This is a genomic window from Pseudoroseomonas sp. WGS1072 (genome assembly GCF_049340465.1).
Lineage (GTDB): Bacteria > Pseudomonadota > Alphaproteobacteria > Acetobacterales > Acetobacteraceae > Pseudoroseomonas.
The window spans coordinates 3,212,501-3,269,102 of sequence record NZ_JBMPSU010000001.1 but is presented as its reverse complement, the minus strand read 5'-3'; the positions used below and the strand labels follow the sequence as shown (position 1 = coordinate 3,269,102).

Below are 56,602 nucleotides of genomic sequence, written 5' to 3'. Positions count from 1 at the left end.
TGACCCATTTCGACCAGGAGGGCCGGGCCGTCATGGTCGATGTCTCGGCAAGCCCGACACCGTGCGGATCGCTCTCGCGCGCGGCTGCGTCCGGATGGCCGCCGAGACCCTGGCCGCCATCGGCGCGGGCAGGATGAGCAAGGGCGACGTGCTGGGCGTGGCCCGTCTGGCCGGGATCATGGCCGCAAAGCGGACGGCCGACCTGATCCCCCTCTGCCACCCGCTGGCCCTGTCCTCGGTGCGGATCGACTTGCGGCCCGAGGGCGAGACGAGCCTGCTGATCGAGGCGGAGGTCAAGACCACCGGCCCGACGGGCGTGGAGATGGAGGCGCTGACGGCGGTGAGCGTCGCGGCCCTTACGGTCTATGACATGTGCAAGGCGATCGACCGGGGCATGACCATCGAGGGCATCGGCCTGCTGCGAAAGGAAGGCGGCCGGTCGGGGCGCTGGGAGGCCGCGCCGTGATCTCGGTCGAGGAGGCGCGGGGCCGCATCCTGGCCGGCCTGCGGCCGACGGGTGCGGAAACGGTGGCGCTGGCCGAGGGCTGGGGCCGCGTGCTGGCGGCGGCGGTCATCGCCCGGCTGACCCAGCCGCCGGCCGATGTCTCCGCCATGGACGGCTACGCCCTGCGGGCCGCGGATGCGCGGGACGGCGGCGTGCTGCGGGTGATCGGCGCGGCGCCGGCCGGGCATCCCTATCAGGGCAGGATCGGACCCGGCGAGGCGATCCGCATCTTCACCGGCGGTCTGCTGCCCCCCGGCGCCGATACCATCCTGTTGCAGGAGGATGCGGAGGTCCTGGACGGCCAGGTGCGGATGCGCGAAGCGCCCCGGAAGGGCCGGTGGATTCGCGAGGCGGGGCTGGATTTCCGCACCGGCGATGTCCTCCTGACGCCCGGCCGTCGCCTTTCCGCGCGGGATATCGGACTCGCGGCGGCATCGAATCACGCCTGGCTCACGGTGCATCGGGCACCGCGCATCGCCATCCTGGCGACGGGAGACGAGATCGTGCTGCCGGGCGAGCCGGTGCCGGCGGGTGGGATTGTCTCATCCAATGCCCATGCCCTCGCCGCGCTGGTCCGCGCCGGCGGTGGAGCACCGCTGATCCTGCCCATCGCCGGGGATGATCGCGAGGCCATCGGCCGGGCGGCTGTCGATGCCGCCAGGGTTTGCGACATCCTGGTCACCACCGGGGGAGCCAGCGTCGGCGAGCATGACCTGATCCAGCCCGCCCTGGAGCCCCACGGCTTCCGCCTCGACTTCTGGAAGATCGCCATGCGGCCAGGCAAGCCGCTCATCTGGGGCCATCTGGCGGGCACGCCGCTGCTGGGGCTTCCGGGAAATCCGGTCTCGGCCATTGTCTGCGCGCTGCTGTTCCTGTGGCCGGCGACGATGGTCCTGTCCGGCCTGCCGGCGGCCGCCCCTCCCTTCCGGATGGCCATGCTGGCGGGCGACCTTCCCGCGAATGACCGGCGCGAGGACTATATGCGCGCGGATCTGTCCCGCGACGGGGAAGGCCGGTTGATCGCGCGGGCGGCATCGCGGCAGGACAGTTCCATGCTGCGAACCCTCTCCGCCTCCGGCGGCCTGCTGCGGCGCCCGCCGCATGCGCCGGCCCTGCAAGCCGGCGCGATGGTCGAGGTGCTGGTGCTGGACGAGTTCGGGATCTGAGCCGGGCAACTGCGCGGCTCCTTCAGAAATTCAGCCAAGCCTCGGATTTCAGGGCATTTGCCCGTTGACCGCGAATGCGGAACTTTCGTAGAACATCGTGGACGGTCGCGCTTTGTTCGCTGCCGCCCCACTGGTTCCGGGAGCCGCCCTATGCTGACGCGCAAGCAGCACGAGTTGCTGATGTTCATCGACCGGCATCTCCGGGACACCGGCTTCTCTCCCTCTTTCGAGGAGATGAAGGAGGCCCTCAAGCTGCGCTCCAAATCGGGGATCCACCGCCTGATCACGGCCCTGGAGGAACGTGGCTTCCTGCGGCGGCGCGCCCACCGCGCGCGTGCCCTTGAGGTCATTCGCCTTCCCGAGAGCGCGATGGCTGGACCGCGCATGGCGGCCGAACCCGCTGCGGCGCGGGCGGAGGCGCCGCGCCCGGCCTTCTCGCCCCCGGCCTTCTCACCCAATGTCATCCGCGGCAATTTCGCCTCTAATCTGCCCGGCGTCCCGCGCGCCCCTGACGCGGCCGCGGTGCACCTGCCACTCTATGGCCGCATCGCCGCCGGCCAGCCGATCGAGGCCCTGCGCGACCAGGGGACCAGTGTCGAGGTGCCCACCGCCCTGCTCGGGAACGGCGAGCACTATGCTCTGGAGGTCGCTGGTGATTCGATGGAGGGGGCCGGCATCCTGGATGGCGACACGGTCATCATCCGCCGTGACGAGACGGCCGATAGCGGATCCATCGTGGTGGCCCTGGTCGACGACGCCGAGGTGACGTTGAAGCGGCTCCGGCGCAAGGGCAACTCGATCGCGCTCGAAGCCGCCAATCCGCGCTACGAGACCCGTATCTTCGGACCCGACCGGGTCAAGGTCCAGGGGCGCCTGATCGGTCTGCTTCGGCGCTACTGACGCCCAGGGGCTTGTTCTCCTGGCGCCGTTCCCAGGCCGGGCGAGGCGGCCTGGGAACCCAGGGGCGGTCGCCGCGCCATTCACGGTCCGAGAGGATGCGCGCTCCACCAGGCTCCAGCCAGATGGCGTGCGATCCGTTGCGCCAGACGCTGAAGCGGTCGACGACCGGAATGCCCTCGCAGCGGCCCCGGATGGGCTCGGGGGAGATCAGTACGGCCGCCTCCTGGCCGCAAGCCGGAGCGGCTGTCACCGGCGGCGCCGTCTCGCCACGGCGGGTCCGGGCCGGCTTCAGCAGCAACGCCGCCCTGCTTCCTTCCCGCGGCTGAAACCGGCAGATCAGGCCGGCGCATGGCAGGAGCGCGTCATCACCGGCGGTTTTGTCGGAATAGGGCTCGGCTTCGTCCTCTCCCCAGCCCCGAAGCCAGCTGTCACGGATGAAATTCGACGCCCCGCTGGCACGGTGCAGGACGACGGCTCCATCGGTACGAAAGGCGATGAGGCGGGCATCGGCGGAAACCAGCACGTCCGGCGGCGCGGTCCAGAAGGAAGCGCACAGGCCGGTGGCGATCAGCGGAAGGCCAAGGCAGCGCCAGCCGCTCCGCCACAGGCACAACCAGATCATGCCGAAACTCGTCAGGGCCAGGGCCCAGGCCGGCATGGGGCGGGCCAGGAGAGCCGCGCCTGGCCAGCTGGCGACCGTGCGCGCGACCCACAGCACGACCTCCACGCCCCATCCCATCACCGCCAGCGGCCAGCTTTCGAGATGCAGCGGCATCAGCGCGGCCGCGGCCAGGGCGGCGGGCATGATGAGAAAGGAGGTCACCGGCACGGCGAGCATGTTGGCGACGACGCCATAGAGCTGGATGCGGCCGAAATGGAACAGGCCGAAGGGCAGCGTGGCCAGCGTCGCCAGAACCGAGGTCAGCACCGAGCCCATGAGAATCAGAAGGGGTCGTCGCCACCATTCGGCGCTGCGTCGCCAGCGGGTCATCCAGCCGGCCGTCGCTTCCGCACCCGCGACCAGGGCCATGACCGCGGCGAAGCTCATCTGGAAGGAGGGGCCCAGCACGGCCGCCGGCTGGATCAGCATCACCGCCACGGCCCCGAGCGCCAGGGCCCGCATGGAGAAGACGCGGCGGCCCAGCAGGACGGCCAGCGTCATCAGGGCCGCCGAGGCGAAGCTGCGCTGCATCGGAACCTGGAACCCCGTCAGGGCCAGATAGCCCAGGCCCAGCAGGAGGGCGGCCGGCGCCGCCAGCAGCCTGCCGTCATGGCGCAGCGCGAGCCAGGGCCAGAACGCGATGGCACAGCGGGCCACGCCGAATCCCAGCCCCATCACAATGGCGATGTGCAGGCCCGACACCGACAGCAGATGGGCCAGACCGGAGTCCCGCATCGCCGCCATGGCATCCGGTGCGATGGCGCTCTGTCCTCCCGTGATCAGGGCCGCCGCGATGGCGCCCACGGACCCCGGCAAGGCGGTGGCCACCCGCTGCTCCATGCTGGCCCGCAGGGTGGCGAAGACCGGTGCCCGATCCGCCTCCTGCAGCCGCTCCGCCGAACCGATGGCGAAGCCCGAGCCGCCCAGGCCCGAGAAGTAGGCGTCGCGCTGGAAGTCCCAGGCCCCCGGATAGGCGGGGGCGGAAGGGGCGCGCAGCAGGGCCCGCACCCGCAGCCGGTCCCCTGGGGAGGGGTGGAGGGGATCGTCCTTCCGCAGCCGCAGGCGGATGTCGCGCGGCAGGGTCCCTGGCCCTTCATCCAGCATCACGCCGGAGAGGGTGATACGAAGTCCTTGCGGCAGGGTCTGCACGGTCTCGACACTGCCCGTGACGATGACCGCCCTGCCGGGGAGCGTGAGGGGCGCCGGAAGCGCGCTGGCGTGCCAGGCCGGGACGGCATAGCCCGTGGTGATCATGAGACCCAGGGCGGCGGGCCATGCCCAGGCCGGATGCCGCCGGAGGGCAAGCAGGAGAAGCGCCACAAGGGGCGGCAGCAGGAGAACGGCCCGCGCGGGCTCCGTGGACCGCGCGAAATAGCCGACGATACCGGCCCCCATGCCCACCGGCAGCCAGAGGGGGAAGGCGCGCCACTCCTGCTGAAGGATGACGGCGAGCATGTTCATCCCGCGCGCGAGCAGGCCTGGCCGGAGCCGATCGGAGTCCGGGCCGGGCAGGATTTCGGGATTAAGATCTAGCGCCATTCTTCAACCATGGCGCGCACTCTACAGCGGAAGGCGGCGGTGCTAGAAGGACGGCCTGAAGGAATTGACCGAGCCATGACCGTACGCACCCGTTTCGCCCCTTCCCCGACCGGGTATCTGCACATCGGGGGAGCCCGCACCGCTCTCTTCAACTTCCTCTTTGCCCGCCATCACGGCGGCCAGTACCTCTTGCGCATCGAGGACACGGATCGTCAGCGCTCCACCCCGGAGGCCGTCCGGCAGATCCTGGAGAGCCTGGACTGGCTGGGCCTGCAGCCCGACGAGCCTCCCGTGATGCAGACCGCGCGGGAAGCCCGGCATGCCGAGGTGGCGCGCATGCTGCTGGCGGCCGGCAAGGCCTATCAGTGCTTCTGCACGCCGGAGGAGCTGGCGCAGATGCGGGAGAAGGCCGCCGCCGAGGGCCGCCCGCCTCGCTATGATGGCCGCTGGCGCGACCGCGACCCGGCCGAGGCGCCGGCCGGCGTCCGGCCCGTCATTCGCGTCAAGGCGCCGCGCGAGGGCGAGACGGTGATCCAGGACCTGGTCCAGGGCGAGGTCCGGGTGCAGAACAGCGAGCTGGATGACATGATCATCCTGCGCTCCGACGGAACGCCGACCTATCTGCACGCCGTCGTCGTCGACGACCATGACATGGACATCACCCATGTCATCCGGGGTGACGACCACCTGACCAATACCTTCCGCCAGGTCATGGTCTATGACGCCATGGGCTGGCGCCGGCCGCACTTCGCCCATATTCCGCTGATCCATGGCGCCGATGGCGCCAAGCTGTCCAAGCGGCATGGCGCCGTGGGGGCGCTGGAGTTCCGGGATCAGGGCTTCCTGCCGGAGGCGGTCTGCAACTACCTGCTGCGCCTGGGATGGGGCCATGGCGACGAGGAGTTCGTGCCCCGGGAACGGGCCATCGCGCTCTTCGACCTGAAGGATGTCGGCCGCGCGCCGAGCCGGATGGACTATGCCAAGCTGACGCATCTGAACGCCCAGTATCTGCGGCAGATGGACGCCGGGGCCGTGGCCGGCAAGGTGCTGGAGATCCTCGCGCACCGGCCCTCGATCAGCTTCGGCACCGAAGGCGCCGAGCGCGTCCGCCTGCTGATGCCCGATATCCTCCCGCGCGCCCGCACCCTGGTCGAGGCGGCCGACATGGCGGCCTTCGCCGTCGCCAGCCAGCCGCTGACGATGGAAGCCAAGGCCGCGGCATTGCTGACCGACGAGGCGAAGGCGCGGCTGAAGGATCTCGCGATCTTCCTCACCGATGCGCCCTGGGAGCGCGCCGACCTGGACAAGTGGCTGCGGGACTATGCCGAGGTGAAGGGCCTCAAGCTCGGCGCCGTGGCGCAGCCGCTGCGCGCGGCGCTGACCGGCAGCACGCAGTCTCCGCCCATCGACGCGGTGCTCCTCGCGCTGGGCCGCGCGGAATCCGTCTCCCGCATGCTGGCGGCGGCGGGCGACGAGGGCTGAGACGGCACAGGGATACCGGATCTTAAGCCGGGGCGATCCATCCTGCGGGCATGTCCGTGAACGAGATGCCCCGCAGGCTCATCGCCTACCAGACAGGCCCCGCCCTCCCGGGCCTGCGCCCCGCCTCCGCCCGGCGGGGCTGGATGGACGAGACCCCGAATGGCTTCGCCTACCGCTGCCTGCCCATGACCGTGGCCAATGCCCATGGCTGGGAGGTCATCGGCGACACGGCCTTCGAGGCGTGGTGGAATGGCGGAAGCCGCAAGACCGACATCGTCATTCGCCCGCTGGGCGGTGGCGCCATCCGGCCGATGAGCCATTTCGGTTCGGGCATCCTCACCTTTCCCATCGATGCCCTGCTGCGCACGGAGCCTGGGATCGGCCTCTGGGTGTCGGGGCCTCCAAACAGCCCGAAGGATGGCATCATGCCATTGTCGGGGCTGGTCGAGACCGACTGGGCACCGATGACCTTCACCATGAACTGGCGTTTCACCCGGCCTGACCATGTCATCCGCTTCGAGGCCGGTGAGGCGATCTGCTTCTTCTTCCCGCTCGATCGTGGGCTGATCGGCCGGCACCAGCCGCAAAGCCGCCCCATCACCGAGGACGCCGCGCTGGAGGCGGCTCATCGAGGATGGCGGCAGGGCCGCCGCGCCTTCAACGAGGCGCTTCACGAGGAAGGCAGCCCCGAGCGGGCGAAGGGTTGGCAGAAGGATTATCATCGTGCGCCGGGCATTGCCGACCACATGACCAAGCCTCGGGTACTGCCCTTCCCGCCCCTTCCCTAGAGTGTCAGGCCGGCAATGTCACCAGGGCGGTGATGCCGCCCGTGGCGCGGTTGCTGAGCACCACGTCGCCGCCGTGGGCGCGGAGGATATTGCGCGCGATGGGCAGGCCGAGGCCTGTGCCACCGGTCTCCCGGTTCCGGCTCACCTCCAACCGGCGGAACGGCTGGAACACCGCCTCCAGCGATTCGGGCGGAATGCCGGGCCCCTCGTCCTCGACGCGGAGATGGAGGGTTCCGGTCTCACTTGGCGCCTCAAGCCGGATGCAAGCCGTCGCTCCGTAGTTCAGCGCATTTCCGACAAGATTGGCGAGAGCGCGCTTGAGGGCGATCGGCCGGCCGCGGATCCGCAGGCGCTCGGGCCCTTCGTAGCGGATGGCCTCGGGCGGCAGTTCCGGCCTGGCGTCGGCGGCCTCGTCGAGCACGGTGCGGCAGAGCGCCGCGAGATCGAGCGGCACCGAGGGCTCGGCCGTGGCCTCGTCCCTCGCGAAGGCCAGGGTTTCGTTGACCATGGATTCCATCTCGTCCAGGTCGGCCAGCATCTTCCGGCGCTGCTCGTCATCCTCCAGGAACTCCGCCCGCAGCCGGAGCCGGGTGATCGGGGTCCGCAGATCATGCCCCATGGCGGCCAGCATCTGGGTCCGGTCGCTGACGAAGCGGCGGATCCGCTCGGCCATGGTGTTGAAGGCGCGCGCCGCGGTGGCCACCTCCAGCGGCCCCTCCTCCGGGAGGGGCGGCGCGTTCACGTCGCGGCCGAGGGCCTCGGCGGCCCGCGCCAGCGCCGAGACAGGGCGGGTCAGGCGGCGCGTGGCGATCAGGATCAGGGCCAGCGCGGCGCCGGTCATCAGGAAGAAGGCGACCAGGAAGGTTTGCGAATGCCAGGGCCGGGGCGGCGGAACGGCCATGCGAAGATTGAGCCAGGGCCCGTCCGGCAGTTGCAGGGAGAGCAGAAGGCTGCCGGGCCGGCTGCCCCCCGCCACCTTCACATCCACGGGGCGGGTGACACGGGCGGCGCCGATGATGAACTGCGGCTGGAACAGTTCCAGGGAGGCGGCCGAAGGGCGGGGCATCCCCAGCCGAACGGCCGGCATGGCCGAAAGCTCGACCTGAAGGCCCACGGGCAGGTCCAGATCGCTGAGCACGGCCTCGCGCAGCATCGGCGGCGACAGCATCGCCGCCCTCCAGGCACCCCCGGCCCGCGCGGTGATCTCCCGCGACAGCGCGAAACGCTGAAGATCGACGCGATCGAGGGCATGGATCGTCAGGCCGGCCGCCTGCACCGCCATCAGGGCCAGCGTCAGGAAGAAGGCGGTCCGGCCCGCCAGGCTGCGGGGCAGCAGACGGCGGATCACCCCGGACTCTCGGAGCCGGGACTCGCAGGTCCGGGGCGGGGCCGGATCAACGGGCCATGTCCAGATCGCCCGTCGGCGCCGGGCTGTTCTCCATCCCGCGGTCGCCCAGCTTCTCGACGGTCGCCGCCAGGACATATCCGCCACCGCGCACGGTCTTGATCAGGCTCGGATTGCGTCCGTCATCCTCCAGCTTCCGGCGGAGCCGCGAGACGGCGACATCGATGGCGCGGTCGAACGGCCCTGCCTGACGACCGCGCAGCAGGTCCATCAGCATATCGCGGGTGAGCACCCGGTTCGGCCGCTCCACCAGGACCATCAGCAGCTCGTACTCGCCACCGGTCAACGAGACTTCCACGCCGTCCTGGTTCAGCAGGCGGCGGCGCGCCGGTTCCAGGGTCCAGCCGGCGAAGCGGATGGCCTTGGCCGGCGGCTCCTGCTGCCCCAGGCCCTCGCCGCTGGCGCGGCGCAACACGGCCCGGATGCGCGCCAGCAGTTCGCGCGGATTGAACGGCTTGGCCACATAATCGTCGGCGCCGAGCTCGAGGCCGACAATGCGGTCCGTCTCCTCGCTCATCGCCGTCAGCATGACGATCGGAACATCGCTCTGGCTTCGCAGCCAGCGCGCGAAGTCGAGACCTGATTCGCCCGGCAGCATCAGGTCCAGCACCACCAGATGGTACCGCCCGAGCGGCCAGAGCCGGCGGGCTTCCCGGGCATCGCGGGCGGCGGTCACACGGCAGGACTGCCGCTCGAGGAACTTCGAGAGGAGGTCGCGGATCTCCCGATCGTCATCGACGACCAGGATATGCGGAGGCGGTTCCATGACTTCGACCATAACCGTGATATGGCAACGCTGCCTGGCTGTCATGTTACAGGCTTTTTCCGGCCGGCGCTCTGTTGCGCTTCGTTTCACTTCGTCGGCGGGATGCGTATTCCCAGGCGCCGGCTGTCATCCATCGGAGGGATGCCATGAGTGTGACCCCGATTCCGCCCTGGGCGCGGAGCGGCATCGCCGAGCTGTGCCGCCGGGATCCCGCCTTCCTGCGAGTCGAGGCCGAAGCAGGGCCACTGGTCTGGCGAACGCGCCCGCGGGGCTTCGCCGGCCTCGTGCGCACCCTTTTCGGGCAGCAGATCAGCCACAGGGCCGCCGGCGCCATCTGGTGCCGCTACGCGGCACTCCCGAAGTCCCTGGACCCGGAAGGCTCTCTCCAACTGAATGACGAGCAGCTGCGCGCCGCCGGATTGTCGCGCAACAAGGTGGCGCACCTGCGCAGCCTGGCGGCTGCCTGCCTGTCCGGCAGCCTGCGTCTGGATGCCCTTCCGGCCATGGCGGATGACGTGGCGCTGGCTCATCTCGCGGCGCAACGCGGTCTGGGACCATGGACGGCGCAGGTCTACCTGCTGTTCGCCGAGCAGCGGGCGGACATCTTCCCCTACGGAGATGTCGCCCTGGCGGCCAGCCTTCAGCACCTCAGGGGCCTCCCGGACCGTCCCGCCTCCAGGCAGTTGCTGGTTCTCTCCGGGGAATGGACGCCCTGGCGTTCCCTGGCGGCGCGGCTGCTCTGGCAGCACTGGCGGCATGCGCTGGGGCGCCCTCTCGCCGACGCGGATTGATCGCCGGGAAGCGCTCGGGGCGGGTTTGCGGAAGGCCGGGGCCGTGACACTCTAGACGGACCATGCCAAGCCCAAGCCTGTCGCCGCGCGTCGGCGCCACCGCAGCGCCGCCTATTCCCGCAGCCCGCTCCTGGGCCGCGCGCTATTCCGGCGGCGCCGGCCCCGCCATCGACCTGACTCAGGCGGTGCCGGGCTATCCGCCTCCCGATGCCCTGTTGGAGCGGCTGGCCCACGCCGCTGGCGACGCCACCTTCGCAGGCTACGGCCCGATCGACGGGGAGCCGGCCTTGCGGGAGGCTCTGGCGGAGGATCTGTCCCGCTTCTACGGCGCCCCCCTCGGGGCCGGCTCCGTCGCCATCACCGCGGGCTGCAACCTCGCCTTCACCATGGTCATGACCGTCCTGGCCGGCACCGGCGAGGCGGTGATGCTCCCGACACCCTGGTACTTCAATCACCGGATGGCCCTGGAACTCCTCGGCATCGCCGCGCAGCCTTTCGAGACACGGGCCGAGGATGGCTTCGTGCCCGATTCCGAACGGCTGGAGGCCGCGCTGACGCCGCGGACGCGTGCCGTGGTGCTGGTCTCGCCGAACAATCCCACGGGCGCCGTGTATCCGCCGGAGATCATCGCGCGCATCGCGGGAATGTGCCGGAGGCGGGGCATCTGGCTGGTGATCGACGAGACCTATCGGGACTTTCTGCCCTCCGGCGCCGCACCGCATGCGCTGTTCCATGACCCCGACTGGCAGGATGGGATGGTGCATCTCTATTCCTTCGCCAAATCCTATTGCATTCCGGGACATCGGGTGGGGGCGATTGTCGGCGGGGGCGCCTTCCGGGAGCAGCTCCTGAAGCTGCTCGACACCTTCCAGATCTGCGCGCCGCGTGCCGCGCAGTCCGCGCTCAGCTGGGCCGTGCCGGCGCTGACCGATTGGCGCGCGGGCAACCGGCGCCTGATGGCCCACCGCGCGGAAGCCTTCCGCCAGGCCATGGCGGGCCTCCCGGACTGGCGCATCGATGCGCAGGGCGCCTACTTCGCCTATCTCCGCCTGCCAGAACACGGCCCGGACGCCATGGCCGTGGCCGAGACGCTGGCTGCCGAACGAGGCCTGCTGACGCTCCCCGGCCCTTTCTTCGGACCTGGCCAGTCACGACACCTGCGGGTCGCCTTCGCCAATGCGGGCGAGCCCAGCCTCGCCGCGGTTCCGGGACGTCTCGGGATGAAAGATCCTCCGGTAGCCTAAGAGAGAGAGATCGCGATGCCCGCGTGCGGGCATCCATCGCGGACATCGAGAGCAGAAGCGCCAGATACCGGCGACTGTCCAGAGGAATGGAGATCATGCACCGTTTCACCGCCCGCACGCCCCGGTCAGGGGTCGCCGTCCCCCGCCGGCCGCTCCTGGCGGCCATGGCGCTGGGAGGCCTGGCCTCTCCCGGCATCCTTCGCGCGCAGACCGCCGCCATCCGTATCGGCGAGATCAATTCCTATACCGCCCAGCCGGCCTTCCTCGGCCCCTATCGCAATGGCTGGCTGCTGGCGCAGGAACAGGTCAATGCCAATGGCGGCATCCATGGCCGCCCGCTGGAGACCGTGTTCCGCGACGATGCCGGCAAGCCGGAGGACGCCGTGCGCATGGCTGGCGAGTTGGTGAGTTCCGAGCGGGTGGCGCTGCTGGCGGGCGGCTATCTTTCCAATGTCGGGCTGGCCCTCGCGGATTTCGCCCTGCAGAACAAGACGCTCTATGCCGCGAGCGAGCCCCTGACCGATGCCCTCGTCTGGTCGAAGGGCAACCGCTACACATTCCGGCTGCGGCCCAGCACCTATATGCAGGCCGCCATGCTGGTGGAGGAAGCGGCCAAGCTTCCGATCAGGCGCTGGGCGACCATCGCGCCCAACTACGAGTACGGGCAATCCGCGGTCCGCTGGTTCCGCGAGTTGCTGTCCCGGAAGCGGCCGGATGTGGAGTTCGTCGGCGAGCAGTTCCCGGCGCTCGGCCGCATCGAGGCCGGCTCGACCGTGCAGGCCCTGGAGCGGATGCGGCCGGAGGGCATCTTCAACGTCACCTTCTCCACCGACCTGCTGAACTTCGTTCGCCAGGGCAACACCCGCGGCCTTTTCGAAGGGCGGAGCGTGGCCTCCATGCTCAGCGGCGAGCCCGAGTATCTCGAGCCGCTGGGCGAGGAATGCCCGGACGGATGGATCGTCACCGGCTATCCGCGGGACGACCTCGACAATCCGGTCCATGTCGCCCTGCGCGAGGCCTATCGCGCCCGGTTCGGCGATCTTCCCCGCTGCGGGTCGATCGTCGGCTACGATACGGTCCAGGCCATCGCCGCCATGCTGCGGAAGGCCGGCGGCACCGAGACGGAGGCCATGGTCGAGGCGTTCCGGGGCATCCGCTACCAGACCGGCTATGGCACGGGCGAGGTGGAGTTCCGCGCGCTGGACCATCAGGCCACGCTGGGTGCCTTCGTCGGCCGCACCAAGCTGGAGGGGCGGCGCGGCAAGATGGTGGACTGGCACTATGCCGACGGCGCCCGCTACCTGCCGGATGACGAGCAGGTGAAGGCCTGGCGCCCACAGGGGTAGCGGCGCGGTGGAAGCCCTGGCCCTCCAGGCGCTGAACGGCCTGGCCAGCGCCTCATCGCTCTTCCTGGTCTCGGCCGGGCTCACGATCATCTTCGGCGTCAGCCGGATCGTGAACTTCGCCCATGGCAGCTTCTACATGCTCGGCGCCTACCTGGCCTGGACGCTGACCAGCCAGGGTCCGCTGGCCGAATGGGGCGGCTTCTGGGGCTTCTGGGGCGCGGTGCTGCTGGCCGCCCTGGCGGTCGGGGTGATCGGCGCCGCGGCGGAGGTGCTGGTCCTGCGCCGCGTCTATCAGGCGCCGGAGCTGTTCCAGTTGCTGGCGACCTTCGCCCTTGTCCTAGTGGTGCAGGACCTCGCGCTGCTGCTCTGGGGCGCGGAGGACAAGTTCGGCCCGCGCGCGCCGCTGCTGCGGGGCGCGGTGGAGATCCTCGGCCTGCGCTTTCCTCGCTATGAGCTTTTCATGATCGTCGTCGGACCGGTGGTGCTCGGCCTGCTCTGGCTGCTCCTGCACCGGACGCGCTTCGGCATCCTGCTGCGCGCGGCGACGCAGGACCGCGAGATGGTGGCGGCGCTGGGTGTCGATCAGCGCCGGCTCTTCACAGGTGTGTTCTTCCTGGGCGCGGCCCTGGCCGGGCTGGCCGGCGCGCTGCAACTGCCGCGCGAGGCCGTGACCCTGCACATGGACATGGCCATCATCGTCGAGGCTTTCGTGGTCGTCGTCGTCGGTGGGCTGGGCAGCCTGCCCGGCGCCTTCCTGGCCGCGCTGCTGATCGGCGAACTGCACGCCTTCGGCATCCTGGCCTTTCCGCGCATCACCCTTGTGCTGGTCTTCCTGGTGATGGCGGCCGTGCTGGTCCTGCGCCCCTATGGCCTGCTGGGCAGGCGGCCCTCCGGCCTCCAGCCCGCCGCGCCAATGGCCGCGCCGCTTCCCCCGCCCTCTGGCAGGCGGCAGCGGGTCCTGGTGACACTCCCCGCCGCCGTGGTCCTGCTGCTGCTGCCTCCCTTTCTCGGCGACTACGCCCGCATCCTGCTCACCGACTTCGCCGTCTTCATCCTCTTCGCCGCCAGCCTGCACTTCATCATGGGCCCGGGGGGCATGGCGAGCTTCGGACATGCGGCCTATTTCGGCGCTGGCGCCTACGCGGCGGCCCTGCTGGCGCGGCACATGGGCGCGCCGATGGAGGTCGGCCTCGCCCTGGCGCCCTTCGCCGCCGGGCTGGTCGGGCTGCTCTTCGGCTGGCTCTGCGTGCGGCTCAGCGGGGTCTATGCCGCCATGCTCACCCTGGCCCTGGCGCAGATCGCCTGGAGCATCGCCTTCCAATGGGTCGAGGTGACGGGGGGCGACAACGGCATCCTGGGCGTCTGGCCCAGTGACTGGGCCAAGGACCGGCTGAGCTTCTGGTATCTCGCCCTGCTCCTCTGCGGCCTCGGGACCTGGCTCCTGCGCCGCGCGATCCGCGCGCCCTTCGGCCTGGCCCTGCGCGCGCAACGGGACTCGCCCCTGCGCGCGGAGGCCGTCGGCCTCGACGGCTTCCGCCTCCGCTGGCTGGGTTTCGCCCTCGCGGCGGCCATGGCCGGGCTGGCCGGAGCGGTCTTCGCCTATGGCAAGGGGAGCGTCTTCCCCTCGTTCCTGGGCATCCCGCGCAGTGTCGACGCCCTCGTCATGGTGCTGCTCGGCGGTGTGCAGACCCTCAGTGGGCCGATCCTGGGGGCCGTCGCCTATATCGGCCTGCAGGACCAGCTGGCCCGCGTCACCGATCTGTGGCGCCTGCTGCTGGGGCTCGTCATCCTGGCCCTGGTGCTGTTCTTTCCGCGCGGCCTGGCGGGCGCGATCGCGCGGCCGGAGCCAAGGGCATGAGGCCGGTGCTGGAGGCGGCCGGGCTGACCAAGCGCTGGGGCGGTATCCAGGCCGTGGACGGTGTGTCCTTCGCCCTCGCGCCGGGCGAGATCCTGGCGCTGATCGGGCCCAATGGCGCGGGCAAGTCCACCTGCTTCAACATGCTGAACGGCCAGATCCGCCCGGATGGCGGGCGGGTGCTGCTGCGGGGCCAGGATGTCACGGGGCTGCCGCCGCGGCGGATCTGGCGCCTCGGCGTCGGCCGCACCTTCCAGGTCACCGCGACCTTCGCCTCCATGAGCGTGCTGGACAATGTGCGGCTGGTGCTGCTCTCGCACCACCGGCGGCTGTTCCGGTTCTGGCGGCCGGCCTCCGATCTGTTCGGGCAGGAGGCTCTGGCGCTGCTGGAGCGTGTCGGCATGGCCGGGCAGGCCGGGCGGATCAGCGGCATCCTCGCCTATGGCGACCTCAAGCGGCTCGAGCTGGCCATGGCGCTGGCGCATGCGCCGAGCCTTCTGCTGATGGACGAACCCACCGCCGGCATGGCACCCGCCGACCGGCTGGAGATGATGGCGCAGATGGTCGGGGTCGCGCGCCGATCCGGGATCGCCGTCCTGTTCACAGAGCACGACATGGATGTGGTCTTCGCCCATGCCGATCGCCTGCTGGTCCTGGATCGTGGCCGGCTGATCGCCGAGGGGCCGCCCGAGGCCGTGCGCCGGGACCCGCTGGTGCGGGACGTCTATCTGGGGCAAGGCCTCGGCTGATGCTGGAGGTCGCGCAACTCCACGCCCATTACGGGCGGGCCCATATCCTGCACGGGCTGTCCTTCCACGTCGGCGAGGGCGAGGTGGTCTGCCTGCTCGGCCGTAACGGCGCCGGCAAGAGCACCAGCCTGAAGGCCGTCATGGGCCTGCTCCGCCCCAGCACCGGCCGGGTCCGCTTCCGGGGGCAGGAGCTGGCCGGGAAGCCCCCCCATGCCATCGCCCGGTCCGGCCTAGGCTACGTGCCCGAGGAGCGCCGCATCTTCGCGGAACTGACGGTGCTGGAGAATCTGGAGGTCGGGCGCAGGCCCGCCGCGCCGGGCCTGCGGCCCTGGACCGTGGAGCGGCTTTTCGAGCTTTTCCCGAGCCTGGCGGCCCTGCGCCACCGCCCTGGCGGCCGGATGAGCGGCGGGGAACAACAGATGCTCACCATCGCCCGCACCCTGATGGGCAATCCGAGCCTGCTCCTGCTGGACGAGCCCTCGGAAGGACTGGCCCCCGTGGTGGTGGAGCGCATCGCCGCCACGCTGCAGGCCCTGAAGGCTGAGGGGCTTTCGATCCTGCTCTCGGAGCAGAACCTGGCCTTTGCCGGGGCCGTCGCCGACAGGGCCTATATCCTGGAGACGGGACATATCCGCCACGAAGGCCCGATGCGCGAGATCATGGCCGATACCGGCCTGCGCGCCCGCTACCTTTCCGTCTGAGCCACGGCGCCCTACAGCAGCCAGATGGCCAGGCCGGCGGCGAACCAGCCCGCCGTCATTCCGAGAACGGTGCCCAGCATGATCTCCCGCGCCAGCGCCAAGCCGCGCCAGCGTGGCGCCGGGAAGGACGCGGACAGGGTTCGCCACCCTGTCCGCGCCATGCCGGGCGGCCCGGCTCTTCGCCGCCGGACATGCCAGGACGGGGAGACGCCGGTGGGGGACCACCGGCGGTTCCTGGTGAGCGGAGCGGCGGGAGAGAGGAACGGCATCGGCATGGGCTGATGCGAACATAGAGGGAACATGAAGGCAAGCACGAACTGCCCGGCCTTCGATCACATGTGAACAAACCATAAACTGGGCAAGGATCGCTCGTCGCCCCTTTCCCGGCCTCAGCCCGCTGTCACCTCCCCCAGCGCCGCATCGACCGCCTCCAGGAAGCGCTCCGCATGGTCCTGCCGGAAGACCAAGGGGGGGCGGATCTTGAGCACGTTCGCGGCCGGGCCGGCGGCGCTGATCAGCACGCGCCGCTCTCGCAGGGCGTTCACCAGCCGCGCCGTCTCGGCCGTGGCGGGGGTCTTGCGATCGCGGTCGCTGACCAATTCGACGCCGACGAAGAGGCCCGCCCCGCGGACATCGCCGATCAGCGCGTGGCGCCGGGCCAGTTGCCGCAGGCCATCCTGGAGGAAGGCGCCGGTGCGGCCGGCATTCTCGACCAGCCCCTCCGCCTCGATGACCTCCAGCACGGCCTGGCCGACCGCGCAGGAGACGGGATTACCGCCGAAGGTGTTGAAATAGCGTGTCTGCTCACCGAAGCGGCGCAGCACCTCGGGCCTTGCCACCATGGCGGCGATCGGGTGGCCATTGCCCATGGGCTTGCCCATGGTGACGAGATCGGGAACCAGGCCGTGGCGCTGGAAGCCCCACATGCCGGTGCCGGTGCGGCCGAAGCCGGGCTGGACCTCGTCGGCGATGAACAGCCCCCCGGCCTCACGGATCGCGGCGACGGCCGGCGCCAGAAAACCGGCGGGCTCGGCGAAAACGCCGTCGCTGGAGAAGATCGTATCCACCAGCAGCGCCGCCGGGGTGATGCCATGGGCGCGCATGTCCGCGATGGCGGCCCGGACATGGGCGGCGAGCGCCTCGCCCACATCCTGCCCGGAAGAACGGTAGAGATCCGGCGCCGGAACGGTCCGGACATTGGCGCCGAGGGTGATGCTCTTGCCGAGCGAGGGCGACATCTCGGAGATCGCCACCGTCACACCATGATAGGCCAGCTCGGTGACGATGAAGCCGGTGCCGCCGGTAAAGCTGCGCGCCACGCGATAGGCGAGGTCGTTCGCCTCGCTGCCGGTGCAGGTGAACATGACCTGCGACAGTTCCGGCGGGAAGTGGCCGAGCAGCCTGTCGGCGTATTCCAGGATGCCGTCGTTCAGGTACCGGGTGTGCGTGTTCAGCGTCGCCGCCTGCCGGGTCAGCGCCGCCACGACATGCGGGTGGCAATGCCCGACGCTGGCCACGTTGTTGTAGACGTCGAGATAGGCATTGCCGTCGGGATCATAGAGCCAGACCCCCTCGCCGCGGACCAGATGCACCGGATTGGCGTAGAACAGCCTGTAGGCCGGGCCGAGCAGGCGCTCCCGCCGCGCGATCATCTCCTTCTCCCGCGCGGGGATGCTGTTCGAGGCGCGCGCGTCATAGGCATTGATCATGCTCATGGGGTGTCCAGCCTTTCGCGGAGATAGAGCCGTGCCTCGTCCGGCGGCAGGGCGCCCAGGCGACGCAGGCCGGAGAGGCTTCGCGCGTAGTTGCGCAGGATGTAGTCGGCATTGGCGGGCTGCCGCGTGGCGCGCCAGCCGCTGATCGCCACCGAAACCACCAGCCGCGTGGCGATCAGGTCGGGCAGCACGTCGATCTCCTCCGGCACCAGCGGCAGGAGGGCATGATAGGCGGCGGCGAGCTGGGCCGGCGCCTCCAGGGGATGGCCTTCCGACGTGATCTGATAGGCGGCCGCCGTGGCCAGGTCCTGCACCAGCGGCGCCCGGACCATGTCGCCGAAGTCGATGATCCCCGCGATGCGGTCGTCCGCCCGCTCCTCGGTCAGGATGTTGTGCGGGTTGAAGTCGTTGTGGATGACCTGTGCCCGCAGCCGTGGCAGCCGCGGCAGCGCGCGCTGCTCGAAGCGGTCGAGCATGGCCGCGGCCAGGCCGCGATCGCCGATCTGCGGCAGGTGCCGGATCAGCGGACGCAGGCGCGCGGCCCGCTGGATGTCCCACATCAGCGGATGGCTTTCCGACGGGTGACGAAAGCCGCCGAGGCCCAGGTCCAGCCGGGCCAGGCATTCGCCGATGGCGCGTCGCTGCGCGGCGCCCGGTGGCGCCAGGTGCAGGGGGCGGCCGGGCAGGTAATCCAGCAGCCGCAATCGGCGCGGCGGCGCTCCTTCCTCCTCCCACAGCGCCTCGGCGGCAGCTCCCGAGAGCGGCCTGTGCAGGCGGGGCACCGGCAGGTCCGGCGCCGCTTGCGCGAGATGCAGCAAGGCACGGCTCTGGAAATCGGAGACGCCGGGATCCTCGGCGGGGTGGATGACACGCAACACGTACTCGGCGCCCGCCCTGTCCCGAAGATGGAAGTTGCGGTCCCTTTCACCACTGAGGGGCCGGGCCTCGGCTTCGAGGCCATAGAAGCGCGCCACCAGGGCTTCGGCCTGCTCTCCGGACACTTCCGGTGCGGTGGAGTCCAGCAAAGCTCCCAGTTCTTCCGCTGCTGTCACAACCACCTCCTCGCTTCTGCGGGCCGCCATGATGCGCCTTGCGAGGGCGGGCGCCAATCCGGGGCGCCCATCGGGGCGCCCATCGGGACGCCGGTTCGGAATTCCGAACGGCGGACAGGGCCCATGATCGCCGATCCGAACGCCGCGATGATGTGCTTGAAAAGAGTTTTCGCAATTTCAATTGACTAGGATGACGAACCCAACTGGCAAGCCGCTTGCAGAAGGCCGGGCATGCGCCTGTCGCCTTGTCCCCGCCATCGCCTGCCCGGCCGCTCTTCCCCGAGAGCGGGATGGCTCGCGCCGGCCTGGGTGATGATGGCCATGCGTCCTCCGCAGTCCCCCGCCACCGGACCCGCCCCTTCCCGGGACGACGCCCGCGCCCTTCCCTCACCGCGCCGGCGCTGGACCATCGCTGTCCGCCTGCCCGTGCTGGTGGGGCTGGTCGTCTTCATCTCCTCGGTCAGTACGACCCACCTGGCCATCCATGTCATGGAAGGCGAGCTGGACCGCGAGGTGGAGCGGCTGGCGGATGTCTATATCGACAGCCTGTCCGGCGTCGCCCTGCCGCCGCTCCGGGCCGGTGACTTCGCCGCGCTGGAGGCCACGCTGGAGCGCGGCATGGGCTTTCAGCGTGGCGTCAGCGACCTTGCCATCGTCGTCGCCGACCCGAACGGCCTGACGCTGGCCCGCGCCGGCCAGCCGATCGGCCAGCCGCCCATGGCCTACGGCGTGATCGGCGTTCACTGGTCTCTTAACGAGCGCGGCGACATGGCCTGGGCCCAGAGGGAGTTGCTGGAGGATGGGCAGGTGGTGGCCCTGGTTGCCGCGCAGATCGCCTTTCCGGAGCAGGCCGAGCGGCGCCGGGGGCTGACCCTTGTCCTGATGCTGGTCGATCTCCTGCTGGCCGCCGTCGCCGCCCTGCTGGCCATCTTCTTCTCACGCCACCTGATGCGACCCTTCCTGGCCGTGACGGCGGCGCTCGACCGCGCGGCCGCCGGACACTTCGATTCCCTTCCGCTCAACGCGCGGGACAGCGAGGCCAGCCGGCTGGCCTCGGCCTTCAACCTCATGGTCCGCCGCCTGCGCGAGCGCGAGGAGCTGGCGACCCGCCTGGCCGAACGGGAACGCGCCGCCGTGCTGGGCCGCCTGGCGGCCAGCGTGGCCCATGAGGTCCGCAATCCCCTGGCCGGCATGTTGACGGCGCTCGACACCATACGCCGGTTCGGCGAGGCGCCGGCGCCACGCGAACGGGCTGTCGATCTGGTCGAGCGTGGCCTGCGGCAGATCGAGGCGGTGGTGCGCACCACCCTGGCGACGCACCGCCAGGGAGAGACCGGCCGCCCGCTCTCGGCGGAGGATCTCGAGGATCTCAAGCTCCTGATCATGCCGGAAGCCCGCCGTGGCGGCGTGCAGCTCGGCTGGCGGATCGATCTGCCCGCGGCCTTTCCGACGGATGCTCTCCGCCTCCGCCAGCTTCTGCTGAACCTGCTGCTGAACGCCGTGGCCGCGACACCGCCGGGCCGGCGGGTGCTTTTGGAGGTGCGGCAGGAGGCGGCGGCGCTGGTTCTCTCGATCGAGGACGAGGCCGGCGGCCTGCCCGAGGAGGCCGGGCGCCGGCTGTCCGGACGCGCCGGCGAGGGCGGCGAGGCCCGCCAGGACGGCGGCGGCCTCGGCCTGGACATCGCGGCGGAGCTGGCCGCCGCCCTGGGAGCGCGCATCGACATCGTGCCGCTGCAACGCGGCAGCCGCATCACCGTCCGGATCCCGCCGCGGGAGGAGAACGAGCCATGACCGCCACCCCCCGTTCCGTCGTGCTGATCGAGGACGATGCCGTCCTTGGTGAATCGCTCCAGCAACGCCTGACGCTGGAGGGCGTGGAGACACGCTGGGCGCGCAGCGCGCGGGAGGGCGAGGCCATCCTCCGCCGCCACCGCCCCAGCCTGATCGTCTGCGACATCCGCCTTCCCGACGGCAATGGCGAGGAACTGCTGACCCGGCTGATGCCGGAGCTGGGCGGCACGCCGATCATCGTCGTCACCGCCTTCGGGGACGTGGCCCAGGCGGTGCGGTTGTTGCGCGCCGGGGCGGACGACTACGTGGAGAAGCCCTTCCCGGCGCAGCTGCTGATCGACAAGCTCGCCAGCTATGCGAGCTGGGTGCCGCCCCAGGCACCGCGCAGCGACGGCGCGGGCTGGCGCTCGCCGGCCATGCAGACGCTCCGCCGCCATCTGCTGAAGCTCGCCCGCGTCGATACGACCGTGCTGCTGGGCGGCGAGAGCGGCGCGGGCAAGGAGGTCGCCGCGCGGCACCTGCATGAGGCCGGCCCGCGCGCCGCGGCGCCCTTCATGGCGGTGAACTGCGCGGCGCTGCCGGCGGACCTGCTGGAGAGTCAGATCTTCGGCCATGAGCGAGGCGCCTTCACCGGCGCCCTGGATCGCCAGCCCGGCATGGCGGAGCGGGCCGGTGACGGCACCCTCTTCCTCGACGAGGTGGCCGAACTGGGGCCGGCCTCCCAGGCCAAGCTGCTGCGCCTGCTGCAGGAGCGCCGCTTCACCCGCCTGGGTGGCCGGGAGGAGCAGAAGCTCGGGGCGCGGATCGTCGCCGCCAGCAACGCGGATCTGCGCGCCCGTGTGGCCGAGGGCCGCTTCCGGGAGGATCTCTACTACCGGCTCGCCGTGGTGGAGCTCACCGTGCCTCCCCTTCGGCAGCGGCCGGAGGATCTCGGCGAACTCGCGGCGCATTTCCTGCAGCACTTCGCCTCGGCGCTGGGCCGCGAGGAGCCGCAGATGGGCGCCGAGATCTTCGACGCCCTGATGGCGCATGAATGGCCGGGCAATGTGCGCGAGCTGCGCAACCGCATCGAGCGCGCCATGGTCCTGTCCGAGGGGCCGCGCCTGCAGCCGGGGGATCTCTTCCCCGAGCGCCAGCCGCGCGAGGCCCCACCCCTTTCCCTGTCCGAGGCCCGGGATGCCGCCGAGCGGGAGCACATCCGCCGGATGCTGACCCGCAGCGGCAACCGCGTCGGCGACGCCGCGCAGTTGCTCGGCATCTCCCGCACCACCCTCTGGGAGCGGATGAAACGGCTCGGACTCAAGGGCTGACTGTCACGAGAACACCCTGGGAGGGTTCGTTTGAGAAGCGCACGCGATTACACGGATATCATCGGCGGGCTGCTGCTGATCGCCGGCGGCACCTGGTTCATGCTCTATTCCACCGGCTACAGTATCGGCAGCCTGCGCCGCATGGGGCCTGGCTACTTCCCCATGGTCATCGGGGGGCTGGTTCTGCTCTTCGGGATCCTGGTGCTGTTGCCCGGGCTTTTCCGCGCCGGCCAGCTGCCCCGGCCTGAGTGGCGGCCATTCCTGACGATCAGCGCCTCGATCCTGTGCTTCGCGCTCATCGTCGAGCGGTTCGGGCTGATCCCCGCGACCGTGGCCCTGACGCTGGCCGCGGCGGTGGCGGACAATCAGTCCCGCATCCTGCCCACCGTCATCCTCGCCGCCGCCCTGTCGGCCGTTGCCGTCGGGGTCTTCACCCAGGGCCTGGGTATTCCCATTCCCGCCATCCGGTGGTCCTACTGATGGATATGTTCGCCAATCTGGCGCTGGGCTTCAGCGAGGCCTTCGCGCTCCAGAACCTGCTCTACTGCTTCCTGGGGGTCTTTCTCGGCACCTTCATCGGCGTGTTGCCGGGCATCGGGCCGCTGGCCACGATCTCCATGCTCCTGCCGCTCACCTTCTACGTGCCGCCCACGGCCGCCCTCATCATGCTGGCCGGCATCTACTACGGCGCGCAGTATGGTGGCTCCACCGCCTCCATCCTGATGAACCTTCCCGGCACGCCCGCCGCGGCGGTGGTCTGCCTGGACGGCTATCCGATGGCCAAGCAGGGCCGCGCCGGCGTCGCGCTCTTCATGACCACGATCGCCTCCTTCGTCGGCAGCACCATCGGCATCGTGATCCTGACCGCCTTCTCGCCGACCCTGGCGGGCGTCGCCCTCGCCTTCGGCCCGGCCGATTACTTCTCGATGATGCTGCTGGGATTGGTGGCCGCCGCCGCGCTGGCCCAGGGGTCGCCGGCCAAGGGCATCGCCATGGTGCTGGCGGGGCTGGCCCTCGGCATGGTCGGCACCGACGTGCAGACCGGGCAGCAGCGCTTCACCTTCGACATCCCCCAGCTGGCCGACGGCATCAGCCTGGTCGCCCTGGCCATGGGCCTCTTCGGTGTCTCCGAGGTCATCACCAGCATCATGCGCATGCGCGAGGTGAGCAAGCAGAAGCAGGAGAAGATCACTCTCCGCTCCATGGTGCCAACGAAGTCGGATGTGAAGCAGTCCTGGCGCGCCATGCTGCGGGGCAGCGGTGTCGGCTCCTTCTTCGGGACCCTGCCCGGCGCCGGCACCACCATCGCCTCCTTCATCGCCTATGCGGTGGAGAAGCGCATCGCCCGCAAGCCGGAGCGCTTCGGGCAGGGCGCGGTGGAGGGCGTCAGCGCGCCGGAATCCGCCAGCAACGCCTCGGCGCAGACCGCCTTCATCCCGACCCTGACGCTCGGCATCCCGGGTGACGCGGTGATGGCGCTGATGCTGGGGGCGATGATCATCCAGGGCATCCAGCCCGGGCCTCGCCTCGTCACCGAGCACCCGGAACTGTTCTGGGGCCTGATCGCCAGCTTCTGGATCGGCAATGTCATGCTGGTCGTTCTGAACATCCCGATGATCGGGCTCTGGGTGCGCATGCTGCGCATTCCCTATGGCATCCTCTATCCCGCCATCCTGCTGTTCATCTGCATCGGCGTCTTCAGCGTCAACAACAGCGCCTTCGACGTGCTGCTGGTGATGATCTTCGGCATCGTCGGCTATGTCATGGTGCTGCTGAAGTTCGAGCCGGCGCCGCTGGTGCTCGGCTTCATCCTCGGCCCGTTGATGGAGGAGCACGTCCGCCGCGCGATGCTGCTCTCACGTGGCGATGCCATGGTCTTCCTGGAGCGGCCGATCAGCGCCAGCTTCCTGGCCCTGACCTTCGCCCTGCTGGCCTGGTCGCTGTTCTCCGCGATCCGGTCGATGCGGTATCGACCCCGGGCCGCCGCGGCGCGATAGCCGGCACGGATGCAGGAACATCTCCTTCCCGCGCTGGCCTGGATCGAGGCCCGCCAGGACTGGGCGGCGGTGGTGGTGTTCCTGCTCGCTTTTCTGGAATCCCTGCCGCTGCTCGGCTTCTTCATTCCCGGCTCGGCCCTTCTGCTGGGCGTCGGGGCCCTCGTCGCCGCTGACGTCCTGCCGGCACTCCCGGTTCTCGCCGGCGCCATGCTGGGCGCGGCGCTCGGCGATACCTCCGGCTACCTGCTCGCGCGCTGGCTGGGGCCAGGGCTGGTCCGGCGCCACCTGCCAAGCCGGTGGCGCCGGACCTATGCCCGATCGGTCCTGGGCTTCCGGCGCTGGGGGTGGTGGGCGGTCTTCATCAGCCGCTTCTTCGCCCCGCTGCGGGCCTTCATCCCCGTTGTGGCCGGCCTTTCCGCCATGTCGCCTGGGCGGTTCCAGAGTGCCAACATTCCCTCGGCCCTGATCTGGGCACCGCTGATCCTGCTGCCGGGCCAGGCCGCCAGCTGGTGGAGCGCCGCCTCACCGGCCTGGCGGGAGGCCGCGCCCCTTTCCGCCGGCCTTCTGGCGGCGGGCACCCTGGCCCTTCTGATCCACCGGCGCCGCCGCCGGACGGATGCGGCGTGACGTCGCGATGGCCTCGCTCTCGCGCCAGCCGGAGATGGCCCCGAACCGCCCTCCACGCGCCGATTGGCCCACCGACGAAGCCGATCTCCCGGCTTGCCGGCGCAGTCAGGCAGCTCCTCCGCGGACCGCCTCGACGCGCGGGCGCGGCGGGGCGTGAACCGTCACTCCGGGGGCGGGGCCCTCGAAGGCCTCCACCTCGACCAGGCAACTCTGCGCCGAACAGCCCTGGCCGAGGCGCGAGGTGCCCACATCCCGGGTCAGCACATTCGGGTTTCCGTGCACGTCCAACCCGCCCTGCGGGTCCCACCAGGCCCCCGTTGCCATCGCCACCACGCCGGGCCGGATGCCGGCATCCAGGCGAAGCCCGGCGAGGCTGGCGCCGCGGTCGTTGTGGACGCGGACGATGTCGCCATCCGCCAGATCGCGCGCGGCGGCATCCTCGGGGTGCATCAGCAGGGGCTCGCGCCCCTGGATCTTGCTGGCCGCCGCCACCGGGCCGTTGTCGAGCTGGCCGTGCAGCCGCGTCGCCGGCTGGTAGGAGAGAAGGTGCAGCGGATACCGCCCGGCGAGCGGCGCCCCGAGATACTCGCTCGGCTCCTGCCAACGTGGATGGCCGCCGATCTCGCCATAGCCGAAGCCGGCGATGGTCTCGGAGTAGAGTTCGATCTTTCCCGACGGCGTGTTCAGGGGATGCGCCACGGGATCGGCGGCGAAATCCGCGAAGAGGACGAAATCCTCCTCCGGCGACGGGATCTCGACATGACCCTCCTGCCAGAAGCGGTCGAAGTCCGGCACCGTCTCGCCCAGCCGCCCGCAGGCCTGGCGCCAGCGCTCATAGATGTGGCGCAGCCAGGCCGCCTCGTCTCGCTGCTCGGTGAAGCGTTCGCGGAAGCCGAGATGCTCGGCCATGTCGGCCAGCATGTCGTGGTCGTTTCGGGCCTGGCCAAGGGGCGCGATGGCCTGGTGCATGGCGCGCACGAAACGGTCCGAGGAGGAGGAGGCGATGTCGTTGCGTTCCAGCGTCGTCGTCGCCGGCAGGACGATATCGGCGTGGCGCGCGGCTGCGGTCCACCATGGCTCCTGAACGACGATGGTCTCGGCGCGGTTCCAGGCGCGCAACAGGCGGTTCAGATCCTGATGGTGATGGAAAGGGTTGCCGCCCGCCCACCAGATCATGCGGATGTCCGGCAGCGGGATATCCCGCCCGTTGTACTGCAAGATGCTGCCCGGCCGTTCCAGCAACTCGGTCACCCGCGCGACGGGAATGGCGATGCCGCCCGGATTGCGCACGGCGGGCATCGAGACGGAAGGCAGGTGGCGGCGCGGCGTGCCCATGCCGTTCATCGAGCCGTAACCGAAGCTCACGCCCTGCCCCGGCTTGCCGATGCCGCCCAGCATGGCCGCCAGCGCCACCAGCGCCCACCAGGGCTGCTCGCCATGCTCCGCGCGCTGCAGCGACCAGGTGGCGCCGAGCATGCTGGGCGCCGAGGCCAGATCAAGCGCCAGGGAGCGGATGCGCCCGGCGGGGATTCCGGTGATCGGCGCGGCCCATTCCGGCGTCTTGGCGACCCCATCGCTCTCGCCGAGGATATAGGGCCGCAACCTGTCCCAGCCGACGCAATGGCTGGACAGGAAGCCGCGGTCCTCACGGCCCTCCCGCAACAGCGCATGGGTCATGGCGAGGAGCAGGGCGGTGTCCGTGTTGGGCCGGATCGGCACCCATTCGGCGTTGAGGAAGTCCGGCGCGTCGCTCCGCAGCGGAGAGACGTTGATGAACCGCACCCCGGCCGCCACCAGCCGCCGGAGCCAGGGAATGTATTCATGCGCCCCGGCGCCGCCGGAGGTGACCAGCGTGTTCTTGAGCGGCAGGCCGCCCAGGCAGAACATCACCCGGGTGTGCTTCTCCAGGCTCGACCAGTCGGTCACCGGCCCGTGCACGACCTCGTTGGTGCCCAGGATATGCGGCATCAGCGTCATGCCGGCGCCGTAGGAATAGTTGGTTACCTGGGTGGTGAAGCCACCGCCCAGCCCCAGGAAGCGATGCAACTGGCTGCGGGCATGATGGAACCGGCCGGCGGAGGACCATCCGTAGGACCCGCCGAAGATCGATGCGTCGCCATGCGCCTGGCGGATCCGACGGGTTTCCTCGGCGACCAGGCGGATCGCCTGGTCCCAGGGCACGGGCACGAAGTCGCGGTCGCCCCGCTCGGAGCCCCGGCGCTCGCCGCGCAGCCATCCGGCACGGACATGCGGACGATCGATGCGCGCGGCGGACTGCACCACGTCCGGGACCGCCTGGATCAGCGCTCCCGGCTGCGGATCATGCGCGAAGGGCCTTACCCCGACGAGGCGCCCATCCTCGATGATCGCGTCGAAACTGCCCCAATGGGCCGCATGCGGCCTGTATTCGCGCATCCACCACCTCACGTCAGGGGGCGGAAGATAGCGGCGGCGACGCCCTCAGGGCAACGTGGCCCGGAGGATGTGCACCGGGGGCGAGGACCCCGCCTCAGCGCGCCGCGGCGTCCAGGTTGAGGTCCTGCACAGCACCTTCGAGGTGGCCGGCATGCGCGCTGGCGGGCGCCTCCGCCAGTTCCTCGCGGCCGCTGGCATTGGTCATGATGACCTCGGAGGGTCGGTTGTAGATGAAGCCATTGGTCGGATAGACGCGACCATAGGCCTCGCCTCCACGGCCGACCTGCACGCGGACCGCGGTCCAGTCGTTGCGGTCCGAGACGTCGATCACGGAGACGCCGCGCATGATCGTTCCCTTACGGATGCCCGGCCCTTCCCAGTTGGCGTGATCGATCAGGATCTCGCGCGCGCTGACCACCTGCGACACCGCCGCGACGTGGCCGAGACGCATGCCGCCGGTGGCCTTGAAGCTCAGCACCGCGCCCCGCTCCGGCCGATGGCCGCGCGAATAGACGCCGGCCGCGCCAGCCCACCAGGTGTGAGCATTGCCGACGATCTCGACCCCGCTGACCGCCCGCGCATAGGGCACGCAGGAGACGCCGGTCGCATTCGGCGGATAGCCGCTCGGCAGAAGAAAGGCGCCCTGCCGCGACACCTGCATCTTGCTGGCCTGCGGCTTCGCGCTGCGCAACGAAGCCTGTTGCAGCGCCGGGCGCGGCTGCTTGACGCCATCCCGTGCATTTCGACTGGACGTGGCTTCGGCCCCCACCGAACCCACCGTCATTACTCCCAGCAGGATGGCGGCGACTGCCGCCGCGCTTCCAGCACGCATCCTGAAATGACCCCCGATCACTCTGTCCCCCACCGCGCTTTCGACGCGGCCCGATGGCGGTAGCAAGAGCGTGAAGGGATCGGCAATGCCGACGTCCGACATGGAGCGAAACACGGCGTGATTTGTCGTTTCGCGTGCCGCAATACACGAAGTATTAAGAATACTATCCTGCAAATAAATGAATTCAATGCCTAAGACACAGTGTGGTGGCAGATTGGCAACAGGTGCAAAACCGAACGATTCCCGGACCTTCGCCTATAAAGCGAAAATGGCGCTGGAAGTTTCCAGCGCCATCTCATCAAGCCGTGATCAGGTGGCTCAGCGGCAGGCGGTGACCATGATCTCCACCAAGTGGCGCGGGTCCGCCATATTGGCCTGCACGCAGGCACGGGCCGGCGCGCCCTCCTTCGGCAGCCACTCGACCCAGAGCTTGTTCATCGCCTCGCGGTCGCGGATGTCCTTCAGCCAGATCTGGGCCTGCAGCAGCCGGGTCTTGTCGGTGCCGTGACCTTCCAGCGCGGCGTCGATCTTGGCCAGCACCTGCTGGGTCTGTCCCAGGACGTCCTGGGACAGGTCGTCGGCCGTCATGCCGGCCAGGAACACGAAGCCATGATACTCGACAGCCCCGGAGAGAACCGGATTGCTCTGGTGACGGGTAATCTTGCTCATAGCTTCCACCTGCTCCCGAAATCGGCCCGGGTCGGGCCGGATGGCGCGCGCCGGAGATCGGCGGCGCGCGATAGGATGCCGGCGCTTCTAGGATGTGGGCGCCGCTGCCGCAAGAGAGGGGCCGATCAGGGCACCGCCCGGCCGCCGCCCGAGGCCGCCGCGGCGATCATGGTCTCGAAGACCGAAACGCCGTGCACCGCCTGGTCGAGCGGCAGCGGATAGGCGGCATCGCCCCGCACGGCCGCGGCAAAAGCCGCGAGTTCCGCGCGCTCGATATCCACTTTCGGAAAATCGCGGACGAAGCCCTCGCCCTCGCGGGGCCGATAGACGAGGTGCTCATGGTCGCTCAGCTCGGCCCAGCCTTCCGAGCCATAGAGCGCCACGCGCCAGCAGCGGGGAGCATAGGCCAGGGTGGCGAAGGTTCCGGTGGCGCCGCTGGTGAAGCGGCAGAGCATGGCGGTGGTGTCGTCCAGCCCGTTCTCCAGCACCCGCGCCGTGCTGTGCACGGTGACCTCGGTGATAGGGCCGGCCAGGTTGATCATCATGTCGATCATGTGGATGCCCATGCCGCCCATGCCGCCGAGCGGGCTCTCGTGCCGGTCGGCGCGCCACATGCCGGGCCTGTAGGCGATCGCGCCCGGCCCGCTGAACTGGCCCTCGACATGCAGCAGGGTGCCGATGCGGCCATCCCCCAGCATCGCCCGCAGCTCCGCCACGCCAGGCAGGAAGCGCCGGTTGTGCCCGAGCGCCAGGACCACGCCGGCTTCGCGGCAGGCCGCCACCGCCGCCTCCGCGCTGGCCTTGCTCAGGGTGAAGGGCTTCTCGACGAAGACATGCTTGCCCGCCCGCGCCGCCGCGATGACCTGCTCGGCATGCTGGCCATGCGGCGTGGCGAGGACCACGGCCTCGACCTCCGGATCGGCCAGCACCGCCGGGTAGTCCGGCAGGAGGCGGATCCCCTTCGAGGCCGCCCAGTCGCTCGCCTTCTCCGGCGTGCCGGTGCTGCCGGCGACGAAGCGGATGCCGGCCCCCGCCTCGTCCTGAACGCTCTCCACCAGGGTGCGCCCCCAGCGGCCCATACCCACGATCGCGGCCCGCAAGCTCATCGGTTCTCTCCTCCATCCGGCGGGCTCTCCAGCTCCGCCTCGATTCGCCGGTAGCGGGTCATGCCCCAGGCGAAGGCCAGCAGCGCGAGCAGCACGCCGACCAGGGTCGGGATGCGCAGCCCATAGGCCTCACCCGCCGCGCCGAGCATGATGGCGCCGAGCGCCGGGCAGGCCCGGGTGATCAGCCCCCAGAGGGCGAGAACCCGTCCCCGCATTTCCGGCGCCGCAGCTGTCTGCGCCAGTTGCTGCACCGAGATGCCGTGCAGGGAGGCGGTGGCGCCGATCGCGGCGGCGCAGAGCAGGCCGACCCCGAACCAGCCCGTTGCCACGAAGCCCGCCGTGGCCAGGGCCTGCAGCAGCCCGCCCAAGATGGCGATCCGCGTCGCGCCGGCGATCCGGCCCCGGGAGGCGAGCCAGAGCCCGGCCACCAGCGCGCCGATGCCGAAGCAGGCGGTGAGCATGGCGAGCGATTCCGCGCCCCGTCCGAACAGCCGCTCCACATAGGGCGGCAGCAGTTCCTGCACGCCGCGCAGCAGGATGCCGAGGCTCGCGGCATAGAGCAGCAGCGGCCCCAGCCCCGGGTGCCGCGCTACGTAGCGGATGCCCTCCGTCACCTCGCTGAGCAGGCTGCCGGTCGCCGGATGGCCGCGGCGATGCGCCAGGTCCACCGACAACATCGGCATGGTGACGACGGCGCTGAGATAGGCCACCGCGTTGCAGGCCACCGCCGGCGCCACGCCGAAGCCGGCGATGACCGGTCCTGCCAGCGCCGGGCCGATGAAGCGGGCGATGTTGAAGACGAGGGAGTTGCAGGCGACGGCCGCCGGCAGGTCGCCAGGTCCGACGACCCCCGGCATCAGCGTCTGCCGCGCCGGCTGGGCGAAGCTGGCGGCGGTGCCGCTGATCAGTTCCAGCACCAGCAGATACTCGATCCGCATGGCCCCGGTCGCCACCAGCGTCGCCACCGTGGCGGCCTCGAGCCCGATCACGGCCTGGGAGATCGTCGCCAGGCGCAGCCGGTCCACCCGGTCCGCGATGGCGCCGGCGATCGGGCTGATGACGGTGGCCGGCGCCAGGTCGCAGAAGGCGACGAGGCCGACCCAGAGGGCGCTGTGCGTCATCTCCCAGGCCAGCCAGGCCACCGCGATCCGGTGCATCCAGAGGCCGGTCCAGGAGATGAAGCTGGCGCCGAAGAAGATCCTGGCGTTGCGGCTGGCGAGGGCGCGCGTGAGGGCCCCGAAGGGGGAGCGGAACAGAGGCAGGGTCAGGAACCCCGGCCGGCTCCCGGGCTGCCGCCGGACGGACCCGAATCCCGCGCGTTGCGCAGGCATTCATCGATCATCCGGTCCTGCTCGAAGCGCGCGCCCAACTGGCTGCGCTCGAGCGGATTGCCGATGAAGGCGCCCGTGCCGATGCGCGATTCGGCCTCATCCACGCGCATGGTCTGCCCCCGCTCGCGGAAGCGCATCTGGCGTTCGACATCGGCGCGGCAGGCGCGGGCCGCCGCCGAATCCGCCTGCCGCTCCTCGCCATCGCGCGCGGGCATCGCGCAGGCGGTGGACAGCAGCAGCAGGGGAAGGACTAGACGTTTCATGGCGCTCTCTCCGGCAGGACCCCGCACGGCGGTGGAGAGCGGCGCGACGAACCCCGGCCGGCCTTCAGGCCTGCCCGCCATTCCTCACCCGCCACCGCCCGCGATGCGATGGGACAACACTCGCTTCATGCCGGTTTCGTCGAAACGGGCCGCCGCGTCCAGCCGCTGCGTCGCCGCTGCCGACAGCAGGGCCGGGTGCAGCTCGATTCCGTCGGTGGCGATGGCATAGAGACCACTCATCCAGCGGGCGCGACCCAGCAGTTCCACGAGGGCCAGAAGCCGCAGGCACAGCGCCACGCCCGCCACGGTGGACAGGCTGAAGGCCCGGTCCACCGCTTCCGCCCAGCATGCGGCGTCGGCATCGGCCAGGGAGAGCACCGGGCCGCCCTGGAAGACCAGGGTGCGGTGCGGGCCCCAGGCTTCGGCCGCCGCCGCGGCGCGCGCCACCTCCCAGGCCTGCGTGAGCGCCTGGGGAGAGACCGCGGGCAGGGATTCGGGCGTGCCTGGGACGGCATAATGCAGGACGCCGTCCTCGGAGAGGGCGACACGGATGGGCTGGCCCGCCTGCGACGTGCCGCTGTGACGAAAGCCTGAGGGCATCCCTGGAGAATGGGGCTGCGGGCGCCGGGATGCCAGCCCCGGCACCCCAGCCCCGGCGCCCCGGCCCCGAAACCGCCGGGGCCGTGCCTACTCCGCGGGCGCGCCCGGCGTGGCGATGTGCGGCCGGTCCGCGGAGGCGGGCTCGCTGCCGAGGATGCGGGCCATGACGCCGCCGAGCACACCGCCCAGCAGTGGCGCCAGCCAGAACATCCAGAGCTGGCCGAGATAGGCGCCGCCGGCCATCAGGGCCGGGCCGGTGCTGCGCGCCGGATTGACCGAGGTATTGGTCACCGGGATGGCGATCAGATGGATCAGGGTCAGGCCAAGCCCGATGGCGATCGGCGCGAAGCCTCCCGGTGCACGCGGCGCGGTGGCGCCCATGATGATGACCAGGAAGAAGAACGTCGCGACAACCTCCATCAGGAAGCAGGCCATGGCGCTGTACCCGCCCGGGCTGAGCGTGCCATAGCCGTTGGAGGCGAAGCCGGCCACCTCGAAGCCTGGCTTGCCACTGGCGATCAGATAGAGCACCGCCGCCGCGACCACGGCGCCGACGACCTGCGCCGCGACATAAGGGAGGATGTAGCTGGCCGGGATCCGGCCGCCGGCCCAGAGACCCAAGGTCACCGCCGGATTGAAATGCCCGCCCGAGATATGCCCGACGGCATAGGCCATGGTCAGCACCGTCAGGCCGAAGGCCAGGGCGACGCCGAGGAAGCCGATCCCCAGTTCCGGGAAGGCCGCCGCCAGCACCGCGCTGCCACAGCCGCCGAACGTCAGCCAGGCCGTACCGAGAAATTCCGCCGTCATGCGCCTGTTCATGTCCATGACCCGCGCGTCTCCGGTTTGTTGCGAATACATTCTTATTACGTATCTTCACGAACCTCCAGCTTCTCGCGGCGTCGGCCGATCTTTTGCGCGAAAGGGGCTGGGCGCGGCCATGGCTTTGGCTAGCATCGTCCCATGAGCCATCCCGCCGACCTTCCCGCCACCGAAGCCGCCCGGCACATCGCCGCCGGCCGGCTTTCCCCGGACGAACTCGTCGAGGCCTGCCTTGATCGCATCGCCAGCCGCGAGGACACCGTCCGGGCCTTCGCGGCCCTCGACCCCGCCCTGCCCCGTGCCGCCGCGGCGCGAGCCGGAGCCGGAGCGCTGCGCGGCCTGCCGGTCGGCGTGAAGGATGTGCTGGACACGGCGGACCAGGTGACCGGCTACGGCTCGCCCATTTGGGACGGCCATCGCCCCCGTGCCGATGCCGCGGCGGTCGCCCTGACCCGCGCCGCCGGCGGCATCGTCATGGGCAAGACGGTGACCACGGAATTCGCGACGCGCCGGCCGGGCCCGACCACCAATCCCCACAATCCGGCCCATACGCCGGGCGGTTCCTCCCAGGGTTCCGCGGCGGGGGTGGCGGCCGGCTTCTTCCCCCTGGCCTTCGGCACGCAGACGGCCGGCTCCGTCCTGCGTCCGGCCGCCTATTGCGGCATTGCCGGCTTCAAGCCGAGCCATGGTCTGATCCACCGCAGCGGCATGAAGGTGATGAGCGAGAGCCTCGACACCATCGGCCTCTTCGGGCGCGGCGCCGCCGACTGCGCCCTGTTCCTGGAGGCACTGACCGGCATCGCGGCCATGCCGGGCCCGGAGGCGCCGCCACGCATCGCCTTCTGCGCCGGGCCGGCGGCGGAGCGGCTCAGCCCCGAGACCCATGCCCTGCTGGAGGAGGTCGCCGGGCGCTGCGCCCGGGCCGGCGCGCGCGTAACGCGCATCGCCTTGCCGGAGGCCATCGTGAAGGCCGACGAGGCGCATCCGGTGGTGATGCAGGGCGAGAGCCTGCAGGCTCTGGCCTGGGAGCGCGCGCACCACCGGGAGGCCATCTCCGCGGGGCTGAACGAGAAGCTCGACTGGGCCGCCGACATTCCGGCCTCCGGGCTGGCCGCCGCGCGCCGCGCCTTCGCGGAAGGTCGCGCGGCCTTCCGCGCGCTCATGACGGACCACGACATCCTGCTGACGGCGGCCGCGCCCGGCGAGGCACCGGAAGGGCTGGGCGCCACCGGCGAGCCGGTCTGCAACGCGGTGTGGACGGCGCTGCACGGCCCCTGCATCAGCCTGCCGGCCGGGACGGGGCCGAAGGGCCTGCCGCTCGGCATCCAGCTCGTGGCCCCCGCCGGCGCGGATGCGGCGCTGCTCGCCTGGGCCTGCTGGATCGAGGCGCGGCTCGGCTGAGCCGCCTCAGCAATCCGGGCGAAAGGGATAGAGCATGAACCACTGCTCGAGATTCGCCCGGATCACCGGTTCGATGACGGCCTCCAGCGCCGCCTGATCGCGGGCCGCGTCACCGCTCATCGGCACCGGCGGCAGGAAATGCGCCTCGAACCGGGGGCCGGGCCGGCGCAGCGCGAAGCCCGGGACCACGGGGACCCCGGCCTTGCGCGCCAGACGCGGCACCAGGGCGATATTGCCCCCCGGTGCCGGTGGCCGGCCGAAGGCCGGGGCGTTCACACGGCCATGCAGGTACTCATCCACGAAGATGCCCACGAGGCCGCCCTCCCCGAGAACCCGCAGGGCCTGGCGGGGCGCCATGGTGGAGGCCGGGATGGCATCGTTCCTCACGCGCCGCCGCGCCCGCACGGCGATGGCGTGCTGCGCCGCGCTGCTCGGCGGCTGATAGATGCTGCAGCCCCACAGGCCCATCCCCGTCACCGCCGCATTCAACGCCTCCCAGTTGCCGAGATGAAGCAGGGCCAGGATGACGTTGTTGCCGGGGAGGTTCTCCCGCCCGACGATCTCCACCCGGCCTTCCTCCCAGAACCGGTCCATGCAGGAGAACTCCGCCATGGTCCGGCCGATCTGCAGGAAGTTCCGCAGCGCCAGGTCGTGCCGGCCCGCCGCGTCGAGATCGGGGCGAAGATGATCGAGCGCCGCCACGGCGCGCCCGATCTTGCTCCTGTGCCGGCCATACGCGCCGAGCCGGGCCAGCCCCGCCCCGAGATCCGAGACCCACGGCGTCGGCAGCCTGCGCATGCCCTCGTGCAGGGCCAGGTCCTTGCCATTGTCGAGCCATCGCAGCAGCCGCCGCGTCCGCCCCTCAGCCATGGCGCGGCTCCAGCAGCATGGGCAGCCGATCCCCCGGCCGCAGGGTCAGGCGACAGATCGGATAGACCGTCGTGCCCGGCACCAGCCGGGGCGTGACGGCGCGGCAGAGCGTGGCCAGGCAGAGCACCGCCTCGGTCAGGCCGAAGGCCGCGCCGGTGCAGACGCGGGGCCCGATGGCGAAGGGAATCCAGGTGTAACGCGGCTTGGTGGCGGCCTCCCCACCGGCCAGGAAGCGTTCGGGGATGAAGGCGTCGGGCTGGCTCCAGAGCTTGCGGTGGCGATGCAGCAGCCAGGGCACGGCCAGCACCAGCGAGCCCTTGGGCACGCGCCGTCCCGCGATGGTGGTCTCCGCCACCGCCTCGCGTGCCAGCAGCGCGACGGGCGGATAGAGGCGCAGCGTTTCCTCCACCACGGCCCGGGTGAAGGCGAGGCCCGCCATGTCGGAGAACCGCGCCGCCGGCCCGGGCAGGGCATCGGCCTCCGCCTGGACGCGTGCCAGGGCGGAAGGCGACTGGCTCAACAGGTACCAGGCCCAGGCCAGGGTATTGGCGGTGGTCTCATGCCCCGCCATGAAGAGCACGGCGGCCTCGTTGCGGAAGGCTTCCCGGTCCATGCGCCGGCCGGTGGCCGGATTGACGCCCTCGGCCATGGCACGGATCAGGCTGGCCTCGCCCTCGCCCGCGCCGGACAGGATGCCGGCGATCAGCCCGTCCAGCACCGATTGGATACGCCGGCTGGCCTGCCGTACCCGGCGCGGTTGCCAGCGCGGCATCCAGTCCGGCAGGCCGAGCAGCGACAGCAGGTCGGTCTGCCCGACGGCGCGCTGGTACTCGGCGAAGGCGCCGACCACCGTGGCGGCCGCATTGCCGCCGAGCTGGCGGCCGAAGATGGTGCGGCAGATGATCTCCGCCGTCAGGTGACCCATCTCGGCCAGCATGTCGATCGGCTGCGCCGGATCCCGCGCCCGCCAGGCCGCGGCACGCTCGCCGGCCGCCTCGGTGATCGGCGGCGTCAGGGAGGCGAGGCGCGAGACATGGGTGACGGGCGCCACGACCCGCCGCCTTTCCTTCCACAGCGCGCCATCGCTGATGAACAGCCCGTCGCCCAGCAACGGGCGCAGGGCATGGCGCATCTGCGGCGACTTGCGCTCGATATCGAGGGCATGGTCGACGAAGGCTTCCTGCACGGTGGCGGGGCTGTTGCAGAGGAAGATGTCGCGCAGCAGGATCCGGCGATGTGCGAAGTCCTGCTCGAAACTCGGCTGTGGCCAGATGTCGAGGAAGGACCGGCGCAGCGCCCGCAGGAACTCCGGCAGCGGCGCCAGTCGTCGGGGGCGTGGCGGATGGGGCGGAACGAAGGGCTCCGCCAGGCCGTCAGGGCCAGGAATGATTGAGGATATGGAGTCCACCGGCACCGCCTGGTTGCAGTGCCGGCAGGTTAACAACTTATTCCAGAGGCGTCACGTCGAAGCGAGGATGACCCGTCCGCGCACCTTCCCATCCCGCAGGCGGTTCAGCACGTTGTTGACCTCGGAAGGCGGGACGGTCGACACCGGCAGCGGCTGCAGCTTGCCCTCCTGCGCCAGCCCGACCACCTCGCGCAGATCCTGCGGATTGCCGACATAGCTGCCGCGGATGCTGAGCGCCCGCGTCGCCATCAGAGGCAGCGGCACCACCATCTCGCCGCCGAACAGCCCGACCTGGATCAACTGCCCGCCCTTCGCCAGGGCATCGACGGCGAATCGCGCCGTGGAGGTACCGTTGACGAGATCGATGATCGCGTCCACCGGCCCGCCGCAGGCGGCGATGACGCGGGCGGCGGTGTCCTCGCCGGCGGCCTGCACCGTATCGGTGGCCCCCGCCTCACGCGCCCCCGCCAGCTTCTCCTCCGAGATGTCGACGACGCAGATGCGCTTGTGGCCGAGGGCCTTCAGGATCTCGATGGCGTTCAGGCCGAGGCCGCCGGCGCCGATGACGACGATCGGCTGGTCGGGCGCCATCGGCATCACCTTGCGGATGGCGGAATAGACGGTGATGCCGGAACAGGCATAGGTCGCCGCGACCGCCGGATCGAGCCCGTCGAAGGCCACCAGATGCTCGGGCTTGCGGGCCAGCACATGGGTCGCATAGCCGCCGTTCTGGAAGACGCCGAGGCTCAGCGGCTTGACCTGGCACATGTTGTCCTGCCCCGCCTCGCAGCGCGGGCAGGTGCCGCAGCCGAGCCAGGGAAAGACGATGCGGTGGTCGCCGACGGCGACGCCCTTGGCCTCGGGGCCGAGCTTGACGACCTTGCCGATGATCTCATGACCCATGGCCAGCGGCAGCTTCACGCCGCGTTCCGTGAGCGACATCGCGCCGCGGCTGCCCATGTCGTAGCTGCCTTCCCAGATATGCAGGTCGGAATGGCAGACGCCGCAATGGGTGACCTCGAGGAGCACCTCCTCGCCCTTCGGCTCCGGCGTCGGCATCTCGATGTCCTGCAGGGGCTTCCCACATTCGACCACGGCCCAAGCGCGCATATGACGTTTCTCCTGTTCGGCTTTCCGGACAGGCCGATGGGACGCCGCGCGGCGTCCGCGGTCAAGATCCCGTCCCGCTCATTCCGGAAGGCGGTCGAGGATGGAGACGTAATTCGCCACCGCCGTGCCGCCCATGTTGTAGACGCCGGCGATATCGGCGCGGGGCAGTTGCATGGCGCCCGCCTCGCCGGCCAGTTGCATCGCCGCCATCACGTGCATCGACACGCCGGTGGCGCCCACCGGATGGCCCTTGGCCTTCAGTCCGCCGGAGCGGTTGACGGGCAGGCGTCCGTCGGCCGCGACCCAGCCCTCGGCGATGGCGCGCGCGCCCTGCCCGGTCGGCACCAGCCCCATCGCCTCGTATTCGATCAGTTCGGCGATGGTGAAGCAGTCATGCGTCTCGACGAAGGAAAGATCGCCCAGGCGCAGGCCGGCCTGCTCCAGCGCCCGCCCCCAGGCGATCTCCCCGGCCTCGAAACGCGTCGGATCGCGCCGGGACATGGGCAGCAGATCGTTCACCTGCACGGCGGCACGGAAGCGGATCGCCCGGCCGAGGCCGCGCGCCGTCTCCGCATCGGCCAGCACCAGGGCGGCCGCGCCATCCGAGACCGGAGAGCAGTCGGTGCGCTTCAGCGGGCCGGCGACCGGCGGGTTGCGTTCGCTGGGATGGCGGCAGAAGTCGAAGCCGAGGTCACGCCGCAGCTGCGCCAGGGGATTGTCCAGCCCGTTGCGGTGGTTCTTGGCGGCGATCATCGCCAGGGCGTCCGACTGGTCGCCGTGGCGCTGGAAGTAGGCTTCGGCGATGCGGCCGAAGACACCGGCGAATCCGGCCGGGATGCCGCCTTCCTCGCGGCGGTAGCTGGCGCCGAGCAGATTGTCGCCCACCGCCTCGGCGCTGGCGGCCGTCATCTTCTCGACGCCGATCACCAGGGCGATGCCGCCCCGCCCGGCGCCGATGAAATCCCGTGCCGCGTGGATGGCGGCCGAACCGGAGGCGCAGGCGTTCTCGCAGCGCATCGCCGGCTTGAAGCGCAGCTCCGGCACCGCCTGCATGGGCAGGGAGGACGGGAAGTCCTGCTTCGAGAAGCCGCTGTTGAACTGGCCGAGGAAGACCCCGTCCACCTCCGCGGGCGACACCCCGGCATGCGCCAGCGCGGGGCCCGCGACCCGCGCGATCAGGCTTTCGGCGTCCGGGTCGTCCAGCCTGCCGAAGGGCGAATGCGCCCAGCCGGCGATGCAGATCCCGTCCATGTTGTCCCTCCCCTGCAGAAGGCGGCGCGGGAGGCGGCCGGCCGCCTACTTGGTGCCGTAGAGCCGGTCCCCGGCATCGCCAAGGCCGGGACGGATATAGGCATGCGCGTCCAGTTCGCGATCCACCGAGCAGGTGAAGACCGGCACCTCCGGATGCGCCTCGGCCAGCACGCCGATGCCCTCGGGCGCGGCCAGCAGGCAGGCGAAGCGGAGCTGCTCGGCGCCCGCCTCCTTCAGCCGCGCCAGCGCCGCGGCGGCGGAGTGGCCGGTCGCCAGCATCGGGTCCACCACGATGACCAGCCGTTCCGACACGTCCTCCGGCAGCTTCAGGTAGTACTCCACCGGCACCAGCGTGTGCGGGTCGCGGTAGAGGCCGATATGGCCGACGCGGGCCGAGGGCACCAGGTCCAGCATGCCTTCCAGGATGCCGTCCCCGGCCCGCAGGATGGAGACGATGCAGAGCTTCTTGCCGGCCAGGATGGGCGCCTGCATCGGCTCCAGCGGCGTCTCGATGCCGGTCGTCTCGATCGGCAGGTCGCGGGTCAGCTCATAGGCCATCAGCAGGCTGATCTCGCGCGCCAGGCGGCGGAACTCGCCGGTCGAGGTCTGCTTCTGGCGCATCAGGGTGAGCTTGTGCTGCACCAGCGGGTGGCGGATCACCGTGACTTGGCCGGGGACTTGGCCGGGGACTTGGCCGGGGACCTGGCCAGGGACCTGGCCGGAGACCTCCTGGTCGGGGATGGCGGCGGGCTCGGACATGGCAGGACGATCCTTCCTCAGAACACGGTTCCGTCGCTGGCCACCCGCAGCGGCGGTCCGCCACCGGGGCGCAGCGCGCGGGCGATACGCCGGCCGGCCGCCCAGCTCCCCCCCTCCAGCACGCGGGCCAGGGGCAGCGCGGCGGCATCCAGGCCGACCCTGTCCCGCACCAGCCCGGCCAGGCGATCGAGCAGCGCCACGGTCAGCGCCCGCCATTCGACGACGGCCGGATGATCCACCGGCAGGACGGCGGACGCCAGGGCGGGATCGCGCAACGCCAGCACGCCGAGATCGAGGAACAGCCCGCCATTGCGATATTCCGGCAGGCCGGTCAGCGCATCCAGCGCCAGCACCGGCAGGCCGGCATCCTCCAGCACCTCGGCCAGCGAGTAGCTGAGCCATTGCGAGAGCTTGTGGAACGGCACCAGGCCGGGTGCGGGCCCCTCCGGCGCGGCCTGCGGATGGCGCCAGACATCGCCCAGATTCTCTCCGTCCAGCGTCAGCCGCGCCGGCCAGACCGGCGCCAGCCCCTCCAGCAGCGCGGCGAGGATCTCCGCCGCCGGCACGCCGTCCGGCGCGGCCCCGGCCCGCAGGGCATCATAGAGCCCGCCGGGGCGCGCTCCGGGGAAGAGGTGCGGCGCCCGGCGCAAGGCGGCGCCGGTGCCGCGCAGCAGCGCCGCCCGTCCCTCCAGCCCCGTCAGCGGATTTTCCGGCGACACCTGGAACAGGCGGGCCAGATCGCCCGCCTCCAGCCGCTCCAGCGCCGCGGCATCGACACGCAGCGGGTCGCCGGCCACGTCCGAGAAGAGCCCCGCCGCGAAGGCTTCCAGACTGGCCACGGCCAGGCCCTCGGAGCGCGCCAGGACGGTCCCGTCTCCCGCCTTGAAGTGCCAGTCCGGCCCCGCCCCGGCATCGAGCAGGACCGAGACCAGGCAGAGGTCGAAGCGCCGCCGCGCGATCCGGGCGGCGTCCTCGTCCCGCAGGCGGGACGCCAGCGCACCCCAGCGATCCAGGCCGCCGGCGGCGAAATGGCGCCAGCGCGCATGGTAGGGGATGCGCAGATCGGGATAGGTCGCGCGGATCGTCTCCGTCACGTAATCGGCCGCGGCGGGCAGGCGCGCCGGCTGGAGGCGGAAGTGCCCCAGGGCGTCCGCCTCGGCGAGGCGCAGCAGGGCGTGGCAGCGCGCCCGGATGGTGGCGGGCTGGCGCAGCAGCGCCACGGCCTCCGAGATCAAAGCGGGCGGCCCTTGGCCCTGGCGAGTTCCTCCGCGCCCGGCACCGCCTCGGTGAAGTAGCCGGCCGCCTTCTTGGCATCCATCTCCACCTGGGCATCCGGCGGGATGAGCGCCTCCGGGATCGGCACGCGCTCGACCACCTGGATGCCGCTCTCCGTGATCGGCGCGAACTTCATGTTGCTCATCGACACCAGCCGGTCGATGCGGGTGATGCCGAGCCAGTGCAGCACATCCGGCATCAGCTCCTGGAAGCGCATGTCCTGCACCCCGGCGACGCATTCGGTGCGCTGGAAATACCGCTCGGCGCGGTCGCCGCCCTCCTGCCGCTTACGGGCGTTATAGACGAGGAACTTCGTCACCTCGCCCAGTGCCCGCCCCTCCTTGCGATTGTAGACGATGGCGCCGACCCCGCCCTCCTGCGCCATGCCGATGCAGGCCTCGATGCCATGCGCCAGATAGGGGCGACAGGTGCAGATGTCGGAGCCGAACACGTCCGAGCCGTTGCATTCGTCGTGGATGCGGCAGGCGATCCGGGTCTCGGGCCGGCCGAGCTTGCCGGTGTCGCCGAAGAGATAGACCGTCATGCCGCCGATCGGCGGCAGGAAGACCCGCAGGTCCGGCCGCGTCACCAGTTCGGGGAACATGCCGCCGGTCTGCTCGAAGAGGTCGCGCCGCAGCGCCGTCTCGCCCAGCCCGAAGCGCGCTGCGATGCCGGGCAGGTACCAGACCGGCTCGATGGCGACCTTGGTCACCCGCGCATCGCCATTGGCCAGCAGCACCTCGCCGTCCGGCGCCAGCCGCCCGGCCGCCACGGCGGCGGCCAGCTCCGGCATGTTGATATGCGCCCGGGTGACGGCGATGCTCGGACGGACATCGAGCCCGGCCTCGATCTGCGCCGCGAAGACCTCGGGCACCAGGTGCCCCCAGGGGTCGAAGGAGACGATCTTCGCGGGATCGTTCCAGGCGGGAAAGGGCCCGATCGGACTGGCCGGGCGGGTGTCGCGGTAGTCCGGCCGGTGATCGGCCCGGAGCTGGCCGGAGGCCACCGCCAGGGCGCGATAGAGGCCATAGGAGCCGGCATGGGTCCCGATGGCGTTGCGCACCGCTGGGTTCTGCAGCGTCGCCACGACCGGGCCGCGCCGGGCCGGATCGGCCTCGCCCCAGAGCAGCGGCGAGGCCAGGGCGGCGCCACGCTGCGGATGCGAGGTCAGGACGATCGGACGCGGCGCCGCGCCGTGCCCTCGGAGACCCTCGCGAAGTCGATTGAGGTCGGTCATCGTCGCGCCACTTCCCCTGCGGCGGGCCCCGCCCGTGGGAAGGCCTGGAGGGGCCGCCCGGCGAGGCTAGGAAAATCCTGACCGAACGGTCAAGAATGTTCGGTGCCACGGCATGCCGCCGCGGGCGCAGGCAGGAAGGGTGCCCGATGTCCGGACGGCAGGCCGTCTCTCCCCGCTCCCGGCGGCGGCAGGCACGCCTCGACCTGATCCTGGAGGCGGCGGAAGGCGTCTTCGCCGATGCCGGCTTCGAGGGCGCCAGCATGTCCTGCATCGCCGCCGCGGCGGCGATGCCCAAGGCCAATCTGCACTACTACTTCGGGACCAAGGAGGCGCTCTACCGCGCCGTGTTGGAAGGCATCCTGACCCTCTGGCTCTCCGCCACCGATCCGATCCGGCCGGAGGCGGACCCCGCCGAGGCGCTGTCGGCCTATGTCCGCGCCAAGATGCGCTGGTCGCGGCAGCGGCCGCAGGCCTCGCGGGTCTTCGCCAACGAGGTGCTGCACGGGGCGCCCTATCTGCAAAGCTACCTGGCCGGACCCCTGCGCGCCCTGGTGCGGGAGAAATCCGCCGTCATCGAGGGGTGGATTGCCGAAGGCCGCATGCGGCCGGTCAGCCCGCCGCACCTCTTCTTCGCCATCTGGGCGATGACCCAGACCTACGCCGATTTCGACCCGCAGATCCGCGCGGTGCTGGACTGCCCTCCCCTCGATGAGCAGGCCCAGGCACAGGGCGGCGCCACGGTGCTGCAACTGGTGCTGGGGGGCTGCGGCCTGGCCTGAGGTGCAACCCCCGGGGCCGTGACCCTTTTCCAGAGGAGCATGAGGAGCGCGGCATGGCGGGATTCCTGGGGCGCTGGCTGGGCGACAGCATCCGGCTCGGCCTGGCCCTCTTCCTGACGCTGTCGGCCATGCAGCTGCCCGGCCTAGCCGATGCCTATCAGGCGGGGCTGCGGCAGGCGGCGGAGGCCACGGCGCGCGACCTGGCGGAACGGGAGAGGATCGCCCGGGACTACTACCGCCTGCCGGAGCAGACCACCGGCCCGGCCCTCGTCGAGGCGCTGAGGGGCCCGGAGCCGGCCAATGCCGAGGGGCTTCGCCGGTCGGCCGCCCGCCTGGCCGGCCTGCGGGCGGCGCATGCCGAGATGGCGGCGGCGCCGGGCCTGCTGCGGCCGCTCGTGGCCTTCCGCGTGGCGGCGGGAGGGGCGGAGGATGCGGAGGCCGCCGTGCTGGCGACCGCCTACGAGACCTATATCCCCCGCCTGCTGCTCAACACCGCCGGCGCCATCTACGGCCTGGGCGGGCTGATGCTGGGGCTGCTCCTGGCCCAGCTCCTCACGGCACCCTTCCGGCGGCGCCAGCCGGCGCCCGCATGGCGATGATGCCGCGCCCCTTGCCGCAATGCAGCAAAAGGCAAATGTGACGGGCATGGTCGCTCCGCTCAAAATCGCCGCGCTGTTGTTCGTCCTCCTCTATCTCCTGCCCCTCGGTATCTCGGCCGCGCTGTATCAGCTCCGCGGCAGCGGTGCCGGATGGCGCACCGCGGATCGCTCCAGCATCGGCGTCCTGCCCGCCGCCGCCACGCATGCCCCCGCCGTGGTCCGGGTCTTCGCCGCGCAGACGGTGCGCTGGCGTGGCATCTTCGCCACGCATTGCTGGATCGTCTTCAAGCCCGAGGGCGCGGGCGGCTACACCCGGTACGACTACACCGCCTGGGGCCAGCCCATCCGCATGAACGGCTTCGAGCCGGACGGGCGCTGGTTCGGCGCCATGCCGGAGACGGTCTTCGCCGCCGACGGTGCCGCGGCGGCGGCGCTCATCCCGAGCATGCAGGCGGCGATCGAGGGCTATGCCTGGCGCAACCAGGGGGACTACCGCGCCTGGCCGGGGCCGAACTCCAACACCTTCGTCGCCGCCGTGCTGGACGCCGTGCCGGGACTGGGCGCCGCGCTACCGCCGACGGCCATCGGCAAGGACTTCCCCTATGACGGGCGCTGGCTGCGCCCCACCTCGTCCGGCACCGGGTTCCGGCTGACCCTCGGCGGCTATCTCGGCCTGACCCTGGCCTGGGTGGAGGGGCTGGAAGTGAGCATCCTGGGTGCCATCGCTGGGATCGATCTGCGCCGCCCGGCCGTCAAGCTGCCGGGCCTCGGGCGGATCGGCATGCGCGGACAGGACGGGCCGGCGACGCCGGTGCGCGACCTGGTCGAGAGCCTGTGAGCCTCGCGCGGGGCCCGTCGCATCGCCGCCATTGACTTCTCCGGTCCGGCCATGCGCTGCTCCGGGCAGGGGAAAGGTCCATGGTCCAGGACACCGCGGTCAGGACGAGTCCGGGCACGGGTCCGAAGGTCGTCGCGGAGCCGGGTCGGCGACCACTCCCGCCTGAACGCCGGAGGACCGCATGCCGCCCTATCATCCGCCGACCGAGGAGATGCTGGCCCTCCTGGATGAGGTGCTGTCGGCGGAACGTCACCTCGCCGCCCTTCCCGGGCTGGACGGCCCCCTGCTGCCGCTGCTGCGGGACATCCTGCCGGAGGCGGGCCGCCTCGCCGCCGGCGTGCTGGCGCCCCTGAACCGCATCGGCGACGAGGAGGGCTGCCGGCTGCAGAACGGGACCGTGCACATGCCCCGGGGGTTCGACGCCGCCTACCAGGCCTTCACCGAGGGCGGCTGGGGCGGCCTCTCGCAACCCGCGGAATGGGGCGGCCAGGGGCTGCCGCGCATCGCGCAGATCCTGCTGGACGAGATGGTCTCCTCGGCCAACTTCGCCTTCGGGCTGTTGCCCGGCCTGACGCGCGGCGTGGCCGAGGCGCTGGAGCGGCACGGATCGCCGGCGCTGAAAGCGCTGTACCTGCCGAAGCTGGTCAGCGGGGAATGGGCCGGCGCCATGGTGCTGACCGAACCGCAGGCCGGCACCGATCTCGGCCTGCTGCGCTGCCGCGCCGAGCCGGGGCCCGAGGGCAGCTGGCGCCTCACCGGCAGCAAGATCTTCATCACCGGCGGCGACCATGAGCTGGCGCCCAACATCATCCACATGGTGCTGGCCCGGCTGCCGGACGCCCCGGCGGGGGTGCGCGGCATCAGCCTCTTCCTGGTGCCGAAGTACCTGCCCGGGCCGGACGGCGAGCCCGCCGCGCGCAACGCCATGGCACCCTCCGCGCTGGAGCGGAAGATGGGCATCCACGGCTCGCCCACCTGCGCCATGTCCTATGACGGCGCCACGGCCTGGCTGGTCGGCGCGCCGCATCGCGGGCTGCAGGCCATGTTCACCATGATGAACGCCGAGCGGCTCTTCGTCGGCATCCAGGGACTGGGCGTCGCCGAGGCCGCCTATCAGGGCGCCGTGGCCTATGCGCGGGAGCGCCTGCAGGGACGCGCGCCGGGCCAGGAGAGCGGCCCGGCGCAGCCGATCCTGGTGCATCCCGACGTGCGCCGCATGCTGCTCACCATCCGCGCCTTCACCGGCGCGGCGCGTGGTCTCGCCCTCTGGACCGCCCTGCAGATGGAGACGGCGGCCCGGCACCCGGAACCCGCCGCGCGCGCGCGGGCCGATCGCCTGGTCGCGCTCATGACGCCGGTGATCAAGGCCGGCTTCACCGATCTCGGCTTCGAGGCCACGGTGCTGGCGCAGCAGGTCTTCGGCGGGCATGGCTACATCCGCGACCACGGCATGGAGCAGCTGGTGCGCGACGCCCGCATCGCGCAGATCTACGAGGGCACCAACGGGGTGCAGGCCATGGACCTCGCCGGCCGCAAGCTGGCGCTGGAGGACGGCGCCGCAGCGCGGGAGTTCTTCGCGCTGGTGCGGGAGAGCCTGGAGGAGGCGACCGCCGTGGCCGGGGCGGCCGACCTCGCCACGCCGCTGGCGGCGGCGCTGGCACGGCTGGAGGGCGCGACCGAGCGCCTGCGCCGCCGTGCCGCCGCGGACCCCGCCGAGACCGGGGCGGCCGCGGCGGACTATCTCCGCCTGTTCCTGCTCGTGGCGCTGGGCTGGATGTGGCTCCGCATGGCCCTGGCCGCGCTGCGGACCGGCGCACGGGAGGAGCGGCACCGTCGCTGGCTCGATGTCGCCGGCTTCTTCCATCGCCGCATCCTGCCGCAGAGCGTGGCCCTCGACCTCGCCCTGGCGGAAGGGGCCGCGCCGGTCATGGCGCTGCCGGAGGCCCTGTTCTGAACCGGACCGCCGTGCTGCGCTGAGCCTTGGTTATCAGGCGGACGGCCGGAAACAGGCCGCCGCCCCTGGGGAGGAGAGAAGCCTTGCGCGCCTTGATGATGGACGTGCCTCTGCTGGTCAGCCGCATCCTGCTTCACGCCGCCGAGTATCATGGCGACACCGCGATCGTCTCCCGCAGCGTCGAGGGACCGGTCCACCGCACCGACTACGCCACCCTGCACGAGCGCGCCCGGCGCCTGGCCCGCGCCCTGCTGCGGCTGGGCCTGGAGGCCGGGGACCGGGTCGGCACGCTGGCCTGGAACAGCCATCGCCATCTCGAGCTCTATTATGCCGCCGGCGGCGCCGGCCTGGTCTGCCACACCATCAACCCCCGCCTCTTCCCCGAGCAGATCGCCGGCATCATCGGCCATGCAGAGGATGGCGTGCTCTGCGCCGACCTCACCTTCCTGCCCCTGCTGGAGGGGCTGGCCGGCAGGCTCGGCGCCGTGCGCGCCGTGATCGTCCTGACCGACGAGGCGCATATGCCCCCCCAGCCGGCGGGCCTGCCGCCCCTGCTCTGCTACGAGGACCTGCTCGCCGCGGAGGCGCCGGACTATGACTGGCCGGAACTCGACGAGCGCTCCGCCTGCGGTCTCTGCTACACCTCCGGCACCACCGGCGCCCCCAAGGGCGTCCTCTACAGCCACCGCTCCAGCGTGCTGCACGCCATGGCCTGCTGCCAGCCGGATGTCTTCGACCTCGGCGCGGCATCGGTCGCCATGCCGGTGGTGCCGATGTTCCACGTCAATGCCTGGGGCCTGCCTTTCGCCGCGCCGATGGTCGGCGCCAAGCTGGTCATGCCCGGTCCGAGGCTCGACGGCGCCAGCCTGCACGAGCTGATGGCCGCGGAGGGCGTCACCTTCTCGGCCGGCGTGCCCACGGTCTGGATGGGCTTCCTGGACTGGATGCGCGAGACGGACGCCACGCCGGGCGCGCTGCGCCGGGTGGCCATCGGCGGCTCCGCCTGCCCGCGCGTGATGATCGAGCGCTTGGAGGCCATGGGCGTGTCCGTGCTGCACGCCTGGGGCATGACGGAGACCAGCCCCCTGGGCCTGGCCAACGCGCCCAAGGCGAAGCATGCGGGGCTCGATCCCGCGGCGCGGCTCGATCTGGCCGCCCGGCAGGGCCGCCCTCTCTTCGGTGCCAGCTTCCGCATCCTCGACGATGCCGGGCGCGACGTGCCGCGCGATGGCCGCAGCTTCGGCCGGTTGATGACCCGTGGCCCCTGGGTGGCCTCGGCCTATCACGGGCTGGAGGAGAGCGCCGCCCATGCCGAGGCGGGCTGGTTCGAGACCGGCGACGTCGCGACCATGGATGCCGATGGCTATGTCAGCATCGTCGACCGCACCAAGGATGTCATCAAGTCGGGCGGCGAGTGGATCAGCTCCATCGCGCTGGAGAACATCGCCGTCTCGCATCCCGCCGTGCAGGAGGCCGCGGTGGTCGCCCGGCCGGATGCGCGCTGGGGCGAGCGGCCGCTCCTGGTGGTCGTGCTGCGCCCGGGCGCCAGCCTCGATGCGGAGGCGGTCAGGGCGCATTTCGAGGGCCGCGTGGCGCGCTGGTGGATCCCGGAGACGATCCGCATCGTCGAGGAGCTGCCGCACACCGCCACGGGCAAGCTGCTGAAGGCGCGCATCCGCGAGCTCTATGCGCGCGAGGCGGACAATCCCTCTCCCTGAAGCATCGCACCGACCGGGGAAGCCACTCCGGACGGCAAACCGAGGAGGACGACAAGAATGGCCCTGATCGATCGCCGCAGCCTGCTCGCCGCCGGCACCGCCCTGCTGCCGCTGGGCGGCCCCTCCATGCTGCGCCCCGCACGGGCGCAAGGGCGGGCGGGGACCATCCGCATCGGCGTGCTCAACGACATGTCCGGCCCCTATCGCGACACCGGCGGCCCGGGCAGCCTGGCCGCCACGAAACTGGCGGCCGAGGAGTTCATGGCCGCGCATCCCGGCATCACGGTGGAGGTGCTCAGCGCCGATCACCAGAACCGCGCCGATGTCGGCTCCAACATCGCCCGCACCTGGTACGACCAGGACGGGGTCGACATGATCATGGACGTGCCGACGTCCTCCGTCGCGCTGGCCGTGTCCAATGTCACGCGGGAGAAGAACAAGGCCTTCGTCAATTCCGGCGCCGCCTCCACCGAGCTGACCGGCGCGCAGTGCAGCCCGAACACCGTCCACTGGACCTACGACACCTACATGCTGGCGCGCACGACGGGCGGGGCGCTGACCAAGGCCGGAGGCGACAGCTGGTTCTTCATCACCGCCGACTATACCTTCGGCCACCAGTTGCAGAAGGATGCCTCGCGCTTCGTCGAGGAGGCCGGCGGCAAGGTGCTGGGCGGCGTGCGCTACCCCTTCCCGGCCACCACCGACTTCTCCTCCTTCCTCGTGCAGGCGCAGACCAGCCGGGCCAAGGTGATCGGCCTGGCCAATGCCGGGGCCGACACGGTGAACTGCATCAAGCAGGCGCGGGAATTCGGCGTGACCCGGCGCGCCAAGCTGGCCACGCTGCTGATGGAGATCCCTGACGTGCACGGCCTCGGGCTGGAGGCGGCCCAGGGCCTGCTGCTGACCGAGGGCTTCTACTGGGACCTCAACGACCGGACCCGCGCCCTGGCCCGGCGGCTGCAGCCCCGGATGGGCGGCGTGCCGATCGATATGATCCATGCCGGCTGCTATGCCGGTACCTTGCATTATCTCAAGGCCGTGGCCGACCTCGGCGTGGCGCCGGCCAAGGCCTCCGGCCGCGCCGCCGTCGCCCGCATGAAGGCCATGCCGACGGATGACGACGCCTTCGGCCAGGGCAGCATCCGCTCCGACGGGCGCAAGCTTCACCCCGCCTATCTCTTCGAGGTGAAGTCGCCACAGGAGAGCAAGGGCCAGTTCGACTACTACAAGCTGGTGGAGACCAGCCCCGCCGACGAGGCCGCCCGCCCGCTGTCGGAAGGCCAGTGCAAGATGCCGGGCTGAGGCGGGGCCGGCGGGCCTTCGCCGCGGCGGGGCGCGTCACCAGATAAGGCGGGCCTGCCGGCCGCTCGTGGCCCGGCATGAAGGGACCGCCCGATGCTGCCTCACCTCCCCAGGCTCCGCCGATGAAGGCCGTGCTGGCCAGTCTGATCCTGCCGCTGCGGCAGATCGCCGATCCGGGCTTCCGTGGTCCCCTGCTGAAGGGGCTGGGCGCCGCCATGCTGGCCTTCGCGGGCCTGGCCTTCCTGGCCGACTGGGGCGTCGGCGCCCTGGCCGGCGGCACGGGATGGCTGGCGACGGTGGCCGGCCTGCTCGGCGGCGCGCTGGTCCTGCTGGCGGCGGTCTGGCTCTTCGTGCCGGTGATGCTGGGCATCACCAGCCTCTTCCTCGACGAGACGGCGGAGGCGGTCGAGCGGCGCTACTATCCGGGGCTGCCACCACCGGCGGGAGCGTCGCTTCCGGCACAGGTGCGCGCCGGGCTGGTGATGTCGGCGCAGTTCCTGCTCCTCAGCCTGGTGATCCTGCCCGTGGCCCTGGCCGTCCCGCCGCTGGGCGTCGTGCTGTTCTGGGCCGCAGCCGCCGTCTCCCTCGGCTACGGGCTGTTCGATGGGGTGGCACAGCGGCGGCTCGGGATCGACGAGGCCCGTGCCGCGCGGCGGCGGCTGCGGCCACGCATCCTGGCGCTCGGCGGCGCGCTGGCGGGACTGGCCCTGGTGCCGGTGGCCAACCTGCTGGTGCCGGTGCTGGGGACCGCGGCGATGACGCATCTGTTCCACCGGGCGAAGCCGGCGGCCTGAGCTTCGGTACCCAGGCCCTCAGACGCGTTGCGGGGCCGCCGAAGCCCGTTGCCAGAGGGAGGGGAACCATGCTCCGCTCCCGCTCGCGCCGAAAGTGGCGCCACGACCCGCAGATCGAGACGGGGGAGGAAATCATGATCCCATTGAGCCGACGCGGCCTGCTCGGCGCCGCCGCCAGCCTGGCCACGCTGCCCTTCCTGCCCGAAGGCGCGATGGCCGCCGCGCCATTCCGCAAGGAATTGCCGCCGGCCTGGCACCGCTTCACCTTCGGCGACTACGAGGCGACGGTGGTCTCCGATGGCTATCTGCCGCTCGGCAAGCCGGAGCCGGCTTTCCCGGCCTCGCCGCCGGCGGAGATCGTGGGGCTGCTGGAAAGCAACTTCCTGCCGCCGGATGCCGCCACGCTGGAGCAGAATGTCCTGGTGCTGAACACCGACAAGCAGCTCATCCTGTTCGACACCGGCATGGGCGACAGCATGGGCGAGGCCGGCAAGATGTTCGGCCCGACCACCGGACGGATGCTGGCCAACCTGAAGGCCGCCGGCATCCAGCCGGAGCAGATCGACCTCGTCGTGCTGACTCATGCCCATTGCGACCATTGCTGGGGCCTGGTCGATGCCGCGGGCAACCGGGTCTTCCCCAATGCCCAGGTCGCGCTGAGCGAGATCGACCTGAAGTACTGGACCGATGACGGGAACAAGCGCGGCCCGGCCTTCATGACGCCCTTCATCGATGGCGCCAAGAAGAACCTCGGCGCCTATCGCGACCGCATGATCATGGTGCAGGACGGCAAGGAGGTCGCGCCCGGCGTCATCGCCCTGTTCACCCCGGGCCACACGCTCGGGCACCACTGCTACGCCATCACCTCGGGCGACAAGACCCTGGTGAACACGGGCGACCTGGCGCACCACCACATCCTGCTGCTCCGCCGGCCGCTCTGGGAGTTCTCCTTCGATACCGACCCCAAGCTCTCGGCGCAGAGTCGCAGCCGCATGCTCGATCGCCTGGCGAAGGACAGGCACGAGGTCCTCTCCTACCACTTCCCCTGGCCCGGCCTCGGCCATGTGGTGCGCGAGAATGAAGGCTACGCCTGGATCCAGGCGCCGATCAACGTCACCACGCTGGGCTAACCGCACAGTCCTCACCCGGTGGCCGGCGCGGGTAGTTGACCGGGCCGCCGGGCGCACGGATAGGAGGAGAGGCGCCGGGCCCTGCCGGCCTTCCCTGTTCCGGATGGTTCCGCATGCTCCGGCGCTTCTTCTCCTACTACCGCCCCCACCGCCGCCTGTTCCTGCTCGACTTCTCCTGCGCCGTGCTGGCAGGCCTGCTGGAACTGGGCTTTCCGATCGCGGTCAAGGCTTTCGTCGACAATCTCCTCCCCAGCCAGGACTGGGGGCTGATCCTGCTCGCAGCAGCGGGGCTGCTCCTGATCTATCTGCTGAACACGGGGTTGATGGCGGTCGTGACCTACTGGGGCCATGCCCTTGGCATCAACATCGAGACGGAGATGCGGCGGAAGGCGTTCGAGCATCTGCAGAAGCTCTCCTTCAGCTTCTACGACAACCAGAAGACCGGCCATCTCGTCGCGCGGGTGACGAAGGATCTCGAGGAGGTCGGCGAGGTCGCCCATCACGGGCCCGAGGATCTGTTCATCGCCGTGATGACCTTCATAGGCGCCTTTGCCCTGATGTTCGTCGTGAACGTTCCGTTGGCCCTGCTGACCGCCATCGTGGTCCCCGTCGTGGCCTGGGGCTCGACGCATTACGGCGCCCGGATGACACGGAACTGGCGCGAGTTGTTCGGCCGTGTCGGTGCCTTCAATGCGCGCATCGAGGAAGCGGTGGGCGGCGTCCGCGTGGTGCAGGCCTTCGCCAATGAGAAGCATGAGAGCGCTCTCTTCGCGCAGGACAATGACCGCTACCGCCGGACCAAGCTGGACGCCTATCGCATCATGGCCGCCAGCCAGTCGGTGAATTACCTCGGCATGCGGCTGACGCAGATGGTGGTCATGCTGGCAGGCAGCTACTTCGTCATCGAGGGGGGCATCTCCAACGGCGAGTTCGTCGGGTTCCTGCTGCTGGTCGGCGTCTTCTTTCGGCCGGTGGAGAAGATCAGCGCTGTCATCGAGACCTATCCCAAGGGTATCGCCGGCTTCCGTCGCTACACCGAATTGCTGGACACCATGCCCGATATCGCGGACGCGCCGGGCGCCCAGGACGCACCGCCTCTGCGCGGCGACATCCGCTACGAGCAGGTCGGCTTCGGCTATGGCGCGGGCAAGCGCGTGCTGGATCGGGTGGATCTCGCCATCCATGCGGGTGAGACCGTCGCCTTCGTGGGACCCTCCGGTGCCGGCAAGACCACGCTCTGTTCTCTCCTGCCCCGCTTCTACGACGTGGATGCCGGCCGGATCACCATCGACGGGATCGATATCCGACGGATGACGCTGCGCTCATTGCGCCGTCAAATCGGCATCGTGCAGCAGGATGTCTTTCTCTTCGCCGGGACGCTTCGGGAGAACATCGCCTATGGCCGCCTCGACGCGGCGGAAGAGGACATCCTGAAGGCCGCGCAAAGGGCCAGGCTGGACAGGTTGATCGCCGGCTTGCCGCTGGGGCTTGAAACCGTGGTGGGGGAACGGGGGGTGAAGCTGTCGGGAGGGCAGAAGCAGCGGCTGGCGATCGCGCGGATCTTCCTGAAGAACCCACCTATCCTGATCCTGGATGAGGCCACCTCTGCTCTGGACACCGAGACCGAGCGGGCCATCCAGCAGTCCCTGGCTGAACTGTCGATGGGGCGCACGACGCTGGTGATCGCCCACCGCCTTGCCACCATTCGCCAAGCCGACCGCATTGTGGTCGTGGACAATCACGGCATCGCGGCACAGGGAAGGCATGCTGAGCTGATGACGCAGGATGGGCTTTATCGACGATTGCACGACGCCCAATTCGCCACGGAGTAAGCCCCCCCATGGCGGAATGGCCCGCGACTATTGTCTGCGGGCTTTGTGTGTATGGTGTGGGGATGATGGATGCGGGGACAGGATTTGAACCTGTGACCTTCAGGTTATGAGCCTGACGAGCTACCGGGCTGCTCCACCCCGCGGTGGTGTGTGTGTGTCGAGTGATGAGTTCTGGCTGGGTGGCCCGGCGGCGACCTACTCTCCCGCGCCTTGAGGCGCAGTACCATGGGCGCTGGGGTGTTTCACGGCCGAGTTCGGGATGGGATCGGGTGTATCAACCCCGCGATAGCCACCGGGCCACCGAGCCAGAACTGTCATCACGGATGGTGTGGTGAGACTGATTGGTGATATCGGGTGTGTGAGTGCGGATTGGTGCTGCGTGCGGTGTGTTGTGCACACTGCGTGTGATGGGATGAGATCGTTCGGGTGATTAGGACCGCTCAGCTGCGCCTGTTACCAGGCTTCCACTTGCGGCCTATCGACGTGGTGGTCTTCCACGACCCTTGGGGAGACCTCGTTTAGAGGCTGGTTTCCCGCTTAGATGCCTTCAGCGGTTATCCGTTCCGTACTTAGCTACCCAGCGATGCTCCTGGCGGAACAACTGGTACACCAGAGGTACGTCCATCCCGGTCCTCTCGTACTAGGGACAGATCCTCGCAAGTCTCCAACACCCATGGCAGATAGGGACCGAACTGTCTCACGACGTTCTAAACCCAGCTCACGTACCGCTTTAATCGGCGAACAGCCGAACCCTTGGGACCTGCTCCAGCCCCGGGATGCGATGAGCCGACATCGAGGTGCCAAACCTCCCCGTCGATGTGGACTCTTGGGGGAGATCAGCCTGTTATCCCTAGAGTACCTTTTATCCGTTGAGCGATGGCCCTTCCACGCGGGACCACCGGATCACTAAGGCCGACTTTCGTCTCTGTTCGCGCTGTCGCGCTCACAGTCAGGCGGGCTTATGCCTTTGCACTCAACAGCCGATGTCCGACCGGCTTGAGCCCACCATCGCGCGCCTCCGTTACCATTTGGGAGGCGACCGCCCCAGTCAAACTGCCCACCACGCAGGGTCCCGGCCCCAGCTAATGGGGCTCGGTTAGACACCAGAAAGGCGCAGGGTGGTATTTCAAGGATGGCTCCGCCGAAGCTGGCGCCCCGGTTTCATAGCCTCCCACCTATCCTACACAGCCCCTTCCTGGTGCCACTGCGAAGTTGCAGTAAAGGTTCATAGGGTCTTTCCGTCTGACCACGGGTACCCCGCATCTTCACGGGGAATTCAATTTCGCTGAGCCCATGCTGGAGACAGTGGGGAGGTCGTTACGCCATTCGTGCAGGTCGGAACTTACCCGACAAGGAATTTCGCTACCTTAGGACCGTTATAGTTACGGCCGCCGTTTACCGGGGCTTCGATTCAAGGCTTGCACCTCTCCTCTTAACCTTCCGGCACCGGGCAGGCGTCAGACCCTATACGTCATCTTTCGATTTCGCAGAGCCCTGTGTTTTTACTAAACAGTCGCCACCCCCTGGTCTGTGCCACCCCACACTGGTTGCCCAATGAGGGGTCTCGCTTATCCCGAAGTTACGCGAGCAATTTGCCTAGTTCCTTCAGCATGGTTCTCTCAAGCGCCTCGGTATACTCAACCAGTCCACCTGTGTCGGTTTCGGGTACGGTCTATATGTCAGAGCTATTTCCTGGAGTGATCCAGCAGCCCGTCCAATCCGATAAGGACGAACAACGTTTCACACTCGTCACTTCTGACAGGCCCAGGAATATTCACCTGGTTTCCATCGGCTACGGCTGTCGCCCTCGCCTTAGGGGCCGGCTCACCCTGCGCGGATTGGCCTTGCGCAGGAACCCTTGGACTTTCGGCGGGAGAGGTTCTCACTCTCCTTGTCGCTACTCATGTCCGCATTCGCACTTCCGATACCTCCAGGAGCCCTCACGGGTCTCCCTTCGCAGGCTTACGGAACGCTCCGCTACCGCTTGTCAAAGACAAGCCCACAGCTTCGGCAGATGGCTTGAGCCCCGTTACATTTTCGCCGCAAGACAGCTATTAGACCAGTGAGCTATTACGCTTTCTTTAAAGGATGGCTGCTTCTAAGCCAACCTCCTGGTTGTTTTGGCCGTCTCACATGCTTTCCCACTTAGCCATCATTTGGGGGCCTTAGCTGGTGGTCTGGGCTGTTTCCCTCTCGACAATGGACCTTAGCACCCACTGTCTGTCTGCCAGGTAGCACTCACCGGCATTCGGAGTTCGGTAGGGTTTGGTAGGACTTTGGGTCCCCCTAGCCCTTCCGGTGCTCTACCTCCGGCGGTGTTCGCCTGACGATCTACCTCAATAGATTTCGCGGAGAACCAGCTATTTCCGAGTTTGATTGGCCTTTCACCCCTAGCCACAGCTCATCCCCGACTTTTTCAACAGGCGTGGGTTCGGCCCTCCAGTGCGTGTTACCGCACCTTCAGCCTGGCCATGGCTAGATCACTCGGTTTCGGGTCTTCTGCCTGCAACTCAACGCCCTGTTCGGACTCGCTTTCGCTGCGCCTACACCTAACGGCTTAAGCTTGCTGCAAACAGAAACTCGCGGACCCATTATACAAAAGGTACGCCGTCACCCCCACACTTGCGCATGGGCGGGCTCCGACTGCTTGTAGGCGTTCGGTTTCAGGTCTCTTTCACTCCCCTTGTCGGGGTGCTTTTCACCTTTCCCTCACGGTACTTGTTCACTATCGGTCACCAAGGAGTATTTAGGCTTGGAGGGTGGTCCCCCCATGTTCAGACAGGGTTTCACGTGCCCCGCCCTACTCGAGACCCCAGAGAAACACTACGCCTACGGGGCTATCACCCGCTATGGCCGGCCTTTCCAGACCCTTCGGCTTCTTCTCTCTGAGATACTGGCCTGCTCCCCTTTCGCTCGCCACTACTCGGGGAATCTCTGTTGATGTCTTTTCCTCCGGCTACTGAGATGTTTCAGTTCACCGGGTTCGCCTCCTGAACCTATGAATTCAGTCCAGGATCTCCCTAAGGAGGGGTTGCCCCATTCGGACATCCGCGGATCAACGATCGCTCGCATCTCCCCGCGGCTTATCGCAGCGTGCCACGTCCTTCATCGCCTCTTGGTGCCAAGGCATCCACTGAACGCCCTTCTCATACTCAACCCATCACCGCCCGCACGCAGGACCAAGCCGCACCCTTCGGCGCGAACCCCTTCCCGCATGTCCAACGGACAGCGATGCAACACCGAGACACTCACTCCTGACAGGGAAGTCAGCCCCGCCAGGCACTCGATATCACCAAATCAGATTCACCATTTCAAACAACACGGATCGCCCCAACGGCCAAGGCCGCAGGAACGGGGCTTTCCGGAAGCATCCACCCAGGCGCGGCATCGCCGTCACCCATGTGGAATTCTGTCCCTTCTCCATGGAGGCGATCGGATTCGAACCGACGACCCCCTGCTTGCAAAGCAGGCGCTCTCCCGCTGAGCTACGCCCCCTCACGGGAACCCCTTCAACGGCATCGACCAGACCAGTCGTCAGAGACCAGCCCAGACACGAACCCGACACAGGGACAGGTCCGTATGGGCCAGGGAGGACTTGAACCTCCGACCCCACGCTTATCAAGCGTGTGCTCTAACCAACTGAGCTACTGGCCCAAACCAAGCAACCAGCCCGCAAGCGCGGCATCCCTGCCGCATGGGTCAGGATGCGCGGCCAGCGCCCAGCCCCGGATCGCTCCAGGGCCGGCATCAGTCACGGCACAAGATCATGCACCGGATACAGATCGATCAGTGTCCGCCCACGGCATCCGCCGCAGGCACAGTCTCGAGGCAGCATAAGTCAGGAACTCCACAGCCGGAGAGGCAAGCCCCTCGCACCCCATGGCGTTTCCTTGAAAGGAGGTGATCCAGCCGCAGGT

At 69.9% G+C, this 56,602-nt stretch carries 46 protein-coding genes, 3 tRNA genes, 3 rRNA genes and 1 pseudogene (2 of these 53 cut by a window edge); 26 read left to right on the top strand and 27 right to left on the bottom strand.

Annotated elements, in window-relative coordinates; genetic code table 11:
• From moaC to lexA, 3 genes and pseudogenes are all read left to right on the top strand, one after another.
• Window positions 1-466 (top strand): annotated as a pseudogene (gene moaC / locus ACF3NH_RS15340) (cyclic pyranopterin monophosphate synthase MoaC); it begins 16 nt to the left of the window's first position.
• Window positions 463-1,671: a molybdopterin molybdotransferase MoeA gene (locus ACF3NH_RS15335; RefSeq protein WP_422923930.1), complete on the top strand. Its 1,209-nt coding sequence runs from the start codon at window positions 463-465 to the stop codon at window positions 1,669-1,671. Before moaC ends, ACF3NH_RS15335 begins: the two are co-directional and overlap by 4 nt.
• Before the next feature lie 150 nt (window positions 1,672-1,821).
• Window positions 1,822-2,571 carry a transcriptional repressor LexA gene (lexA, locus tag ACF3NH_RS15330; protein WP_422923928.1) on the top strand — a complete coding sequence of 250 codons (750 nt, stop codon included), beginning with the start codon at window positions 1,822-1,824 and terminating at the stop codon, window positions 2,569-2,571.
• Here lexA and ACF3NH_RS15325 read toward each other — a convergent pair.
• Window positions 2,528-4,687, bottom strand: a complete 2,160-nt coding sequence (locus ACF3NH_RS15325; RefSeq protein WP_422923926.1) for a ComEC/Rec2 family competence protein — start codon at window positions 4,685-4,687, stop codon at window positions 2,528-2,530. The genes lexA and ACF3NH_RS15325 overlap by 44 nt on opposite strands.
• A gap of 159 nt (window positions 4,688-4,846) precedes the next feature.
• Here ACF3NH_RS15325 and gltX point away from each other — a divergent pair, with 159 nt between their 5' ends.
• A complete protein-coding gene (gltX, locus tag ACF3NH_RS15320) occupies window positions 4,847-6,253 on the top strand; it encodes a glutamate--tRNA ligase (RefSeq protein ID WP_422923924.1) in 1,407 nt (468 codons plus the stop codon).
• A gap of 65 nt (window positions 6,254-6,318) precedes the next feature.
• Window positions 6,319-7,041 carry a DUF6065 family protein gene (locus tag ACF3NH_RS15315; RefSeq protein ID WP_198367825.1) on the top strand — a complete coding sequence of 241 codons (723 nt, stop codon included), beginning with the start codon at window positions 6,319-6,321 and terminating at the stop codon, window positions 7,039-7,041.
• A 4-nt stretch (window positions 7,042-7,045) separates the two neighbouring features.
• Here ACF3NH_RS15315 and ACF3NH_RS15310 read toward each other — a convergent pair whose 3' ends face one another.
• Window positions 7,046-8,389, bottom strand: a complete 1,344-nt coding sequence (locus ACF3NH_RS15310) for an ATP-binding protein (RefSeq protein ID WP_370592065.1) — start codon at window positions 8,387-8,389, stop codon at window positions 7,046-7,048.
• Between the two features lie 46 nt (window positions 8,390-8,435).
• Window positions 8,436-9,212 (bottom strand): response regulator, encoded by a 777-nt coding sequence (locus ACF3NH_RS15305; protein WP_198367756.1) that lies wholly within the window; start codon window positions 9,210-9,212, stop codon window positions 8,436-8,438.
• Window positions 9,213-9,358: 146 nt separating this feature from the next.
• Here ACF3NH_RS15305 and ACF3NH_RS15300 point away from each other — a divergent pair, with 146 nt between their 5' ends.
• The 6 genes from ACF3NH_RS15300 (at window position 9,359) to ACF3NH_RS15275 (ending at window position 15,898) form a co-directional block, all read left to right on the top strand.
• On the top strand, window positions 9,359-10,003 hold the full coding sequence (locus ACF3NH_RS15300) for a DNA-3-methyladenine glycosylase family protein (protein ID WP_198367755.1): 645 nt from the start codon (window positions 9,359-9,361) through the stop codon (window positions 10,001-10,003).
• 62 nt (window positions 10,004-10,065) lie between these two features.
• Window positions 10,066-11,247, top strand: coding sequence for an aminotransferase (locus tag ACF3NH_RS15295; protein ID WP_422923920.1), 1,182 nt, complete (start codon window positions 10,066-10,068; stop codon window positions 11,245-11,247).
• A gap of 95 nt (window positions 11,248-11,342) precedes the next feature.
• Window positions 11,343-12,593 (top strand): ABC transporter substrate-binding protein, encoded by a 1,251-nt coding sequence (locus ACF3NH_RS15290; RefSeq protein ID WP_422923918.1) that lies wholly within the window; start codon window positions 11,343-11,345, stop codon window positions 12,591-12,593.
• 7 nt (window positions 12,594-12,600) lie between these two features.
• The gene (locus ACF3NH_RS15285) at window positions 12,601-14,451 is read left to right on the top strand and encodes an ABC transporter permease (RefSeq protein ID WP_422923916.1); all 1,851 of its coding nucleotides are present in this window, start codon (window positions 12,601-12,603) and stop codon (window positions 14,449-14,451) included.
• Entirely contained in the window at window positions 14,448-15,197 is a 750-nt protein-coding gene (locus ACF3NH_RS15280; RefSeq protein WP_198367751.1) for an ABC transporter ATP-binding protein, read from the top strand. The genes ACF3NH_RS15285 and ACF3NH_RS15280 overlap by 4 nt, the downstream gene beginning before the upstream one ends.
• Window positions 15,197-15,898: an ABC transporter ATP-binding protein gene (locus ACF3NH_RS15275; RefSeq protein ID WP_198367750.1), complete on the top strand. Its 702-nt coding sequence runs from the start codon at window positions 15,197-15,199 to the stop codon at window positions 15,896-15,898. The genes ACF3NH_RS15280 and ACF3NH_RS15275 overlap by 1 nt, the downstream gene beginning before the upstream one ends.
• Window positions 15,899-15,909: 11 nt before the next feature.
• Here the strand turns inward: ACF3NH_RS15275 and ACF3NH_RS15270 are convergent, their stop codons facing one another.
• The 3 genes from ACF3NH_RS15270 to ACF3NH_RS15260 all read right to left on the bottom strand — a co-directional run bounded on the left by ACF3NH_RS15270 (window position 15,910) and on the right by ACF3NH_RS15260 (window position 18,638).
• Window positions 15,910-16,059, bottom strand: coding sequence for a hypothetical protein (locus tag ACF3NH_RS15270; protein WP_198367749.1), 150 nt, complete (start codon window positions 16,057-16,059; stop codon window positions 15,910-15,912).
• Window positions 16,060-16,287: 228 nt separating this feature from the next.
• Window positions 16,288-17,613, bottom strand: a complete 1,326-nt coding sequence (locus ACF3NH_RS15265; RefSeq protein WP_422923913.1) for an aspartate aminotransferase family protein — start codon at window positions 17,611-17,613, stop codon at window positions 16,288-16,290.
• The gene (locus tag ACF3NH_RS15260; protein WP_422923911.1) at window positions 17,610-18,638 is read right to left on the bottom strand and encodes a phosphotransferase; all 1,029 of its coding nucleotides are present in this window, start codon (window positions 18,636-18,638) and stop codon (window positions 17,610-17,612) included. The genes ACF3NH_RS15265 and ACF3NH_RS15260 overlap by 4 nt, the downstream gene beginning before the upstream one ends.
• 348 nt (window positions 18,639-18,986) lie before the next feature.
• Between ACF3NH_RS15260 and ACF3NH_RS15255 the strand changes: the two genes are divergently transcribed.
• The 5 genes from ACF3NH_RS15255 to ACF3NH_RS15235 are packed head-to-tail and all read left to right on the top strand — an operon-like array spanning window position 18,987 to window position 24,390.
• Window positions 18,987-20,456, top strand: coding sequence for a sensor histidine kinase (locus ACF3NH_RS15255; protein ID WP_422923909.1), 1,470 nt, complete (start codon window positions 18,987-18,989; stop codon window positions 20,454-20,456).
• Entirely contained in the window at window positions 20,453-21,766 is a 1,314-nt protein-coding gene (locus ACF3NH_RS15250) for a sigma-54-dependent transcriptional regulator (RefSeq protein ID WP_422923907.1), read from the top strand. Before ACF3NH_RS15255 ends, ACF3NH_RS15250 begins: the two co-directional genes overlap by 4 nt.
• A 30-nt stretch (window positions 21,767-21,796) precedes the next feature.
• Window positions 21,797-22,246: a tripartite tricarboxylate transporter TctB family protein gene (locus ACF3NH_RS15245; RefSeq protein ID WP_422923905.1), complete on the top strand. Its 450-nt coding sequence runs from the start codon at window positions 21,797-21,799 to the stop codon at window positions 22,244-22,246.
• Window positions 22,246-23,763, top strand: a complete 1,518-nt coding sequence (locus tag ACF3NH_RS15240; protein WP_422923903.1) for a tripartite tricarboxylate transporter permease — start codon at window positions 22,246-22,248, stop codon at window positions 23,761-23,763. Before ACF3NH_RS15245 ends, ACF3NH_RS15240 begins: the two co-directional genes overlap by 1 nt.
• 9 nt (window positions 23,764-23,772) lie before the next feature.
• Entirely contained in the window at window positions 23,773-24,390 is a 618-nt protein-coding gene (locus ACF3NH_RS15235; RefSeq protein ID WP_422923901.1) for a DedA family protein, read from the top strand.
• A 105-nt stretch (window positions 24,391-24,495) separates the two neighbouring features.
• Here the strand turns inward: ACF3NH_RS15235 and ACF3NH_RS15230 are convergent, their stop codons facing one another.
• The 8 genes from ACF3NH_RS15230 to aqpZ form a co-directional block, all read right to left on the bottom strand.
• Window positions 24,496-26,805 (bottom strand): molybdopterin-dependent oxidoreductase, encoded by a 2,310-nt coding sequence (locus ACF3NH_RS15230; protein WP_422923899.1) that lies wholly within the window; start codon window positions 26,803-26,805, stop codon window positions 24,496-24,498.
• Between the two features lie 94 nt (window positions 26,806-26,899).
• Window positions 26,900-27,739: a CHAP domain-containing protein gene (locus ACF3NH_RS15225; protein ID WP_232477374.1), complete on the bottom strand. Its 840-nt coding sequence runs from the start codon at window positions 27,737-27,739 to the stop codon at window positions 26,900-26,902.
• A gap of 216 nt (window positions 27,740-27,955) precedes the next feature.
• Window positions 27,956-28,306 carry a RidA family protein gene (locus ACF3NH_RS15220; protein ID WP_198367740.1) on the bottom strand — a complete coding sequence of 117 codons (351 nt, stop codon included), beginning with the start codon at window positions 28,304-28,306 and terminating at the stop codon, window positions 27,956-27,958.
• Window positions 28,307-28,431: 125 nt separating this feature from the next.
• Complete coding sequence (locus ACF3NH_RS15215; protein ID WP_422923896.1) at window positions 28,432-29,412, bottom strand: Gfo/Idh/MocA family protein; 981 nt, start codon at window positions 29,410-29,412, stop codon at window positions 28,432-28,434.
• A complete protein-coding gene (locus ACF3NH_RS15210; protein ID WP_422923894.1) occupies window positions 29,409-30,743 on the bottom strand; it encodes an MFS transporter in 1,335 nt (444 codons plus the stop codon). Before ACF3NH_RS15210 ends, ACF3NH_RS15215 begins: the two co-directional genes overlap by 4 nt.
• Window positions 30,677-31,006: a hypothetical protein gene (locus tag ACF3NH_RS15205; protein WP_198367737.1), complete on the bottom strand. Its 330-nt coding sequence runs from the start codon at window positions 31,004-31,006 to the stop codon at window positions 30,677-30,679. Before ACF3NH_RS15205 ends, ACF3NH_RS15210 begins: the two co-directional genes overlap by 67 nt.
• A gap of 84 nt (window positions 31,007-31,090) precedes the next feature.
• A complete protein-coding gene (locus tag ACF3NH_RS15200) occupies window positions 31,091-31,606 on the bottom strand; it encodes a hypothetical protein (RefSeq protein WP_232477373.1) in 516 nt (171 codons plus the stop codon).
• Window positions 31,607-31,693: 87 nt separating this feature from the next.
• Entirely contained in the window at window positions 31,694-32,434 is a 741-nt protein-coding gene (gene aqpZ / locus ACF3NH_RS15195) for an aquaporin Z (RefSeq protein ID WP_422923891.1), read from the bottom strand.
• 135 nt (window positions 32,435-32,569) lie between these two features.
• On the opposite strand from aqpZ, the gene ACF3NH_RS15190 reads away from it, so the two are divergent.
• On the top strand, window positions 32,570-33,829 hold the full coding sequence (locus tag ACF3NH_RS15190) for an amidase (protein ID WP_422923889.1): 1,260 nt from the start codon (window positions 32,570-32,572) through the stop codon (window positions 33,827-33,829).
• Window positions 33,830-33,835: 6 nt separating this feature from the next.
• Here the strand turns inward: ACF3NH_RS15190 and ACF3NH_RS15185 are convergent, their stop codons facing one another.
• The 7 genes from ACF3NH_RS15185 to ACF3NH_RS15155 all read right to left on the bottom strand — a co-directional run bounded on the left by ACF3NH_RS15185 (window position 33,836) and on the right by ACF3NH_RS15155 (window position 41,739).
• Window positions 33,836-34,699: a lysophospholipid acyltransferase family protein gene (locus ACF3NH_RS15185; RefSeq protein WP_422923887.1), complete on the bottom strand. Its 864-nt coding sequence runs from the start codon at window positions 34,697-34,699 to the stop codon at window positions 33,836-33,838.
• Window positions 34,692-36,107, bottom strand: a complete 1,416-nt coding sequence (locus tag ACF3NH_RS15180) for a cytochrome P450 (RefSeq protein WP_370592064.1) — start codon at window positions 36,105-36,107, stop codon at window positions 34,692-34,694. Before ACF3NH_RS15180 ends, ACF3NH_RS15185 begins: the two co-directional genes overlap by 8 nt.
• 51 nt (window positions 36,108-36,158) lie before the next feature.
• A complete protein-coding gene (locus ACF3NH_RS15175) occupies window positions 36,159-37,217 on the bottom strand; it encodes an alcohol dehydrogenase (RefSeq protein ID WP_198367734.1) in 1,059 nt (352 codons plus the stop codon).
• A 78-nt stretch (window positions 37,218-37,295) separates the two neighbouring features.
• A complete protein-coding gene (locus ACF3NH_RS15170) occupies window positions 37,296-38,468 on the bottom strand; it encodes an acetyl-CoA acetyltransferase (RefSeq protein WP_422923884.1) in 1,173 nt (390 codons plus the stop codon).
• 45 nt (window positions 38,469-38,513) lie between these two features.
• Window positions 38,514-39,227 (bottom strand): uracil phosphoribosyltransferase, encoded by a 714-nt coding sequence (gene upp / locus ACF3NH_RS15165; RefSeq protein ID WP_422923882.1) that lies wholly within the window; start codon window positions 39,225-39,227, stop codon window positions 38,514-38,516.
• Window positions 39,228-39,244: 17 nt separating this feature from the next.
• A complete protein-coding gene (locus ACF3NH_RS15160) occupies window positions 39,245-40,462 on the bottom strand; it encodes a URC4/urg3 family protein (protein WP_422923880.1) in 1,218 nt (405 codons plus the stop codon).
• Window positions 40,459-41,739, bottom strand: coding sequence for a GTP cyclohydrolase II (locus tag ACF3NH_RS15155; RefSeq protein ID WP_422923878.1), 1,281 nt, complete (start codon window positions 41,737-41,739; stop codon window positions 40,459-40,461). The genes ACF3NH_RS15160 and ACF3NH_RS15155 overlap by 4 nt, the downstream gene beginning before the upstream one ends.
• A 146-nt stretch (window positions 41,740-41,885) precedes the next feature.
• Here ACF3NH_RS15155 and ACF3NH_RS15150 point away from each other — a divergent pair, with 146 nt between their 5' ends.
• From ACF3NH_RS15150 to ACF3NH_RS15110, 9 genes are all read left to right on the top strand, one after another.
• Window positions 41,886-42,518: a TetR family transcriptional regulator C-terminal domain-containing protein gene (locus tag ACF3NH_RS15150; RefSeq protein WP_422923876.1), complete on the top strand. Its 633-nt coding sequence runs from the start codon at window positions 41,886-41,888 to the stop codon at window positions 42,516-42,518.
• A 53-nt stretch (window positions 42,519-42,571) separates the two neighbouring features.
• The gene (locus ACF3NH_RS15145; RefSeq protein WP_422923874.1) at window positions 42,572-43,117 is read left to right on the top strand and encodes a DUF2937 family protein; all 546 of its coding nucleotides are present in this window, start codon (window positions 42,572-42,574) and stop codon (window positions 43,115-43,117) included.
• A 46-nt stretch (window positions 43,118-43,163) separates the two neighbouring features.
• Window positions 43,164-43,955 carry a DUF3750 domain-containing protein gene (locus tag ACF3NH_RS15140; RefSeq protein ID WP_422923872.1) on the top strand — a complete coding sequence of 264 codons (792 nt, stop codon included), beginning with the start codon at window positions 43,164-43,166 and terminating at the stop codon, window positions 43,953-43,955.
• Window positions 43,956-44,136: 181 nt separating this feature from the next.
• Window positions 44,137-45,909: an acyl-CoA dehydrogenase C-terminal domain-containing protein gene (locus ACF3NH_RS15135; RefSeq protein ID WP_422923870.1), complete on the top strand. Its 1,773-nt coding sequence runs from the start codon at window positions 44,137-44,139 to the stop codon at window positions 45,907-45,909.
• Between the two features lie 83 nt (window positions 45,910-45,992).
• On the top strand, window positions 45,993-47,627 hold the full coding sequence (locus tag ACF3NH_RS15130; protein WP_422923868.1) for a long-chain fatty acid--CoA ligase: 1,635 nt from the start codon (window positions 45,993-45,995) through the stop codon (window positions 47,625-47,627).
• Between the two features lie 57 nt (window positions 47,628-47,684).
• The gene (locus ACF3NH_RS15125) at window positions 47,685-48,929 is read left to right on the top strand and encodes an ABC transporter substrate-binding protein (protein ID WP_422923866.1); all 1,245 of its coding nucleotides are present in this window, start codon (window positions 47,685-47,687) and stop codon (window positions 48,927-48,929) included.
• A 122-nt stretch (window positions 48,930-49,051) separates the two neighbouring features.
• The gene (locus tag ACF3NH_RS15120) at window positions 49,052-49,723 is read left to right on the top strand and encodes an EI24 domain-containing protein (protein WP_198367724.1); all 672 of its coding nucleotides are present in this window, start codon (window positions 49,052-49,054) and stop codon (window positions 49,721-49,723) included.
• 68 nt (window positions 49,724-49,791) lie between these two features.
• Window positions 49,792-50,853, top strand: a complete 1,062-nt coding sequence (locus ACF3NH_RS15115; protein ID WP_422923864.1) for an MBL fold metallo-hydrolase — start codon at window positions 49,792-49,794, stop codon at window positions 50,851-50,853.
• A 113-nt stretch (window positions 50,854-50,966) separates the two neighbouring features.
• The gene (locus ACF3NH_RS15110; RefSeq protein ID WP_422923862.1) at window positions 50,967-52,685 is read left to right on the top strand and encodes an ABC transporter ATP-binding protein; all 1,719 of its coding nucleotides are present in this window, start codon (window positions 50,967-50,969) and stop codon (window positions 52,683-52,685) included.
• A 66-nt stretch (window positions 52,686-52,751) separates the two neighbouring features.
• Here the strand turns inward: ACF3NH_RS15110 and ACF3NH_RS15105 are convergent.
• The 6 genes from ACF3NH_RS15105 to ACF3NH_RS15080 form a co-directional block, all read right to left on the bottom strand.
• Window positions 52,752-52,828, bottom strand: a tRNA-Met gene (locus tag ACF3NH_RS15105).
• 39 nt (window positions 52,829-52,867) lie between these two features.
• Window positions 52,868-52,982, bottom strand: a 5S ribosomal RNA gene (gene rrf, locus ACF3NH_RS15100).
• Window positions 52,983-53,094: 112 nt separating this feature from the next.
• A 23S ribosomal RNA gene (locus ACF3NH_RS15095) occupies window positions 53,095-55,842 on the bottom strand.
• 266 nt (window positions 55,843-56,108) lie between these two features.
• Window positions 56,109-56,180: transfer RNA gene (locus tag ACF3NH_RS15090), tRNA-Ala, on the bottom strand.
• Window positions 56,181-56,265: 85 nt separating this feature from the next.
• Window positions 56,266-56,339, bottom strand: a tRNA-Ile gene (locus ACF3NH_RS15085).
• A gap of 239 nt (window positions 56,340-56,578) precedes the next feature.
• Window positions 56,579-56,602: ribosomal RNA gene (locus ACF3NH_RS15080) — 16S ribosomal RNA — on the bottom strand (it continues 1,463 nt past the right edge of the window).
• Together the 16S, 23S and 5S rRNA genes with 3 tRNA genes alongside form the textbook arrangement of a ribosomal RNA operon.

Bases quoted from the DNA above. Each gene is read 5' to 3' on its own strand.
- lexA (WP_422923928.1), top strand. From the start codon at position 1,822: ATGCTGACGCGCAAGCAGCACGAGTTGCTGATGTTCATCGACCGGCAT.
- ACF3NH_RS15325 (WP_422923926.1), bottom strand. From the start codon at position 4,687: ATGCTCGCCGTCATCCTTCAGCAGGAGTGGCGCGCCTTCCCCCTCTGG.
- gltX (WP_422923924.1), top strand. From the start codon at position 4,847: ATGACCGTACGCACCCGTTTCGCCCCTTCCCCGACCGGGTATCTGCAC.
- ACF3NH_RS15315 (WP_198367825.1), top strand. From the start codon at position 6,319: ATGCCCCGCAGGCTCATCGCCTACCAGACAGGCCCCGCCCTCCCGGGC.
- ACF3NH_RS15305 (WP_198367756.1), bottom strand. From the start codon at position 9,212: ATGGAACCGCCTCCGCATATCCTGGTCGTCGATGACGATCGGGAGATC.
- ACF3NH_RS15300 (WP_198367755.1), top strand. From the start codon at position 9,359: ATGAGTGTGACCCCGATTCCGCCCTGGGCGCGGAGCGGCATCGCCGAG.
- ACF3NH_RS15295 (WP_422923920.1), top strand. From the start codon at position 10,066: ATGCCAAGCCCAAGCCTGTCGCCGCGCGTCGGCGCCACCGCAGCGCCG.
- ACF3NH_RS15290 (WP_422923918.1), top strand. From the start codon at position 11,343: ATGCACCGTTTCACCGCCCGCACGCCCCGGTCAGGGGTCGCCGTCCCC.
- ACF3NH_RS15280 (WP_198367751.1), top strand. From the start codon at position 14,448: ATGAGGCCGGTGCTGGAGGCGGCCGGGCTGACCAAGCGCTGGGGCGGT.
- ACF3NH_RS15275 (WP_198367750.1), top strand. From the start codon at position 15,197: ATGCTGGAGGTCGCGCAACTCCACGCCCATTACGGGCGGGCCCATATC.
- ACF3NH_RS15270 (WP_198367749.1), bottom strand. From the start codon at position 16,059: ATGGCGCGGACAGGGTGGCGAACCCTGTCCGCGTCCTTCCCGGCGCCA.
- ACF3NH_RS15265 (WP_422923913.1), bottom strand. From the start codon at position 17,613: ATGAGCATGATCAATGCCTATGACGCGCGCGCCTCGAACAGCATCCCC.
- ACF3NH_RS15255 (WP_422923909.1), top strand. From the start codon at position 18,987: ATGCGTCCTCCGCAGTCCCCCGCCACCGGACCCGCCCCTTCCCGGGAC.
- ACF3NH_RS15250 (WP_422923907.1), top strand. From the start codon at position 20,453: ATGACCGCCACCCCCCGTTCCGTCGTGCTGATCGAGGACGATGCCGTC.
- ACF3NH_RS15240 (WP_422923903.1), top strand. From the start codon at position 22,246: ATGGATATGTTCGCCAATCTGGCGCTGGGCTTCAGCGAGGCCTTCGCG.
- ACF3NH_RS15235 (WP_422923901.1), top strand. From the start codon at position 23,773: ATGCAGGAACATCTCCTTCCCGCGCTGGCCTGGATCGAGGCCCGCCAG.
- ACF3NH_RS15230 (WP_422923899.1), bottom strand. From the start codon at position 26,805: ATGCGCGAATACAGGCCGCATGCGGCCCATTGGGGCAGTTTCGACGCG.
- ACF3NH_RS15225 (WP_232477374.1), bottom strand. From the start codon at position 27,739: ATGTCGGACGTCGGCATTGCCGATCCCTTCACGCTCTTGCTACCGCCA.
- ACF3NH_RS15220 (WP_198367740.1), bottom strand. From the start codon at position 28,306: ATGAGCAAGATTACCCGTCACCAGAGCAATCCGGTTCTCTCCGGGGCT.
- ACF3NH_RS15215 (WP_422923896.1), bottom strand. From the start codon at position 29,412: ATGAGCTTGCGGGCCGCGATCGTGGGTATGGGCCGCTGGGGGCGCACC.
- ACF3NH_RS15210 (WP_422923894.1), bottom strand. From the start codon at position 30,743: ATGCCTGCGCAACGCGCGGGATTCGGGTCCGTCCGGCGGCAGCCCGGG.
- ACF3NH_RS15205 (WP_198367737.1), bottom strand. From the start codon at position 31,006: ATGAAACGTCTAGTCCTTCCCCTGCTGCTGCTGTCCACCGCCTGCGCG.
- ACF3NH_RS15200 (WP_232477373.1), bottom strand. From the start codon at position 31,606: ATGCCCTCAGGCTTTCGTCACAGCGGCACGTCGCAGGCGGGCCAGCCC.
- aqpZ (WP_422923891.1), bottom strand. From the start codon at position 32,434: ATGGACATGAACAGGCGCATGACGGCGGAATTTCTCGGTACGGCCTGG.
- ACF3NH_RS15190 (WP_422923889.1), top strand. From the start codon at position 32,570: ATGAGCCATCCCGCCGACCTTCCCGCCACCGAAGCCGCCCGGCACATC.
- ACF3NH_RS15185 (WP_422923887.1), bottom strand. From the start codon at position 34,699: ATGGCTGAGGGGCGGACGCGGCGGCTGCTGCGATGGCTCGACAATGGC.
- ACF3NH_RS15175 (WP_198367734.1), bottom strand. From the start codon at position 37,217: ATGCGCGCTTGGGCCGTGGTCGAATGTGGGAAGCCCCTGCAGGACATC.
- ACF3NH_RS15170 (WP_422923884.1), bottom strand. From the start codon at position 38,468: ATGGACGGGATCTGCATCGCCGGCTGGGCGCATTCGCCCTTCGGCAGG.
- upp (WP_422923882.1), bottom strand. From the start codon at position 39,227: ATGTCCGAGCCCGCCGCCATCCCCGACCAGGAGGTCTCCGGCCAGGTC.
- ACF3NH_RS15155 (WP_422923878.1), bottom strand. From the start codon at position 41,739: ATGACCGACCTCAATCGACTTCGCGAGGGTCTCCGAGGGCACGGCGCG.
- ACF3NH_RS15150 (WP_422923876.1), top strand. From the start codon at position 41,886: ATGTCCGGACGGCAGGCCGTCTCTCCCCGCTCCCGGCGGCGGCAGGCA.
- ACF3NH_RS15145 (WP_422923874.1), top strand. From the start codon at position 42,572: ATGGCGGGATTCCTGGGGCGCTGGCTGGGCGACAGCATCCGGCTCGGC.
- ACF3NH_RS15140 (WP_422923872.1), top strand. From the start codon at position 43,164: ATGGTCGCTCCGCTCAAAATCGCCGCGCTGTTGTTCGTCCTCCTCTAT.
- ACF3NH_RS15135 (WP_422923870.1), top strand. From the start codon at position 44,137: ATGCCGCCCTATCATCCGCCGACCGAGGAGATGCTGGCCCTCCTGGAT.
- ACF3NH_RS15125 (WP_422923866.1), top strand. From the start codon at position 47,685: ATGGCCCTGATCGATCGCCGCAGCCTGCTCGCCGCCGGCACCGCCCTG.
- ACF3NH_RS15120 (WP_198367724.1), top strand. From the start codon at position 49,052: ATGAAGGCCGTGCTGGCCAGTCTGATCCTGCCGCTGCGGCAGATCGCC.
- ACF3NH_RS15115 (WP_422923864.1), top strand. From the start codon at position 49,792: ATGCTCCGCTCCCGCTCGCGCCGAAAGTGGCGCCACGACCCGCAGATC.
- ACF3NH_RS15110 (WP_422923862.1), top strand. From the start codon at position 50,967: ATGCTCCGGCGCTTCTTCTCCTACTACCGCCCCCACCGCCGCCTGTTC.